This is a genomic window from Lentzea chajnantorensis, assembly GCF_054300775.1.
The window spans coordinates 1,803,617-1,861,287 of record NZ_JBSDZT010000002.1; the positions used below are offsets into that span (position 1 = coordinate 1,803,617).

Sequence of the window (57,671 nt, forward strand, 5' to 3'; positions counted from 1 at the left end):
CAGCACGTCTACCGCAAGTACGGCCGCCGGCACGCCGCGCAGGTCGCCAACGTCATCACCTACCGGGCCCGTTCCGCCGTGCGCGACATGGCCCGCGCGCTCGGCCACTCACCCGGCCAGCAGGACGCGTGGAGCAAGCAGATAGAGCGCTGGGGCCCGCTGCGGACCACCACCGACGACTGCGACATCCCCGTCCCGGTGCTGGAGCTCTCCGCGCAGCTGGAGAACTTCCCGCGCCACCTGGGCATCCACTCCGGCGGCATGGTGATCTGCGACCGCGCGGTCAGCGAGGTGTGCCCGGTGGAGAAGGCGCGCATGGCCGGCCGCACGGTGCTGCAGTGGGACAAGGACGACTGCGCGTCCATCGGCCTGGTGAAGTTCGACCTGCTCGGCCTGGGCATGCTCTCCGCGCTGCACCACGCGATCGACCTCGTGCGCGACCACGAGGGCGTCGAGGTCGACATCGGCCACCTGGACCTGGATGACCAGCGCGTCTACGAAATGTTGCAGAAAGCCGACTCCGTGGGCGTCTTCCAGGTGGAGAGCCGTGCGCAGATGGCGACGCTGCCGCGCCTGAAACCGCGCGAGTTCTACGACCTGGTCGTCGAGGTGGCGCTGATCCGGCCGGGCCCGATCCAGGGCGGCTCGGTGCACCCGTACATCCGGCGCCGCAACGGGCAGGAGAAGTGGGACTTCGACCACCCGTTGCTGGAGAACGCACTCCGCAAGACCTACGGCGTGCCGTTGTTCCAGGAACAGCTCATGCAGATCGCCGTGGACGCCGCCGGTTTCACCGCCGTGGAGGCCGACGAGCTGCGCCGCGCGATGGGTGCCAAGCGCTCGACAGCGCGGATGGAACGCCTGCGCGACCGCTTCCACGAGGGCTGCGCGGCGAACGGCATCGGAGAGGAGTTGGCGGGCCGCATCTACGCGAAGCTGCTGGCGTTCGCCAACTTCGGCTTCCCCGAGTCGCACGCGCTGTCCTTCGCGCACCTGGTGTTCGTGAGCGCGTGGTTCAAGCTCTACTACCCGGCCGCCTTCTGCGCCGCACTGCTGCGCGCTCAGCCGATGGGCTTCTACTCACCGCAGTCGCTGGTGGTCGACGCCCGCAGGCACGGCGTGACCGTGCACGGCCCGTGCGTCAACGCCTCCCTGCCGTACGCGACGCTGGAACCCTTCGAGGGCGGCGTGAACGCCGTCCGCACCGGTCTGGCCTCGGTCCGCGGCGTCGGCCAGTCGGACGCCGAACGCATCGTCGCCGCACAACCGTTCTGCGACATGGAGGACTTCGGCTCCCGCGTGCAGCTCACCACCGCCCAGGTGGAGGCCCTCGCCACTGCGGGCGCGTTCGCGTGCTTCGGCCTGGAACGCCGCGAGGCCCTGTGGGCCGCCGGAGCGGTGGCCGCGATCCGCCCCGACCGCCTGCCGGGAACCACGACCGGTGTCGACGCACCCGCGTTGCCCGGCATGGACGAGGTGGAGCTGGCCGTGGCCGACGTCTGGGCCACCGGCCTGTCCCCGGACAGCTTCCCGACCCAGTTCGTCCGGTCCACCCTGGACGCGATGGGCGCCCTGCCCACCGCCGCGCTCGCCGGCGTCGAGTCCGGCACCCGCGTCCTGATCGGCGGCGCGGTCACCCACCGCCAACGCCCCGCGACCGCGGGCGGCGTCACGTTCCTCAACATCGAGGACGAGACCGGCATGGTGAACGTGGTGTGCTCGCCGGGCCTGTGGGCCCGCTACCGCCGGATCGCGCGCAGCAGCGGGGCGATGCTGGTGCGGGGGACCGTCGAGTCGGCGGAGGGGGTGGTCAGCCTGCTGGCCGACCGGCTCCAGCACCTCGACCTGCGCATCCCCTCGCGGTCGCGGGACTTCCGCTGATCAGGCCTGGCCGGCGCGCCGCTGTTCCCAGCGCTCGATGATCCGGTCGGCGGTGGCCTGGTCGATGGGGTCCAGCCGCCCGTCCCGGCGTCCCCGGTCCAGCTCCTCGCGAACGCGGCTGCGCATCCAGCCGGACTCGGTGATGTACCGCTCCTCCAGGTCGTAGCCCTGCGGGCTCGTCCAGGTCCGGATGACCGCGTCGGGCTCGGCGGACGAAGATCCCCAGTCCACCCAGGCGAGGTAGGAGTACTGCCCGTCCTCAGGTTCCATGTCGCACAGCTCGTTTCGTCAGAGGGAACGCGCCCCTCGCGGGTGCGAGGGGCGCGTCGTCATCACCTCAGCAGTTTGAAGTTCGGGATGATGAGCGCACTCGGTGGGATGTCGACCTCGTTGAAGATCGCATCGGACTTGACCTTCTCGGCCGCGGTGTCCGCCTCAAGCTCGTTGATCTTCAGCTTCTCCTTTTCCGTGAGGGGGCGCTTCTCCGCCGCCGCCCTGCCCTGGATCGCCGCGACCTGGGCGTCGTTGGTCCGGCGCTTCTCGTAGTGCGTGGTCTCGTCGCTCTTCGCCTTGAAGCTCTTGTCCGTGTGGAACTGGAGCTCGAACAGCTGACCGTCCGCCGACCTGAAGGTCGTGTTGATGCCGGGGTAGCCGTTCATCTTCGCCCAGAAGTTCTTGACCTCCACGAGGGTGTAGCCCTTGGCCTCGAACGCGACGAGGGCCTCGTAGAACTTGTTGGTGTACGTCGCGTCCGGGAACACGTAGGTGTACCGGACCGCGTCGTTCATCTTGTGCTGGATGTCCCGCGGATCGCGCTTGACACCACCGTCGTTCATCTCGTCGAAGAGCTTGCGGAGGTACGACTCCGCGCTCTTGAGCTCGGTCCGCTTCTTGCCGGGCTCCACGATCCGGTACTTGCGGTCGGCCCCGATCGCGTCCGCGATGCCGTCGACGTCCGGGGTGATGCGCTTCTCCGCGTCGGCGGCCTTCTTCAGCTGGGCGTCGGCCCACTGGTAGTCGGCCGCGCTGATCCGGACCCTGAGCGCGCCGATGTCGTGCCAGTAGTCGCCGTTCACGAACGTCGGCTCTTTGTACACCGGTGCGTCGGGATCGGGGGTGGGGCTCGTGCAGTCCGCGGCCGCGGCCATCAGGCCGTGCGCGCAGACCTTGGGCTGCTCCACCTTGAACTTCGCGTCGTCGAGCTTGGCCAGGCCGTTCTCGATCCGCAGCGTGCCGCCCTCGATGCGGATGTCCGCACCGTCCAGCTTGGACAGGTCGCCCTCCAGCCGGCTGGAGTACGACTCCAGGCGGTAGAGCCTGCCGTCGATCGCGACGACCGCGTTGTCGATCTTGCCGACGCCGTTCTCGATGTGGACCTTGGCGCTGAAGATCTCACCGAGCGAACCGGGGAGCCGGTGCGGCACGGTGTCGTCCAGCTTGACGATGACGCCGCGGAGCTCCGCGAGGTTGTCGAGGATCTTGCCGGTGCCCTTGCCGAGCACGTTCTTCATCACGCTGAGCGTCTTGGTCAACGCTCCGGCGCCGCCGCTCGCGACCGTGCTCACCGCACCGAACGACAGGTCCCACAGGGTCAGGCCGAGCGCCTTCGCCGGGTTGTCGTGCCATTCCTCCAGGTGGATGAGCGTGTACGGGTTTTGGACCGTGTAGACGAGCCCGTCCCAGATCTGCTTGCACGAGTGGAAGTCGCCGAAGACCGAGCCGCCGACGCAGTCGAGACCGGTGAGCAGGCCGTCCAGGGTGCCCTTGGCGCCCTCGACGATGCCCGAGCCGATCTGCTTGTAGAGCAGGGTCAGCTTGTCCTTGCCCTCGCGCAGCAGCTGGCAGGCCGCCTGGTCACCGGCGGCGCACCGGGCACCCGTCTGCAACGACTCGACCGCGGCCTCGCCGTAGGCCTTGAGGCCGCTCTTCGCGACCTCCTCGACCTTGTTCGCGGCGCGTTTGCAGTCCTCGAAGTAGAAGACCGGGTTGTCCAGGCACCGGTCGACGGTCAGGATGCCCTTGATGAGCTGCCCGTTGAGCTCGTCGGCCTTCTTCTGGGCCTCCTCCCGCGCGATCTGCTCGGCCATCTCGAGCCGCACGCGGTACTCGTGGACGTCGTCGATGTGGTCGACGACGGACTGGATGAACTCCTGCACCTTGTCGGCGCTGGCCCTGGCCATCGCGTAGATCTGCTCGGTCGCGGCTGCCGCCCGGTCAGCGCTCGCAGCCGATGCGCTCGCCGCCGCGGCGGCGTTGCCCGCGGCCACCGCGTCCTGCTGGGCGGTGTTCGACCAGCGACCCGCGGTGCCGGCGGCGCCGTGGGCCGCCTGGGCGTGCTGCACGGCCTGGTTGGCCGCGTCGTTCGCGACCTGGGCGTACTGCGCCGCCTGGTTCGCGGAGTCGGCGGCACGGGAGGCCGCCTCGTACGCGGGTTTCACGTCCGCGGTGGCGTCGTCGGCCGCCTTGGCCGCCCTGACCGCCGCCTGCGCGGCCTCGTCGGCCTTCTCCCTGGCCAGGCGGGACTGCTCCTCGCTGATGAGCAGGGCGTCGGAGAGGGTCTGCAACGCCCTGCGCGCGTCGGCGTTGAGCGCCGCGTACGGCTTGAGGATCAGCTCGGCCGCTCGTGCCGAGTCGACCACCAGCGCCGCGGACGCCGCCGCCGCCGAGGCCGCGCGGTCGGCGACCACGGACTGGAAGACGGCCTGGTTCGCCTCGCGGACCGCGGCCTCCGCCTCCTGCTGGGTCATCTCGGCGGACGCCTTGGCGCCCAGCGCCACGTTCACCGCTTCCAGCGTGATCCGGTGCGCCTCGTCGGCGGCCCGGCGTGCGGTCACGGCCTCCCTGGTCGCGTTGTTCGCCGCGGTGCGGGCGGCCTGCGCCGCTGCCGCAGCCTGCTGGGCCGATGCCCGTGCCGCCGCGGCCGACGACGCCGCTGCCGAGGCCCAGCCTGCCGTCTCGTTCGCGGCGCCGCGGGCCACGTCGACCTGGCCCCGGATCTCCCTGGTGACCTCCTCGACGTTCTCGCCGCGTTCCCTGGCGACCTGCTCGCGATCACGGAGCCGCAGCTCCATGTTCTCCAGGCTGATCAGGCGCGCGTTGTGCATGCGCCCGATGACGTCAACCTGGGTCTGGATCGAGCGGACCTTGTCCACCGCGGCGTCGTGCTCGCCGGCCAGGCGAGCGGCCTCGGCGTTCGCGGCGTAGGCCGCGTTCGCCGTGACAGCCGCGTTGCGTGCGGCGGCCTGCGCGTTGATGCGGTGGTTGCGGGCGTTCGTGGCGTGGCGCTGCGCGTCGGCGGCCTTCGCGCTCGCGATGTTCTTCTGCTGCTCCGCGCGGTTGCGCGCGGCGATCGCGATGTCCTGCTGCTTCTTCGCCGCCTCGGCGAGCTCGGCCGCCTTGGCCGCCTGCCGTTCCGCCTCCGCGCGGTACTTCGCCGCGTTGTTCGCGTGTTCCTGGGCGTTGCGGTCGGCGTCGAGCGCGCGGCTGTCGGCCAGCGTGGCGGTGGCCGCGTGCATCGACGTCTCGGCGGCCAGCGCCGCGGCGTCCACCGCGTTGCCGATGCCGATGGTGACCTTGGCCCAGTCCAAGCCGTCGGTCATGCCGCTGTCGACCAGGCGCTGCGCCGCGTTGCGCGCACGCGTGTTCGCCTCGACGGACGCCAGCGCGATGCGGTCGGCGGCCTCGGACTCGCGCGCCGCGTTGGCGCGTTCGGCGTCCAGCAGGTCGTTGCGGCCGAGCTGGCCGTGGGCACGGCCGGGCTTGTCGTCGCGGAAGATCCGGTCCGCCCTGTGAGCCGCTTCCACGGCCCGCTTCATGGCGTACGTGACGTCTTCCAGGTGCTTGACCGCGTCGATGTTGGCGCGCAGGATCTCGGCGCGCGCACTCGCCGCGGCTTCGGCGCGACGGGCGATCTGGTCGAGCTCGGTGATCGCCTTGTTGCGGTCCTCCAGGGCTTTCTGGATGACCGCGCGCATGTCGTGGTCGCGCTGGTTCGCCTCGTGGTAGTCGACGAGGTAGAACTGGCGGATCCGCGCGTAGTCGCCGCTGAGGAGCGCCGCCTCGCCCTCGATCTTCACCTGCGGGCCGCCCATGGCCACCATGTCGCGGACGCGGGCGATGATGCGGTCCTGCTCGGCCTTGTCGTCCTCGGCCTGCTGCTTGTCCCGCTTCAGCGCGATCTCGTAGCCATAGGCCACGAAGTCCCTGATGGCCTGGTCACCGGCCGTCAGCGCGGCCTGCGCCCCCGCGCGGACGTTCGGGCCACCGGTGGCTGCCCAGTTCTCGACCTTGCGGCGGTGTTCGGCCAGTTCGGCGCGCTTGCGCACGTCGGCACGGCCCTGCGCCTCCGCCTGACCGTGGTCGAGGAACCAGATCAGCCGCTCTTTGGTGCCGACCGCCAGCGCGGCCTTGGCCGCGTCGCGGACCTCGACGTCCTCCGCGTGCTCGGAGATGTCGGTGACGAGCATCTTGTAGAACTCGAACTCCTCGTCCACTTCCTGCGGAGGAGGGTCGTTCGCCGCTGCCTGCTGGAGCACCGGAACGGGTGTCGGCGCGGCGGCTGCCTGCACTGTCCCACCGAACAGGGTGAGGACCAGCGCTGCGGAAATGGGCACGACTGATCTGCGCCACACCGAGGTGGCGCCTGATGATCTTCTTTTCATGGTGTCAGCGATCCCCCAGATCGCGGTCGGCGGCGTCCTTCGCCGCCTTGCGTGCTTGTTCGGCGACGGCCTGCCAGTGGGCGGCGGAGTCGCGGGCCTTGCCGGCGGCTTCCTCCCACGTGATGCGGCCGCTGTTAGCCTGCGCCAGGATCGCGAGCCAGTCCTGCTCCGACTGGGCGCCACGGGCGTACTCGGCGACCTCGGCCCACATCGCCGCCTGCCTGTCCGCCTTGGCCTTCTCCGCCAGCCAGTCCACAGAGGACTCGCCTGCCTCGCGGTCGACCTGCTCCCAGAGCTGCTGGGCCTCCAGCCGGTGCTTGCGCGCCAGCTCCCCGCTGGCCTCCCGCTCGGCCGCCTCCGCCGCGAGCGCGGACGCGGTCAGCCGTGCGATCTGGTCGTGCCAGACCTGGTTCTGCTCGGTCGTGGTCCGCACGAACCGCTCGGTGTCGAGCTCGGCGCCGATCTTCCACTCGTAGGCGAAGAACAGGCCGATCGACCGGTCGTCACCACCGCTCAGCGCGCGTTGCGCCGCGGCCCGCACCTGGACGCCGGGGTCGGTGGCGGCGAGGTGGGCGACGTAGGCGCGGTCCTCTCCGGACAGCCGGGCCAGCCGTTCCTGGCGCTTGTTGTCGTGGACGCGGTCGAGCTCCACGGCCCGGTCGTATCCACTGTGGACGTACAGCTCCTGGGCGTTGAACGAGGAACCCAGCGCGCTCAGGGACGAGCCCTGCACCTCGCTGCCGGGGATAGCGGTCCGGTTGATCTCCCGGATGATGTCGGTGTTGAGTCTTTCTCGTTGCGTGGCACGGGTTTTCGCCTTGCCGTAGCCGACGAGCACGAACTCGCGGATCTTCGCCTCGTCGTTGGAGGCCATGGCCACGTAGGCGGCGTCGCGCACCTCGGACTGCAGCGCGGCGTTGAACGACATCTGGAACACCGTCTCGCGCATGGACGCGGCCAGTGCGGTGGCGGTCGTGCTGATGGCCACCGATTCCGCGAACGCGGGAGTGGCGTGGACGGTTCCGACGGCGCCGGCCGCGAGTGCGGCGGCGAGAAACGCAGGCATGAGCGCATGACGCCCCATGTGTTCCCCCCAGAACTTCACGTGGTGGGCTGATCGCCCTAAAAGTTCCTAGCACTTCGAGTGCCCGCGGGGACACCGATAGTGAAGTGACCCAGCTCACACCGCATTGCGGACAAGGCGGGCGCCGTGCGAAGTTCCCCACGGCATCCGACGACTGGGGAGTCGAGCGGCCGGGCCTGGGGGGTTCACGCCGCGCTTGGAGCAGATGCCGTTACGACGAATCTTGGGGGATTCACCTTGTCCAGACGCAGTCTGGGTGACCGTGGCCTGCGCGCAGTCGCCGCGCTCACGGTCTCCATCACGCTGGCCGGCGGCCTGTTCGCCACTCCGGCACTCGCCGCACCGCCGGGGGTCGACCCCTCGGCACCGGCCGACGTGTCGACGGTCAGCTTCTCCGCCGCCCTGGTGTCGGACTTCGACCAGAAACTGGCCGCTGCCAGCACGATCAGCGCGTCGGTGACGTCCAGGGAAGCCCGGATGGCCGACCTGAACTTCGTCATCTGGATCTACAACAACGCTCCGCGCGACAGCGCCGTCAAGCGCGAGGCGTTGAAGGCGCTCACGAACGAGACCGACGAGAACGCCTGCTACGACTTCATCGTCACCGGCATCCACCTCGCCTTCCGCGAGGACGTGCGGGCCATCCCGATCATGGACGAGCGGCACCGGCAGCGGCTCAAGGCCACCGACCTCATCGGCTGGATGAACGTCGACCGGTACTACCTCGACTCGAACCTGAGCGAGTTCGTCACCAAGCTGTTCATCAACACCAACGGCACCGAGAACCCCGAGATCAAGGCGCAGGCCTCGGCCGTGCTGACCAACACCTCGACCGACGAGCAGCGCCAGAAGTTCGTCACCGAGGGCATCTTCACCGCTTACAACCTCGACGTGCAGCGCCGCCGCGAGGCGGCCGAGCGCGAGCGGACCGCGATCGAGGAGCGGGACGCGATGCTCAAGGCGCGCGGTGACGCGTGGCGCGTCGCGGCCCAGGCGGAGCTGACCACCTCGCTCAAGGTCATGACCGACAGCGAGTTCACCTGGGAGGTCTACCGGGCTCCGCTGGCGCGCAAGTTCGTGAAGGCCGCCGCCCAGGGCGCGCTGGACACCCACGACGCGGCGCAGATCAAGGCCTTCATCTTCACCGGCATCCACACGGCGCACCAGAGGGACGTCGCCGAGGAGGACGCGGCCCGCGCCGTGGAGACCGAGAAGCAGATCAAGGAGATCCTCGACCGCGCCAAGCGCGACGGGTACCTGCCGAACGTGGTCGCGGCCGCCACCGCCGCGCTCGCCGGTGATCTCAAGGCGCGCAACGAGTTCATCAACCTCGGCCGGTACGAGGCCGCCAAGCGCGACCAGATCAAGCCCGCCCACGAGCTGGTGGTCGAGCTGCAGGGCCAGGCCTCCGGGCGGTGCGCCCAGATCGCCGGCGTCGACGCGCAGGCCATCGAACAGGGCCAGTACAACGAGCTGTGGGACTGCATCCGCCCCGCCCCCAAGCAGGTCTGGGCGCTGAAGCAGGTCGCCACCAACGAGTACCTGCTCATGAACGGCAACTCGCGCCAGTGCATGGACGGCCACAGCGACCTGCTGCGCCAGTACCCGTGCGACGCGAACAACGGCTACCACCGCTGGAGCTTCCTGGAGAACGCCGACGGCACGTACCAGATCAAGAACGTCGGCACCGGCAAGTTCGTGACGGTCAGGGACGGCCAGACGCCGAACGCCAGCCCGGTCACCACCTACGTCGGCACCAACGACGGCCACCAGCGCTGGCGCCTGCTGAACCTGGTGCACCGCTCGGACGTCGCCACGATCGCCGTCGGCCGCTACCAGCTCAAGGGCGTCCAGTCCGGCCGCTGCCTGCAGACCGCCGGTCTGTGGGACACGCCGAACCAGGGTGCGCTCGCGAACCTCGCCGGCCAGGAGCTGTGGGACTGCGTCGGCGGCGGCAAGATGGCGTGGGACCTCGTGGACCTGGGCGGCAAGCGGTACGCGCTCAAGAACGTGATGTCCGGCAAGTGCCTCGACGTCAAGAACGGCGTGCAGCTCAACGGCTCGCAGCTCATCCAGTACGACTGCCACTACGGCGACACGGAGCAGTTCGCGTTCTCCAGCCAGCCCGACGGCAGCTACGTGCTGGAGAGCGTCCTGGCCGGCAAGGCCGCCGACGCGATCGGCAACGCCGTGCAGAACGGTGCCGCGGTCGGCATCTGGGACGTCAACGGTCTGACGAACCAGCGGTGGACGCTCCACGCCACCGCCTGATCCCGGTGTGAGGACGAAGGGCTCCTCCCGCTGCGCAGCGGGAGGAGCCCTTCGCCGTACCCGCGCGGTCGGCGGGATCAAGAACTGCGTTCGTAGGTCATGAAGGAGACCCCGCTTTCGAACAGCCGCGCGTCGGTGCGCGTGAACTTCGTGATGTCGGCCTTCCCGTCGAACAGCGGGATGCCGCGGCCGAACACGACCGGGTGAATCTTGAGCAGCAGCGCGTCGATCTCCGGCAGCAGGGTCGCGGCCAGCTTGCCGCCGCCGCACAGCCAGATGTCCTGGCCGTCCTCTTCCTTGAGCGCGCGCACCCGGCCGACGACGTCCTCGCGGATCACCTCGACGTCGGGTGGCGTGCCGGTGATCTGGGTCGAGACCACGAACTGGCGCAGGTGCGCGTACGGCGACGCGAGCCCGCCCGGCACCTGGTAGGTGCTGCGGCCCATCAGGACCGTGTCGAAGTGCTTGTTCGGCGCGTCCAGCAGCCCCAGCGCCTCGCGGAACTGCGTGGGCAGCGTGTCCGGGTACTCGGCGTTGATGCCGTCCATGTGGTCGCCTTCGAAGACGAACCCGTCATAGGTCCCGTCCTCGGCCGCGATGAAACCGTCGAGCGTGGTGGCGACGTAGTACACGAGCTTTCGCATCCCCAGAACCTCCTGTAGCTCCAACCACGACAACCGTAGTACTATGTGTGTAGTGGTTGCAAGGAGGAAATCGTGGTGAGGAACGAAGCGAGGCGAACGGCGCTGCTCGACGCGGCGGTCGACGTCCTGGCCGAAGAGGGCGCGCGCGGGCTGACCTACCGGGCGATCGACGCCAGGGCGGAGGTGCCGGCGGGCACGGCGTCCAACTACTTCGCGAGCCGCGAAGACCTGATGTCCGAGGTGATGACCCGCGTGTTCCAGCGGTTGCAACCGTCGGACTCCTCGGTCGCGGAGTCGCTCGCACTGCCGCGCGACCGGGCGCTGACCGTGAAGTTCATGCACGACATCATCAAGCGGGCGGACGCCGACAAGGCCTGCTGGCTCGCGATGATGGAGCTGCGGCTGGAGTCGACGCGGCGCCCGGACCTGCGCACCGCGATCACGAAGACGGTCGCCGAGGGCCTCGACTTCAACGTGCGCTTCAACGAGGAGGCGGGACTGCCCGGCGACCGGACGGCGGTCGTGCTGCTGTACCTGGCGATGACGGGGTTGGTCCACGAGCGGCTGACGCTGCCGGACGTGCTGGCCGACGAGGACCTCGACCGGCTCGTCGAAGACCTCGTCGACCGCGTGATCGGTCCGGCCTAGCGGCTCAGCGGGCCGCCGGTGATCGTCAGCGCCACGGCGATCACCACGACGCCGAGCGTGCTGTAGAGGAACGCGTCCATGCCGCGGCCGCGGATCTTGATCAGGCCGGCCTGCTCGTCGGTCACCAGGACCCGCAGCACGGCCGCGACCAGCAGCGACACGCCGAGCAGGACGGCGCCCTGCCGCCAGTGGTACTGGAAGATCCGCACCAGCCCGAGCACCCCGACGCCCAGGACCAGCGCGAACGGCAGGTGCTTGCCCGCACCCGACCGCCAGCGCTGTTCCGGCATGAGCGCTTCTGCGTCAGACCGCTGCATGGGCGCGCTCGGCGGCTTCGACGGTGTTCGTCAGCAGCATCGCGACGGTCATCGGGCCGGACCCGCCGGGGATCGGCGCCAGGTGGCCCGCGACCTCGGCCACGTCCGGTGCCACGTCGCCGACCAGGCCGTTCTCCGTGCGGGTGATGCCGACGTCGACCACGGCCGCGCCCGGCTTGACCATGTCCTTCGTGATCAGGCCGGGGGAGCCGGCGCCCGCGATCACGATGTCCGCGCGGCGCACCTCCGCGGCCAGGTCCTTGGTGCCGGTGTGGCACAGCGTCACGGTGGCGTTCTCGCTGCGGCGGGTCAGCAGCAGGCCGATCGGGCGGCCCACGGTCACGCCGCGGCCGACCACGGTGACGTTCGCGCCGGCGATCGGCACCTCGTAGCGGCGCAGCAGTTCGAGGATGCCGCGCGGGGTCGCGGGCAGCGGGGCGGTCTCGCCGAGCACCAGCTTGCCCAGGTTCACCGGGTGCAGGCCGTCGCCGTCCTTGCGCGGGTCGATGCGCTCCAGGACCGCGTTCGCGTCGAGGTGCTTCGGCAGCGGCAGCTGGACGATGTAGGCGGTGACCTCGGGGTTCGCGTTCAGCTCGTCGATGACGGCCTCCAGCTCCTCCTGGGTGGTCTCGGCGGGCAGGTCGCGGCGGATCGACGCGATGCCGACCTTCGCGCACGCGGTGTGCTTGCCCTTCACGTACGAGTGCGAACCGGGGTCGTCGCCGACCAGCACGGTCGCCAGACCCACCGGCGCCGGCAGTGCGGCGACCCTCGCCTTCAGGTCCTCGAACAGCGCGTCTCGGGTTTCCCGGCCGTTGAGCAGCGTCGCAGTCACCGCACCATCCTCCCACTGGGCAACGCCGCCACGCCGACCGACACCAGGGTCAGCGCCACGCCCACCACCGTCGCCGTGGCGAGGTGCCCGCTGACCACGTCGAGCAGCACGGCGCCGACGAGCTGACCGCTCACGCCGCACAGCCCGACCATCAGCACGCCGATGAACCGCACGGACACGATCGCGCCGCCCACGCCGACGATGCCCAGCAACCCGCCGAGGTACAGCCACCACTGCGACGGGAACGCACCGGGCACACCGCGCGGCACGGCCAGGTTGACCAGCGTCAACGCGATCGTGCCCACGCTGAAGTTCACCAGGATCGTCGCCATCGAGTGCTGGGCGGCCTCGCGCACCAGCCCGTTCACCGCCTGCTGCCAGCCCATCATCAGCCCGGCGACCAGCGGCAGCACCGCGAGCCACAACGTGCCCGGCGACGTGAACTGGTGCGACACCGCCACCGCGACCGCCACGACACCGAGCCCGGCACCGGCGACGCGGGTCTTCGTCAGCGCCTTCGGCACACCCGGCCCGAGGCCCGCCCGGTCCACCACGAGGCTGCTCACGAGCTGGCCGACGACCACCGCGACCGTGAACACCGCCACACCGATGGTCGCGACCGCGATGCCCTGCGACCCGACCAGGAAGGCGCCGCTGATCCCGCCGATGCATTCCCACCAGCGGATTCGGCGGTGCCGCAGCGCGTCGGCCAGCCGCCGCAGCCCCGCGCGTGCCGACGACCGGGACAACACGGCCGCGAGCAGCACGATCAGCCCGCCGCCGAACGAGACCAACGCGGCCAGGGGACCGTTCTGCAGCGCTTGGGCCAGCGAGCCGTTGACCCGTCCCTGGACCGCGATCGCCACTCCACTGAGTGCCGCGACGAGACCGCCGGACACCTGTGCGGACCGTGACAAGGGGCCTCCTGCTCCGACGGGGGTGTTCTTGATCAGCTTTAACGTGGACGCCACCCGCGTTATGGTCGGGCCTCCACCGTTCGGCGCAGCGGCGGGGGACGTGTGCGATCCGGCGAGTTGCGGGGGAAGATGTTGGCGTGTCCGAGCCGAAGCCGTTGAACCCTACCGAGCAGGACGCTCTGGTGAAGCAGATCGGCCTGACCCTCATGCGGGCCGCCCCGGAGGACTGGCGCAGGGTGGTCGCCGAGTACCGCGCCACCGGCCGGTACTTCGAGCTGGCCGCCGAGTTGCACGTCGCGGACGGTACTTCGCGGCCGTGGGCGCCGCCGCAGGAGGTCGCGCAGCTCTTCGCGCGGCTGAGGGCCGGCATGCACCGCGAGGGCAGGGGCAGCTGGTCGAACGCCCGCTACCAGCTCGACCACCCGTCGAGCTACAACCTCGACTTCGACCGCGCGGAGCCGAAGTGGCAGACGCCGCCGCCTCCGCAGGCGTACGTCGACGAGATGCGGTTCTTCCCGCGTGCCGACGAGAACGTCCCCGACTGGCTGCGCCGCAGGCTGAACCCGCCGACGCCGGTGTTCCGCAGCGTCCGGGTGTTCGACGGCGCCGGTCCGAACGGCCGCCCGTCGGTCAACCGCCCGCCGGTGCCGGAGCCCGAGGTCGCGCCGCTGCTCGCCTACCTGTCGAACGCGCCGGTCGCCGTGGCCGGCCGCGGGTTCGACGCCGACCTGCTGGCCGCGGACTCCCCGCCGGTCGTGCCCGCGGGGTTCCAGACCGACGGCGTGTGGATCTGGCCCGCAGGCGTGTCCTACTACCTGCGCAAGTACGGCGTGCCGCCCGAGCCGGAGCTGGTCGAGCGGGCCCGCGGCAGGGGCTTCGCGCTGCCCGAGGTGTCCGAGGAGACCCGGCTCGCCGCCGCCGCGAACATCGGCGCGCCCGCGGCCCCTCCCGGCACGGTGCTGCCGCCGCCCCCGCCGGTCGAGGCCCGCCCGGCCCCCGAGCAGAAACCCGACCCCGAGGCCACCCGCGAACCGGAGCCGGACGCGACGCAGTTCGTCGAGGCACCGAAGTTCGACGACGAGCCCGACTTCGAGCCGCCGCAGGAGTCGACCCGGTTCATGCCGGCCCCCGACTTCGACGACGAGCCGGAACCGCAGCACGCCGCCGAGCAGGAGCCGGTCGAGGTGACCGCCGAGCGCGCCCCGCTCGACGACGACCCCGAACCGCTGGGCCGCCCGGTCTCCGTCGCGGCACCGCTGGCGGACGACGGCCCGCCCTACCGGGTGATCTTCGACTCCGACGGCGTGCCGGACCGCGTCGACGACCGGCACCTGCGCGACACCTACGGCGCCGGCATGGACCTCTTCGCGCCGCACCCGACCGAGGAGTTCGCCCAGGTCGAGGACGACCTGCCGGAGCAGGACGAGCAGGAGCCCGTCGCCGTCGTCGAGCCGGACGACGAGCCCGAGGTGCCGACCGCGGGGCCCGACGAGCCCGCGCTCTTCACGCACCAGCAGGAGGACGAGCCGGAGCTGTTCACGCACCACCGCGAGGAGGAGCGCACCGACAGCTTCGTGCCGGAGGCCGAGGACCGCCCGCGCGACGCCATGCAGGACACGATGGCGTGGAGCCCGGTCCCGGACGAACCGCTGGAGCACGCCACCGAGGTCACCGAGGAGCACCCGGTCGTCGCGGTCGAGGCCGACGAGCCCGACCTCGCCGAGGAGGAGCTGCGCACGACCGCGGAGCTCGACTCGCGCGACCTCCACCTCCCCGAGCGCCTTCCCGAACACCAACCCCAGCACCAGACCCAGCACCAACCCGAGCGCCTTCCCGAGCCCGCGCCGGTGGTGCCGCCCGCACCGGTCAAGCCCGCCGTGCCGGTCGTCGAGGAGACCGCCCAGTTCGACGCGGCCCTCTTCGCCGACGACGAGCCGGAACCCGAGCCGGAGCCGGAGCCCCACCCGCGCCAGGTCACGCCGGAGGAGGACCGCGAGCTCGCGGGCACCCGCCGCGCGCTGGACGACCTGAACGTGCCGCACGGCGTCTACCGCATCGGCGGCGAACCCGCCGACCGCACCTGGAACCTGCGCCTCGACGGCGACAGCTGGGAGGTGTGCTGGTTCGACCACGGCCCGAAGAACCCGGTGCGGTTCGAGAAGGTCGAGGACGCCTCGGCGTACCTGGTCGGCCGGCTCGTGATGGGCAACTTCCGCACCATCCCGCCCCGCGGCCAGACCCCGCCCGCACCGCAGCGGCCCATCGCCAACGGCTTCCGCGAGGAACCGCGCCGCCCCGTGCCCCCGCAGCGCCCGCCGATGCAGGCCCCGCCGCTCCCGGCCCCGCTGCCCCCGGCCCCCACGGCCGTGGTCCCGGCACCCGCCCCCGCACCGGCACCCGTCGCCGTGCAGCAGGACGACCCGGCCAAGCGGAAGTTCCCGATCACCCCGCTGGCCGGCGAGCCGCCGCTGACGTTGTTCCGCCACAAGCAGATGTTCGAGCTGCCGGCGGGCACCGAGGTCGACCGCTACGGCGACCAGAGCGGCAACCTCGTGTACGTGGCGGGCACGCCGTTCCCGGAACGCAGCCTCGTGCCGTCGTGGATCAACCGCCCGTACCGGGTCTACCGCCTGCGCCGGCCGCTCGAGGTGCTGACCGGCGTGGCGGTGCCGTGGTTCGAGCAGCCCGGCGGCGGAACCGCCTACCTGCTGCCGAAGGCGGTCGAGGAGATGATCGCCGAGGGCGTGCTCGTGGAGATCACGGGCTCAGGAGACAACTAGGCCGTACGCCGCCGCGAACGAGACCGCGGTGTCGATGTCGATCAGGGCTCCGGCGAGCTTCGCTTGCCGGAGCCCGTTCGCGTCGATCTGCGCCCCGCGCAGGTCCGCCCCGTCGAGCTTCGCGTCGAGCAGCCGCGCGCCCATCAGGTCCGCCCGGCTGAGGTCGGTGTTGCGCAGGTCCGCCTCGCTGAGGTTCGTCTCGCGGAACCGCTGACCGCCCAGCTTCAAGCCGTGCAGCGGTGCCTTCACGAACGACGCCAGCGTGAAGTCGACCTCGGTGAACGTGACCGGGCGCAGCACGCAGTCCGCGAAGTTCGACCCCAGCAGGCTGCACGAGGTGAAGCTGGAGCGCGTGAGCACCGTGCGGTCGAACGTGCACTGCCGGAACGCCGTCGCGTGGTGCCTCGACTCGCCCAGGTCGGTCCGGGTGAAGTCGCACCGGGTGAACGTGCACCCCGTCGTCACCAGCTCGCGGAGGTCCGCCTCGGTGAAGTCGCAGTCCGTGAAGGACCGCTTCTCCCAGTGCTGGTTCGGCATGTTCGCGTCGGCGTAGTCCTCGCCGACCTCTTCGACCGGGCCGGTTTCTTCGACGGGGTTGTCCACGGCCCCTAGTGTGCCGGAGCGTCGCTCACCTGTTCGACCGGTGCGGCCTTCTCCGACTCGCGCCGCGTCAGCACCAGGGGAGCGTCCTCGGTGATCGCGACGGTGTGCTCGGAGTGCGCGGTGCGGGAGCCGTCGGCCGAGCGGATGGTCCAGCCGTCCGGGTCGTAGACGATCTTGTCGGTGGTGCGGGCGAGCCACGGTTCGAGCGCGAGCGTCAGGCCCGGCTTCAGGGTCATGCCGCGGCCGGCGTGGCCCTTGTTCGACACGTGCGGGTCCTCGTGCATGGTGCGGCCGATGCCGTGGCCGCCGAACTCGGTGTTGACCGGGTAGCCGTACGAGCGCGCCACCTGGTAGATCGCCGCCGACAGGTCGCCCAGCCGGTTGCCGGGGCGGGCCACCGCGATCGCCGCCTCCAGCGCCTCCTCGGTGGCGCGGACGATCCGCTGGTCCTCCTCCGCGGGCGTGCCGACGATGACGGTGCGCGCGGAGTCGGCGACCCAGCCGTCGATGCCCACGGCGATGTCGGCGGTGAGCACGTCGCCGTCGCGCAGCACGTAGTCGTGCGGCAGGCCGTGCAGCACGGCGTCGTTGACCGACAGGCAGATGACGTTGCGGAACGGGCCCTTGCCGAACGACGGCGCGTAGTCCCAGTAGCAGGACTCGGCACCGCGGTCGGAGATCATCCCGCGGACGTGGTGCTCCAGGTCCATGAGGTTGACGCCCACGTCGGCGAGCCGGCCGACCTCGGTGAGGACCTCGGCCACGAAGCGCCCGGTCACGTGCATGCGGTCGATCTCCGCAGGCGACTTCAGTTCAATCACGAGCTACCTCACTGGCTTGGTATAGTTATACCGGCACCCTAACACTTGTCGGTATAGTAATACCAACCTATCCTGGTGGCATGGTCCGCCAACCGCTCACGCCAGAGCAGATCGAAGCCGGCCGCCGACTCGGCGCCCTGCTGCGGCGCGCACGGGCGGGGCGGGACCTCGTGGAGGTCGCGCAGTCGGCCGGCATCTCGCCGGAGACCCTGCGCAAGATCGAGACGGGCCGTCTCCCGACGCCCGGCTTCGGCACGATCATCTGCCTCGGCGAGGCCCTCGGCGTGCCGGTGCAGGAGCTCGCGGACACCTGGCGCGGCGCCGACCAGCCGCTCGACGCCGTGTCCTAGCACCTCGGCGTGGTTGTCCACTCTCACACCCTCGGTCGCTCCCCGTGTTGGTAACGTGCGGGACGCCGGGCGACCTGCCCGACGTCAACGAGGACCGTCATTCGGGAAGGCTCATGACCCGCACGCCCGTGAACGTCACTGTCACCGGTGCCGCCGGCCAGATCGGCTACGCACTGCTGTTCCGCATCGCCTCCGGCCACCTGCTGGGCCCGGACACCCCGGTCAACCTGCGGCTGCTGGAGATCACCCCGGCGCTGAAGGCCGCGGAGGGCACCGCGATGGAGCTCGACGACTGCGCCTTCCCGCTGCTCAAGGGCATCACGATCACCGACGACGCGAAGACCGCGTTCGACGGCGTGAACGTCGCCCTGCTCGTCGGCGCCCGCCCCCGCACCAAGGGCATGGAGCGCGGCGACCTGCTGGAGGCCAACGGCGGCATCTTCAAGCCGCAGGGCGAGGCGATCAACGCCGGTGCCGCGGACGACGTGAAGGTGCTCGTGGTCGGCAACCCGGCCAACACCAACGCCCTCATCGCCCAGCAGCACGCGCCGGACGTCCCGCGCGAGCGCTTCACCGCGATGACGCGCCTGGACCACAACCGCGCCCTGTCGCAGCTCGCCAAGAAGCTGGGCGTCGCGGTCACCGACATCAAGAACATGACGATCTGGGGCAACCACTCGGCCACCCAGTACCCGGACCTGTTCCACGCCGAGGTGGGTGGCAAGACCGCCGCCGAGGCCGTGAACGACCAGGCGTGGCTGGAGAACGACTTCATCCCGACCGTCGCCAAGCGCGGTGCGGCGATCATCGAGGCCCGTGGCGCGTCCTCGGCCGCCTCGGCCGCCAACGCCGCCATCGACCACATCCACGACTGGGTCAACGGCACCGAGTGGACCTCGATGGCCATCCCGTCGGACGGCTCGTACGGCGTGCCCGAGGGCATCATCTCGTCGTTCCCGGTCAAGTGCTCCGGTGGCTCGTACGAGATCATCCAGGGCCTGGAGATCGACGAGTTCTCCCGCGCCCGCATCGACGCCTCCGTGGCCGAGCTGGTCGAGGAGCGCGACGCGGTCAAGGGCCTCGGCCTGATCTGATCCGCGGCGCGGATTTCGTGGCACTGTGGGGCACGTGCTGATTCCCTGGCCCGTGCCCCAGCCGCAGATCTCCGACGACGTGCACCCCGCGCTCGCTGACGCCGCCCGTGCGGCGTCGGCGGCGTACGGGCGTGCCCGTTCCGCGCACACCCGGCTCGAGCTCCGCGAGGAGGTCGCCGACGGTGCGGACGGAACACCGACGATGCGCGTCGACCGCATCGTCGAGGACGCGATCCTGGAGTCGATCCACCGCAGTCGCGTGAACCTCCTGTCCGAGGAAGCCGGGTTCGTCGACAACGGCTCGGCGGTCACCCTCGTCATCGACCCGGTCGACGGGTCCGCGAACGCCGCGTTCGGCGTTCCGCTCTCCTGCTTCGCCGGTGCCGTTGTCATTGACGACACGGCTACCGAAGCTTTGACCACATGGTTCGACACGGGCCGTGCGTGGCATGCGCGCGCGGGTGTCGACACGCCGTTCCGCACGACGGGGCGCACGTCGTTGGACGGTGCGTCGATCTGCCTGATGCGGCCCAAGACCGGCACCCAGGACGCGTGGCTGCGCATCGCGAACCGCGCCGACCGCATCCGGGTGCTGTGCACGACGTGCCTGGAGACCATGCTCGTGGCCGAGGGGACCGTCGACGGCTTCATCGATCCCGGAACCGATACACACCGGATCATGGACCTGGCCACGGCGCTGGTCACCGTGCCGGCCGCCGGCGGGGTGCTGGTCGACCTGCACGGCCGGCCGTTCACGTTCGACCCGGACCTGTCCCGCCGGTGGTCCGGTGTGGCGGCGGCGACTCCCCAGCTGGCCGAGGAGCTGATCGCGACCGCGCTGGCTTAGACGGTTCCGCGCGGCTCGACGACGCAGTCGGGTCCGGGGAACACGAGGCCCTCGTGGCCGTCGTTGAAGCGGACCAGGTAGGGCGGGGCACCGTCGGTGCCGCGGACCTCGAGGATCTCGCCGAGGCGTTCCTCGAGACCGATGGAGCGGCTGTGGACGTGGAGCCTGTCACCAACTGTTGCTTGCATGGCGCTGCGACACCTCCGGGAGCGGCGTGAGGTCAGGCGTCAAAGCCTAGGCCGCTTCCGGAGGTGCGCAACAGGGACTCGAGTGCTCATCCACCGCACGCGGCGGAGACCTTGGCGACCATGTCAGCCTTCTGCGTGACCCAGTCCGCCGCGGAACCGACGTTCTGCATGCCGTTCGCGGCCTCCTCGAGCGCCTTCTTCACCTGCTCGTCGGGTGCGGAGCCGGCCAGGTTCTCGAGCTCGGTCGCCTTGGCCTTGGTGTCCTCCAGCGCCTTCTGCGGGTCACTCATGTCCGGCGAGAACCCCACGAGCTGGATCGCGTCGGCGCACAGCTTCACCTTGTCCGCGGTGTCGCTGACTCCCTGGATCGTGTCGCAGGCCGTCAAGCTGCCCAACGCGATGACGGCTGCCGCCAGCGGTCCGATAAGGCGCATTCGCTCTCCCTCTGCCCGAAGTGTCCGTTTGTGTTGTCCCCGACTCTACCGACCTGCGGTTACCGGTGGGCGTGTTCTTCGACCTGGCGCTGGTAGAGCTTCCTGATGACGTCGTCGATCTGCGGCTCCACGACGGCGAGGTCGTGCACCTCCACCTGCGCGACGACCCTGGTGATCAGCTCGGCCGCCGTCGTCTCCGCTCTCCTGAACGTCAGGTGGTGGCGCGTCCCGCTCGCTTCACTGCGCACGGCCGTCACTCCTGGGACGTCCGGCGCGGGGCCGGGTTCCCTGAGGTCGATGACCAGCTCGCGCTCCGGCGTGACCTCCTCGCGCAGCGCGTCGAGCGCCCCGTCGGCGAGCACCCGGCCGTGGTCGATCACCATCAGCCGCGGGCAGAGCCGTTCGATGTCGTCGAGGTCGTGCGTGGTGAGCAGGAGCGTGGTGCCGCGGCGGGCGTTGAGGTCCTTGAGGAACTCCCGCAGCCGTTCCTTCGACTCCAGGTCCAGGCCGATCGTCGGTTCGTCGAGGACCAGCAGTTCCGGCGCGTGCAGCAGGGCGGCGGTGATCTCACCGCGCATCCGCTGCCCGAGCGAGAGCTGCCGCACCGGTGTGAGCAGGAACTCCCGCAGGCCCAGCAGCTCGACGCACTCGTCGAGCCGGGTCCGGTAGTCCGGCGGCGGCACCCGGTAGATCGACCGGAGCAGGTCGAAGCTGTCGCGCAGCGGCAGGTCCCACCACAGCTGGCTGCGCTGGCCGAACACCACGCCGATCCGCTTGGCGAGGTCCCGCCGCTGCTTGGCCGGGTCGACCCCGCTGACCTGGACCCGGCCGCTGCTCGGCACCAGGATGCCGGTCAGCATCTTGATCGTCGTCGACTTGCCGGCCCCGTTCGGGCCGACGTACCCGACGGCCTCGCCCGCCGCCACGTCGAAGCTGACCCCGTCCACCGCGGTGACGGTCTTGTACTTGCGCCGCAGGCCCTTGGTGGTGGCGACCTTGAACTCCCTGCGGAGCTCCCTGACCTCGATCATGATCCCGTTCCCCGGTATCTCCCGACCGCGAACCGCCACACCAGCCCGGCGACCACGGCCGCCAGTGCCGCGACGAGCGGTGATGTCCAACCGACCCAGCCCGGCAGTCCGAGCGGGTCCTGCCTCCCGAGCAGCGCGAGGCTCGGGTAGTACGCGACGAACGCCCCCGGCACGACGAACGCCATGAACCAGCGCAGCGGCCGGGAGTAGACGTTGATCGGGTACGAGGTGAAGGCGCCGCTGCCGTAGGTGACCGCGTTCGCGAACTCGCGGCCGTCGACGATCCAGAAGCAGATCGAGCACGCGACCACCCACACCGCGCTGTAGATGACCGCGCCCGCCACCGGGGTCAGGACCACCAGCGCGACCTTCGCCGGCGACCAGTCGACCGCGACCCGGTTGAGCGCGTAGACCATGACCGCGACCGCGCCGAAGATCCGCCCGATCCGCCGCAACCGGATGTCGGACACCATGATCTGCGGCAACGTGCCGAGCGGGCGCATCAGCAGCACGTCGAAGCTGCCGGTGCGGATGTAGGTCGGCAGGTTGTCGAGCTGCCCCGCGAACAGGTCCGCGGCGCCGAACGCGGCGCCAGCGAACGCGTACATGAGCAGCACCTCGTCCCTGCTGAACCCGCCGAGCGCGTTGACCTGCCCGAACAGCACCAGGATCACGAGCAGCTCGTACCACTGCGCGATCACCTGCGTGACGAAGTCCAGCGCGAACGACGCCCGGTAGGACAGCTGGCTGCGCAGCCGCGCGCCGATGAGCCGCGGGTAGATGACGTCAGCCACCCTGCACCACCACCCTGCGCACCGCGCGCCGCAACGCGAAGTGGCCGAGCACCAGCACCACGACGGCCCAGAACAGTTGGTACAGCAGGAGTCTCACGACACTGCCGTGGCCGAGGAACACGTCGATCGGCGCCTGCAGCAACGCCGGGAACGGGCTCATCCACAGCAGGTCCCGCGCCCACTGCGGGAAGAACGCGATCGGCACGGTCAACCCGCACAGCAGGCCGGACGTGACGTTCCAGAACCCGTACAGCCCGCGGTTGTCGAGCAGCCAGAACGCGCTGACCTCCACGAGGAACCGCACCCCGAAGCTGCACACCAGCGCGATGAGCGCGCTCACCAGGAACAGCGGCCACCGGAGGGGGCTGTCCGGGAACTGGAAGGGGAACAACAGCATGCCGAACAACGCGGGCGGCAGCAGCCGCACGAGGAACGCGTACCCGCCGCGCCCGACGTCCTGTGCGAGCAAGGCGCTCAACAGGTGCCAAGGCCGGTACAGGTCCACCACGACGTCACCGGATCGCACTCGCTCGGCGAGCTCGTTCGGTCCCCAGAGCAGGACGAACCCGAGCAGCCCCTGCCCGATCCAGACGTACGTGTTGGTCGCGGCGATGTCGTAGTCGGCGATCTCACCGTTCGCCGCCTTGAGGGCGGCGACGAGGACCGCGACCCTGAGCAGGCCGAAGACCACGTTCGTGGTCATCCCGGCCAGCATCGCCTGTCGGTAGGTCGAATACCTTCGGAACCCAGCAATGATCAAATCGGCGTGAACACGCACAGCGGTCCACGTTACGACCCGTCGCAAGTGGATTTGTTCAACTGCCGAAAGCGGCCGTGACCGTCTCACCCACGTCCGGCGGCGACCCGAGGCACAGGTAGTAGCTCCGCTCGCCGTCCTTGAAGCCGACGGCGACGATGTCCCAGCCGGTCGTGTCGACCCCGGCCTTCGTGTTCGCCTTCATCACCTCGGGTGAACAGGTCTTGGCGAGCTTCCGGCGCCTTCGCCAGGTCCTCCGGGTCGGCCGTGGGGATCGGCCCCGACAGCCACCCGCCGGCGAACGCCTCCCAGAAGTGGTCCTCCGAGCAACTGCCGGTCCGCCGCGCCGTGGCCGCCGCACCACCGGCCTGCACGGTGCCGCGGAAGCACGTGGAGCTGTCGACGCAGAAACCGCTGTCGCACACCTTCAGGAACGGTGGCACGGACTCCAGCGCAACCTCGTTCGTCCTCTGCTGCCGGGGGTCCTGCGTGCTCGCCTGCGTCTTGTCACCATTGGAGCTCCACACCAGCACCCCGGCCGTGACCGCCACGACCGCCACGGCCGCCACGACGAGCGGCCACCTCTTCGCGGCCTTGGGCTGCTGGGGCGTCAAGCTCCGCAGCTCGTCGCGCAGCTGCGCCGCAGTCGCCGTGCGCTGCGTCGTGTCCGGGTGCAACGCGCGGGCGATCGTGTCGTGCAACGCCGACGGCACCCCGTCGACCGTCGGCACCGGCTTCCGCAGCACCTCACCGAGGTGGTCGAAGCTGGTGATGGGCCACGGCACCGGTCGCGGCGGCTTCCCGGCCAGCAACGTGTAGAGCGTGGCGGCGAGCGAGTACACGTCCGCCTGCGGCGTCGGCTGCGCCATGGCGAACGCCTCAGGCGGCGCGAAGCTGGGGCTCAGCGCGTCCCTGGTGACCGTGCTCCCGCCCTGCGCGTCCAGCAGCGCGGCCAACCCGAAGTCAGCGAGCTTCGGCGTCCCGTACCGGTCGACGAGGATGTTGCCCGGCTTGATGTCCCGGTGCAGCACACCCTCCCTGTGCGCGGCGGCGAGCGCGTCCGCGAGCTTGATCCCCAGATCCCTGACCTGCTCGGCCGGCAACCGCCCCTGCTTCTCCAGCCGGTCAGCCAGCGACCCGCCGTCGCACAGCTCCATCACCAGGTAGGGCGTGCCGTTCTGCGTGATGTTCGCGTCGTGCACCCCGACGACGTGCGGGTGCCCGCTCAGCTTGGCCGCCGCGTGCGCCTCCCGCACGAACCTCCTGCGATCCCGCTCGTCGGCCAGCACGCGGTTGTCGATCTTGACGGCGACGTCGCGGTCGAGCTGGGCCTGGTGGGCGCGGTAGACGGTGGCGAAACCGCCGGAGCCGAGGGGTCTCAGGAGAGTGAGGCCGGGGATGTGGGGTGCGGTCACGGGCGGCACTTTAGGCGACGCCACCGACAATCCGGAGACGGCACGGGCCGGGTCTGGACACCAGACCCGGCCCGTGCCGGTCACTCGACGTTCGCCCGCCTCCGTCAGACGGGTGGCCCGACCCGGACCCTGATCTGCTTGTTGTGCTCGCTGTGCTCCACCACCAGACCGCGGATCCTGGAACCCGCCTCCGGCAGCTCTTCAGGGCTGAGGGACACGCCCTGCGGCCGGTACGAGAGCGCGTCGACGAAACCCGTGGCGTTCGGAACCTCGTCGAATGTGAGGAAGAGGCCGAACCTCCTCGTGGCCGCTACGGTCGCGTCCACCTGCTGGCCCACCGGAAGGCGCTCTTTCGCGGCTTCCCAATCAGTGTCGGTGCTCATTGCAGTGAAAAGTAATCCCTCTTGTAGCTGTTCAGCAGATCGAACATCGTGTTGGGAACGGGCAGTTCGGTGTGCGGTCCGCCGTCGTAGGTCTTCTCGAACTGCTGGAAGTGCTGGACGTAGTCGGCCAGCGGAACCTTGACCTGCAGGACGCCACTCCTGCGCTCCAACGCGTACTTGATGGCGAGCTCCTGATCGGTGGTGAAGTACGCGAACCCGTCGGGGTCGGAGTCCCTCGCCCGCTTGCTGAACGGCTCACCGGGGAAGCGGTCCTTGGTGAAGCCCTGCTCCACCAGTTCCTTGACCTCGCGCGGCCACGGTGCTTTCAGCAAGGGCACGTAGGCGTCGGGCGTACCGGCGTTCTTGACCAGAAGGGTCGCCACGTCGGACGGGATGGTCTTGGCCACCGCCTTGCCCGCGGTGGCGCCGATCCCGATCCCGGGCACCATCGCCGCCGCCGACAACTCGGCTTCGAGCCATTTCCCCTCCGCCGCGTAGAACAGCGCGTTCAGCCCGTCGGCCAGTTCGCCGACCACCGGCACCAGACCCAGCAGGTCCAGCGACACGTGCCACAGCCCGGTCGTCAGAGCCTGCCCGAACCCGTTCGGGTCGGCCTTGAAGTCCTCCCACGTCTTCTTCAGCTGGGCCTGGAACAGGTCCCCGTCCGGCCGGTTCGGTTCGTTCAGCTCCAGCGAGCTGCCGAGCGCCACGACGTCCTTCATCAGCAGGACCTCGGCGCGCGTGATCGACTGCTCGATCTTCTGGTACGTCATCGCCACGCCGTCGACCGGGTCGACCTGGTCGGCGAACTGGTGTGACGGCGTCTGCGGCGACGACGAGACCGGCGGGTCGAAGCTGTCGCCGTAGAGCGGCTGGCCCAGTGCCGACGGGATCGGCATCGGGTTGTTCATCGCCGCGCGGCGGTTCTCCGCGCGGGCCGCGATCGCGGGGTCCGGCGGCGGTGGCGGCGCGTAGTTGTAGCCGTTGGGCTTGTTCGGGTTGCGGCCGCCGGGTTCGGTGTCGCCGTCACCGGAGCCGTTGACGCACGAGCTCCCGCCGCCGAACGACACCAGCAGGCTGGGGTCGCGGCCGGCGCCGTTGCACGGCGTGTCGCACCCGCCGCCGGAGAACGCCTTGCGGGCCGTGCAGTCGTCACCGCCCTGGCTGCTCGGCGGGTTGATCTTGTCGAACATCCCGGGAGAGGGCTTGCCCTCCGCGTGGTCGTTCTCGTAGCAGTACGGGTAGGGGCGCGGGTAGTCGCAGGTGACGTCGCGCGGCCTCATGCCGTTCGGGTCGACGAAGTTCGTCGGCGCGCCCGCACCGTAGTTGTAGCGGTGCGCGAACGACGACGGGTTCGCCGGCAGCGCGGCCGAGTCGCGGCTGGAGAACGCGCCGCGGGACGGGTCGTACCAGCGGGCCGACATGTTGACCTGGTCGGTCTCCTGGTCGGTCCAGTCGCCCTGGTAGCCCAGCGGGCGCTTGATGCCGCCCACGACCTTGCCGAACGGGTCGTACGAGGTCGTGTCCGTCAGCGTGCCGGAGGCCGGGTCGAGGGACCCGATCACGTCGGAACGGCCGTTGGCCACCGCGAGCCGCTTGGTGCCGTTCTGCTGCACCGCCAGCAGGTCGGCGCCGGGACCGCGGCTGAACGTCGACGAGCCGTCGGAGGCCAGGTCGTTGCCCGTGCCGGAGTAGGCGAAGGTGGTCGAGTTGCGCTTGACCACCCGGTCGAGGCCGTCGTACGAGTACGTGGCCGCGCCCTGGGACGCCAGGCGGTTGAACGCGTCGAACTTGGACTGCTGCGCGCCCTTCGACACCGTGGTGCCGCGCGGGGAGTGGACGTAGGAGTCGGTTCCGTCGTTCAGCAGGCGGTTGCGTTCGTCGAACGTCGCCGTCTTGCCGGCCGCCGAGGTGCGGTTGCCCGCCGCGTCCCAGCCGTACGCGGTCTCGACCCCGTCGGACTTCCACGAGGTCAGCCGGCCGAGCGCGTCGTAGCCGTACTCCTGCAGCGCGGGGCCCGCGAAGCCGGCCGAGGTGGCCGTCTTGAGCTGGTTCCCGTTGTCGTAGGTGTACGTCTTCGAGGCGCCGCCGACCTTGTCGGCCTTGAGCCGCGCGAGGTCGTCGTACTCGAACTCCCGCTTGCGGCCGCCGCCGTACTCCATCGCCTTGACCTGGCCGACCTCGTTGTACGAGGCGACCTGCAGCGTGCCCGTCAGCGCGTCCTGCACGCTGCTCAGACGGCCGTTGAGGTAGGCGTAGGTCGAGGCACCGGAGGCGTCCGAACGCGTGGTCACGCGGCCGTCGGAGTCGTAGCCGAACGACGACGTGCCGGACGGGCCGTCGGCGGTCAGCAGCTGGCCGCGGTCGTTGTGCGTGAACGTGTTCGTGCCGCCGGGAGCCGACGCGGAGGTCAGCCTGCCGAGCACGTCGTAGGCCATGACCCGCTCGACGGTCGGGGCCTCGGCACCGGACCCGGTCTCGCGCGTCAGCTGCCCGCGCAGGTCGAACGTCCGCTCCCGCGCCACGCCACCGGGGGCGACCGCGCGAACCGGCAGCCCACCGGTGTCGTAGGAGGTCACCCACGTCCGGTCGGCCGCGTTCGGGTGCGCGGCGGTCGACGGCTCGACCGTCTTCTCCGGCAACCCCAGCGAGTTGTAGGTGTTGTAGGTCGGGATCTGCTTGCCGTTGGTGTAGCGGGTGAGGTTGCCCGCCGCGTCGTAGCCGAAGCTGGTCGTGACCGACTCCGGCTCCGCCTGCTGCACCACGCGGCTCAGGGCGTCGTAGGTGAACGTCGTCGTCCGGTTCAGCGGGTCACGCGTCGTCTCGACGTTGCCGGCCGCGTCGTAGGTGACCGACGAACGGCGCAGCAGCTGGCCCAGCGGGTTCAGGTCGACGGAGTTCTTGACCCGGCCCGCCGTGTCGTAGTTGGTGCGCGTGGACCGGCCCAGCGCGTCCTTCACCGTGGCGGGGCGGCCCACCATGTCGTAGCCGTAGTGCGTGGGCACGCCGGCCGGGTCGACGACCTTGGTCAGCGCGCCGACCGCGTCGTAGCTGAACGTCGACCTGGAGCCGCCCGCGGACACCTTCTCCAGCAGGTCACCGGAGTCGGCGTACTTGAACCGGCTCGTGAACGTGCCCGGCTGGGGCCTGCGCTCCAGCTGGGTGGCCGTGACCAGGCGACCGAGGTCGTCGTACGTGCGCTCGGCACGCCCGCCGTCCGCGTTCACGCTCGACAGCAGCTCACCGACACGGGTGTAGGTGAACGACGAGGTGCCCTGCGACTCGCCCGGCGTCGTCGGGTGCGGGTGGGCCACCTCGACGACGCGGTTCATCTGGTCGTACCTCATCCGCGTCACGGCACCGCGGGCGTCGGTCACGGCGGCGAGGTTGCCGTCGCCGTCGTAGTCCCTGTGCGTGAGGCGCGGCGTGATCACCGAGGTGGAACCCGGTGGGGTGTAAGGAGGTGCGAACGCGTCGACCAGCCGGCCGAGCTTGTCGAACGTGGCCCGCGACGTCCTGCCCTGCGCGTCGACGGACTCGGTGGGCTGGCCGAAGGTGTTGTACCCGGCCTTGGTCTCCGGACGGGTGCGCACGGCGGCGCCGCCGTCACCGGCCTCGACCGACACCTCGGGTGCCCTGGTGCCGATCACCCGGCCGAGCACGTCGTAGCTGATCTCCGCCGTGGTCGAGGTGCCGCGCGGGTCGTGGATCGAGGTCAGCTGGTTCTGCGCGTTGTAGCCGCGCACGGTGGTCAGCCACTTGCCGTCCACCCACACGCGCTCGGACGTCTGGCGCCCGGCCGCGTCGTAGCCGAACTCGACGGTCTCCACGTCGGTCGACACCAGCTGGGAGCCGGTGTTGGACTCCAGGCCGGAGCGGACGACCTTGGTGACGTTGCCGTTCAGGTCGTACGTGAGCGCGGAGCGCCGCTTGAGGCCGTTCGGGTCCGCCGTGGTGGCGGTGATCCGGCCGACCCGGTCGTACTCGGTGGTGGTGACCCGGTTCCCGGTGCCGACGACCTTGGTCAGGTTGCCGGCGTTGTCGTAGCTGAAGTCGGCGAGCACGATGTCGCGCGTGCTGCCGTCCTCGTCGTGGAAGCCCTTCGCGTAGGTCTGCTTCAACGAGCCGTCGGTGTAGTACCGGTAGCCGGTCTTGCGGCCCATCGCGTCGGTCTGCCCGACGAGCTCGCCCGCGAGGTCGTAGTCGTACGCGGCGACGACGAGGTGGTCGTCGGGGGAGACGGGTCTGGTCTCCTCGTCCGGTTCCGCCGGCCGCCACTGGTCGCGCCAGCCGCGCAGCCGCACCTCGGCGACCATGTTGCGCGCGGTGTAGGCGTACTCGTACTTCACGCCGTCCGGGCCGACCGTCCAGGTGCGGTTGCCGGAGCTGTCGTAGCCGAAGGTGGTCTCCAGGCCCTCGGCGTCGACCAGGCGCCGCACCCGGTTGCGGTCGTCGTACTCGGTCGTGGCGGTCCTGGTCGCGTCCCCGCCGGTGAGGTCCTTGGCCTCGACGCGCTCCGGGAAGCCGTCGACGGTGTAGTCGGTCCGCACCTGCAGCTGGTGCGAGACACCGGTGACCGGGTTCTTCACCACCGGCTGCGTGACGCTGTCCACTCTGGACAGCTGGTCGTAGGTCGTCGCGGAGAACACGCCGTTCTGGGTGGTCCGTTCCCTGCGCCCCAGCGCGTCGTAGGTGTAGGTCGTGACGAGACCCGCCGGCGTGGTCACCTCGGCGAGGTCACCGGTCGCGTGGTAGCGGTACCTCGTCACGGCGCCGCGGGCGTCGGTGCTCTCGCGCACCAGCCCGGCCGGTGCGTTGCCACCGCCCACCGCCGGCTGGTTGCCGTCGGTGTAGAGGTGCCGCACCACGGCACCGTCCGGCGTGGTCTGGGTGTCCAGCTCGCCGAGCGCCGTGTAGGTGTAGCTGGTCTTGTAGGTGTCGTCGGTCGCACTGGCCGAACGGCCGTCCCGCGCCGCGATCACCTTGTCCAGCCGCGGGTCCGTCAGGTTCGACTCGTCGGCGAAGAACTGGAAGTACGACGTCTGGCAGTCCGACAGCCCCGAGCGGCAGGACGTCCGCGAGACGATGTTGCCGCGCTTGTCGTGCTGGAGCGTGACCCGGTTGCCGGTCTCGTCGGTGATCTTGCTCTGGAACCCGGCCTCGTCGTACTCGTAGGTGCGGGCGCCCTGCATCTCGACCGGCACGAACGAACCGGGCCCGCCGCCGATCGGCACCTCGCAGAACGAGCCGCCCGGCTGGCTGACGCACGTCGTGGTCGTGGTGGTGGTCGTCGGCTGGGTCGGCCGGTCCTCCGGCCTGACCTCCATGCCCAGCGGCGCGAGGTAGCGCAGGATGCGGCCGCGCAGCGGGTCGTAGTCGTAGAAGTGGGAGCGGTTGCCGGGGTCGATCACCCGCACCGTGCGGACCATCTTCTCCCGGCTGGGGCCGCTGACGACCGGTTCGCTCAGCGTCCACCTGCCGCCGTTGCCGTCGACCAGCGTGTGCATCCGGTCGCGCTGGACGTCGTAGCTGACCTCCGCCGCCACCTTGCCGCTGGGCAGCGCGACCTTGGTCAGCTGGTCGGCCGGGTCGAGCGCCGCGCGGTGCGCGGTGATCGCGAGCTGCCCCACCGTGTGCTGGTAGACGGCGACCTCGTCGATCTGGCCGGAGAAGTGCCTGCGCACGGTGCTGCCCCAACCGGCCCAGTCGGTCGTGTTGAGCTGCTGCGAGGCACCCACCAGGACGTGCGTCAGGGTGGAGTTGTCGATCGTGCCCGTCCGGTCGCCGACCGGCTGGCCGTCGAGGTACAGCCACTGCCTGTTCACCGTGCTGGTGAGCGCGACGTGGTGCCAGCGGTTGTCGTTGACCGCCGCGGTGGACGTGATCGGGTCGACCGCGCCGTGCCAGAACTGGCCGCGCAGCTTGCCGTCCGTGCCCACGTACAGCACCGGCACGGTGTTCGCGGGCGCGGTGCCGAGCGGGGTGTTCTGGGCGCCGACCAGCGGACCGCCGGCCCCCGTCTTGAACCACAGCTCGACGGTGACCTCACGGCTCTTCTTGATCAGGCCCTGCGGCAGCGCCACCGCGGACGTGGTGCCGTTGAACGAGGCCGCGCGGTCACCCGCCCCGGCCACGCCCTCGCCCACCGCGGTGCGGGTGACGTCGGTGAGGCGGCCGGTGTCCTTGCCGAGGTTGGTCGCGACCTCGCTGCGGGCGTCGGTGCCGCTGTCCTCGCGGAACCGCCAGAAGCTGTCCGGGTTGCTGTCGATGACGGCGCTGCGGAAGTGCGTGCCCTGCTGGTAGCTGTACGTCGTGCAGTTGCTCAGCGGGTCGCAGACGGTGCTGAGCCGGTCGGTGCCGGTCTCGTAGTTGTAGCGCCACGTCGAGGTCTTGCCGTTCACCGCGTCGGTGGCGACGGTGCTGACGTGGTTGCCCGCCCACGTGAACGTGAGCGTGCGGTTGCTGGTCGTGTTCCTGGCGGTCTTCAGCTTGCCGGACTCGTAGGTCAACGCGACCGCGCGACCCGCGGCGTCCGTGGTCCTGCTCAGCGTGCCGTCCGCGGCGAACAGGTGCGTCGTGTTCGACTTGTCCGTCAGCAGCCAGCCGCCGCCGGTCTGCGGCACGAGCGTCGCCCACCTGCCCGGTGGGGGAGCGAGCCGGCCCCCGGTGGGCCTGCCCTGCGCGTCGAGGTCGGCGCCGAACCTGACCTGCTGGCCGTCGGGGTAGGTGACCACGACGTTGCCGGAACCGTCGTCGTCGGGCGTGATCCGCATGTCGTACCGGCTCGACCAGCCGGCGCCGAACAGGCCGGTGCGCCGCGGGTCGAGGCTGTTGTACGTGCGGTTGACCGTGCAGCTCGGGCCCGACGGTCGTCACCGACGCGTCGACCGCGCCGGTGGTGTAGTTGCCGACCTGCGGTGAGAAGTCACCGCCGCTGCCGCTGTACGGCGCGGTGCCCAGGTGCGCGGTGATCTCCGGCTGCGGCACGGCGGTCAGCAGGGTGGCGAACCCGATCTTCGGGCTCTCCTTCTGGCCGTCCCAGGCGAAGATCTGCCACTTGTACTCGGTGCTCCAGCTCAGCCTGCCGTGCGGGACGGTCCAGGTCTGGCTGTTGATGCGGCCCGAGTCGAAGCAGTTCTGCTCGTTCTTGTCGCAGATCTCGAAGCGGTACTGCAGGGTGCCGCCGGTGGGAGGGGCATCGACGTCGATCGCCCTGGCCCAGAACGTCGGCGTGAGCGACGGTGACGAGTACCCGTTGGGCGGCCACTGCTCCTGCAGTGCGGGAGCGATCTCCTCCACCCGCAACGTGAGGCCCGCGGGCGGCACCTGCTCGTCGGTGAACATCGCGCCACCGCGGCGCAGCATCGAGAACTCGTACCGGTACGTGCCCGGTTCGGTCTTGAGGATGTTCGCGTCGAGCGTGACCGACGCGCCGCGGCCGACCGTGCCGGGCAGCGGCGCCGACTCGCTCCAGCCGAGGTAGGTGCCGTTCTCGCTGAACTGCCGGTACGCCAGCGCGAAGTCGTTGGAACCCCAGTCGACCGCGCTGCGGTTGGTGACGGTGATCTTGACCTTGCCGCCGTTGGTGCGGGTGACCGGCGGGTCCGGCACCGGGTTCTCGAACCGGTAGCCGGCGTCGAACGGCGAGTGCGTGATCGCGAGCCGCGGCGGGTTGGCCGTGCCGGCGCCGGTGAACTTCTTCCAGCTGCGGCCGTCCGTCTCGGACGCGCGCACGCTGAGACCGAAGTTGGCCTGCTGGCCCGTGACCCAGCGCTGGATCAGCGAACGGCCGTTCTCGCCGAGCGTGACCAGCTCGGTCGCCGTGGGGCACTTGGACACCGTGGTGCGCGGGGCGATCCAGCCGTGCGCGAACTGCGCGCTGCCCAGCACCGTGCCGTCGTAGCCGGGGCCGGGGAAGCTGTACCCGGTGCGCGCCGTCCAGTCCTGCGTCACCGCGTGCACCGTGATCGGCAGCGTCGCGGAACAGGACGTGGCGTGGTAGTTGGTGATCGCGAGCTGCGCACCGAGGATGCGGTGGCCCGCCAGGTCGTTCTGCACGTTCGGGAAGTGGAGGTACGACGCCGCCGTGAACGAGCCGCCGTCCACGACGTGACCGGCGCGCAGCTCACCGCCCGGCTGGCTGAACGTCGAGCCGTCCCCGTTGCGCTGCACGAACATCGACGCCGACGCGTCCTTGCGGTGCACCGGCGGGTCGACGACGACCGGGTAGACGCGGGCGGGGTCGCGCAGCCACGCGGAGTCGAGGCCGACCCGCAGCACCTGCCGGCCCTTGTCGCCCAGCAGCTCGTACGTGACGCCGCGCGACTCGGCCGTGATGCCGGAGATCTCGCCCTTCTTCGAGTCGGCCATGAAGCCGTGGGGGATGACGGCGCGCTCGTCGCCGCCCTCGTCCCTGAGGACGACGTCGCCGTCCCTGAGCTCGGCGGTGAGGCCGGTGAGCTTCAGCGGGAAGTCCCACACGTGCGGCGCGTCCTGGTTGTGCAGGACCAGGAACTCCTTGAAGCCGCCCGCTTCCACCTCGAACCGCAGGTCCGCGTTCGGCCGCACACCGGCGTAGGTGACCGAGCTGCCCGAGCTCGTGCCGGGCACCCGTGCCGCGCCTGCCAGCCCGAACTCGACCCGGTGGCCGGCGTCGAGCTGCAGCTCCGCGAGCTTCTGCGCGTCGGCCAACGGCGCGAACCGGCTGCGGACCGAGTCGGCGGCGTTGCGGAAACCGTTGTCTGCCACCACGTTCGTGTCGATCGGTGCCCAGCTGCCGTCCTGCTCGCGGAAGTTCAGCGGGTCCTTGCTGTACTCGGAGGTCAGCGTGCCGTCGGCGTTGCGGAACGTCCTGCTCCGCTCACCGCGCCGATCGGTCACCTCCGTGCTGGTGGCGGCGTCGAAGCCCTTGAGCTGCGCCTTCGCCGTCGCGTCGACCACCTGCGCGGCGTTCGCGGCCTTCGGCTTCGCGTTGAGCTCGACCGGTGGGTACTTCGACTGCAACGTCGCGGCCTCGGCGTTGTTGCGCTCGCCGGTCGCGCCCTCGGCACTCGCCGTGCCGAGCCGTTGATCAGGCCCGTGACCTGGTTCCCGCTCGGCAGCGGACCGGGCGAGCTGCTCGGACAGCACCTGCCCGAGAGCGGGCCCGAAGACGCCGAGAGTGACCGTCAGGACCAGGAAGAGGATGAGAGCGTGCCGTCTTTTGCGCACGCCGAACTGGCGGGCTCTGCCCATGGAACTCGTTCCCCCAAGTGTGAGTTCGTACAAACCCGCCGATGCCCTCCCTTGCACCAGCGGATCTCAGCCTGGGATGCGGACGACCCCGAGACAATGTGACCTGGGACACATTGTCTCGGGGGCGCCGTGGCTTTACGCGCAGTTCAACGCGCCACTGCGAAGGGCGTGCCCACCCGTGTTGTCGTCATCGGCCCACAGCACGACCTTCTTGCCGTTCACGCAGGCAGGAGCGATGGCGAACCCTTCGAGGTTCACGTTGGGCAGCTTGGCCGGCCGGTCGTAGGTCGCCGTGACCTTGAACCGCCCATCGCGGATCGCGAGCGTCGTGGACCGCCCGTTGCAATGGTCGTCACACGCCGCCCACAGCCGGTTGCCCTCGAACTCGAGGTCCATCACCTGCGCCAGCCCGCTCGCGAACCCGGCCACGAGCCGCGCCCCACCGTCCTGCAACGCGTACAGGAAGACGCCGCCGGTCGCCTCCAGCCCCACCGCGAACAACCCGCTGCCGTGCCCGGGGTAGTCGGCCGGGTCGTACCGCTTCCCGGTGTCGTCCTTGAAGCCCTGCCCGGTCAGGAACGAGTCCGGCACCCACGCGATGCCCTCGGGCCCGTCGTTGGGATCCACCTCCGGCATCCCCGGCAGCTCCCACGCCTTGGCGGCACTGCTCCCACTGCCGACCTTCAACACCGCCGGCGCACTCACGTCACCGTCGTCGTTGTCCCGCTCGACAACGACGAACAACCCGTCCGGCGTGCTCACGACCCCTTCGGCATCCGGATCACCCTGCCCGTCGGGGAACCGGAGCGACACCTTCCGGTCCACCTGCCACTTCCCGCTCCCGCCCGGCACGAGCCGGTAGAGCGTCGAGGGCCCGTTCTTCACGGCCCACACGACCCCCGCACTCTCGAACGACACCCCGCTGAGGTTCGTGCCGAACACGTTCGAACCGTCCGCGGGCCTGGTGGCCGAGTCCCCCGGCCACGTGGACGCCGCCGACGCGGGTGTGATCGCCAAGCTGAGCGCGAGAACCGCGAACACGCCAATGGCCTTGATGCGCAACGCAACGCCCCTTCTCCCACGAGGCGCGAACGCACCCCGTTCGGGCTGGCGGCGTGCCCCCAGTGGACCAGACGACCGCCTCCGGCGCTACTTCGCCTTCGCCTTCTCCTTCGCCGCCTTCTTGAAGTCGCGCACCTCCAGCAGCGACTTCCGGTCCGTCACGTCCGCGACACTGCGCCTGCTGCCCTCGTCGCCGTAGTGCCCGGCCGCCTTGCGCCACCCCTCCGGCGCCACCCCGGCCTGCTTGCCGAGCAACGCCAGGAAGATCTTCGCCTTCTGGTCCCCGAACCCCGGCAACGCCTTGAGCCGCTTGAACACCGCGCCCCCGTCCCCCTCAGCCCAGATCCGCGTCACGTCCCCGTCGTACTCCGCCACCACGAACCGCGCGAGCGCCTGCACGCGCTTGGCCATCGAGGCGGGGAAGCGGTGCACCGCCGGCGGCGTCGCCATGACGGCGGCGAACTCCTCGGGGTCGGCCTCGGCGATGCGGTGCACGTCGAGACTGCCCATTCGGTCAGCGATGACCTTGGGGCCGGAGAACGCCTTCTCCATCGGAATTTGCTGGTCGAGGGTCATGCCGAGGAGGAGAGCGAACATGTCCGACGCGAGGAGTGCGTCCGCGTCGGGGTTCTGCGCGAGGCACAGCGTGCGGGTCATGGCGGGATGGTGTCACGGACCAAGCGACTGTCGCCCGGCGAACTCACGGGTTCGGGCTCCACCGCAGTTCGGCGGCAATCCACCGACCAGGATCCTCTGCCGACAGAATCGGGTTGAGGAACCTCCTCATGAGTTCGGTTGCCTGCGTGAGCGTCCGATGCGCCGCCAAGGCATCGAGGGTGCTGGCTTCGCGTTCGTACCCGGTGCCCCAAGAGGCAGGTTCCGGCACGGTGAACACCTCGGGGAGCTGAAGATCGATGCCTGCACCACGGCGCCGCTGACATTCGTGCCTGATGGCAATTTGCAGTTCTCGGCCCACAACGGACTCGCGCAGAGCGATGAGCACCAGGTCCACGAGATCGCGGTACCTCGTGGAAACCCTTCCGTTGTGCTTTTCGTACAGGGCGCACACCTTGTCCGCTACGTGAGCGATCAGCGGGTACAGCCTGACCACTGGCCAGTCGTCAGGCCAGTCAACAGGGACGGACGGCTGCAACCTCCGCAGCTCGGGTGTTCCGTGCAGCGGTGAGTGCACAACCAGGTCGACGCTGACGGTGCCCTCCGTCCGCTGGCCCACCAGGATGGTGAACGAAACGCGCGTGGTCGGGCGGTTTTCCGTCATCTCGGCACGTCCGCGATACACGTATCGAACGAAGTCGCCCAGGTCGAAGTCCGCGGCAGCGCGGATCGCAGCCACCGCCTCGTTCAGATCGGTGGCGTGCGGGCGGCACAGGTCGATGTCCCGGCTGTGGCGGACATCGCGGTAGCGCACCAGCATCGCTTGGCCGCCCTTGAGGAGCCAACCATCGGGGTCGTGGCGGAAAACTCTGGCGAGGAGCCGCTCGAAGAAGAACCTGTTGAGCAGATCGCCAGGACGTGTGCCGGCGTTCGCGGCCTCGCGTTTGGCGCGATCTCGAAGCGCGCGGCTCAGTGCCAGGGGCGAGGCGTAGCTCACTGCTTGCTCTCCAGCTCGGGGTTGTCGCTGGTTGATTCGTCGATCGCCGCGTTCACGGCCGCCTGCAACTTCTTCAGTTGCGCCACGTCCAACCCGGCGAGCTGGGTGGCGATCGAGTGAACCGTCGCTGTTGCCGCAAGGCTGGATTCGGCGGACATCGTCACCGCAGGTCGGCTGCCGAACGCAGCATCTGCCCCTGCCTGGTGCAGCAGGTGCTGCAGCAGACGGGACCCATCGTCTCCGCTGATGCCATATGCGGCTGCGTGGTCGGCCAGCACCAGCAGAAGGTTTTGCACGTCCACCAGCCGGCGGCGAAGTGCGTCGTGCAGGACTCCGCCCAGATGGCCTCCGTCGACCTGCGCGACGAGGAGGTCCCTGATGGTTCGTTCGACCGTGGTCACCGGTAGACCGTCATCGGTCGTGGTGATCTCGTCGCGGGTCAGCGTGCCTCGATGCAGTCGAACGCCGGAGATCCGGGTGGTTCGTCGTCGTGGCACGGTGATCTCGACCTGTGGCGCAGGTATGTCACCGAGGCCGTGCAGGACGCAAGCGGTGCGATGCGAGAAAGCGCCGTTGTCGCAGTCGGCGACGTCTCGCTCCCAAGCGCGGCGAGACGGATCCAGGCGAAGCCATGCCGACTTCTCTTCGAGGTGGTTCGGAGTTCCCGCTGCGACGACGAGGTGGACGCCGCGCGTCACGTGGTCGACAAGCCCCGCCGAGACCAGCCGGGTCAAAGTCGTGCGGTTCACCCCTGCTGCGTCCGCCTGCTGGGTCGTGAACAGGCCCCACTGGTCAGCAGCGATCTCGCCGATGACTTGAAGGGCCATGACACGTTCCATGCACCAACGCTACACCGTATGCAGCGTTTGCTACATCTTAGGTGTAGCAAACGTTGCACCAAGGGGTGAACTGCCTCGTTCAGGCGATGTGCTGGTCCGGCAGCACTTCCTAAAGCAACGCGAACCGATTCGGTCTTTCGTATAGGTCCGAACGAAGCGGCCTGACCGCTCGCCGCTGAAATGAGCACGCACGCCGCTGTGGCAATCCGTGTTCGAACAGTCACGCCACTCTAAGGGCAGGGGCGGAAAACGCCGTTCCATTCCCCGTGACCGGGGAATGAGCACTAGGGGGCGCTGGTGGGCGGGGGATTGTTCCTCGTGGTTTCGTGACGGTGGAGAACGGGGTCGGCGGAGGTGTGCAGGGTCAGGTCGTGCAGGCCGGGTCCATCCAGGGCGGGGTGCACCTGCACGGGTTTGCGCAGGTCCTGCCCGTTCCGCGGCAGTTGCCGGCGGCGCCGTTCGTGTGCGTGGGGAGGGAACGCGAGTTGGCGTTGCTGGCGGCTGCGATGGACGAGGCCGCGGGAAAGGGTGGGGCGGTGGTGGTTTCCGCATTGGCCGGGACGGGCGGGATCGGGAAGACCTGGCTCGCTTTGTGGTGGGCGCACCGAAATGTGGACAGGTTTCCGGACGGGCAGTTGTTCGTGGATCTGCGCGGGCGGGATGCGAGTGGCGATCCGATGTCGTTGGACACGGCGGTGCGCGGGTTCATCGACGCGTTCGGGATCGCCGCGGACCGGATTCCGGTCGACGTCGGTGCGCGGCTGGGGTTGTACCGGAGTCTGGTGGCGGGGCGACGGATGTTGATCCTGCTCGACAACGCACGGGATGCGGCGCACGCTGCGCAGTTGTTGCCGGGCAGCCCGTCCTGCGTGGTGATCGTGACCAGCAGGGACCGGCTGGCGGGGCTGGTGCGCAGTCACGGGGCGCGGTCGGTGACGTTGGACGTGTTGTCCGACGGTGCGGCGCACGAGCTGCTCCGCACGCTCATCGGGAAGCAGCGGGTGGACGCGGAACCGCAGGCGGCGGGGGAGCTGGTCGCGTGTTGCGCGGGATTGCCGCTGGCGTTGAGCATCGTGGCGAGCCGGGCGACGGCGCACCCGTCGTTCCCGCTCGCGGCGTTCGTGCGGGAGCTTGAGCTGACCCGGCTGGGGGCGTTGGACGAGGGTGACGGTGCGCTGAGCCTGACCGCGGTGTTGTCGTGGTCGTACGCGGCGTTGTCGGTGCGGGAGGCCGAGGTGTTCCGGATGCTCGGGGTCACGCGGACGGCGGACGTGAGCCTCGGTGCGGTGGCGGCGATGGCGCGGGTGCCGGTGGTGGAGGCGGCGCGGGTGCTCCGTGCGCTGGAACGGGTTTCGCTGGTGCACGAGCACATGCCGGGGCGGTACCGCATGCACGACCTGGTGCAGCTCTACGCGGAGGACTTGGCGGCGCAGGACGCGGCACGGCACGAGGTCCGGCGCCGGCTCGTCGACTTCTACCTGCACACCGCGCACAACGGGGACCGGCTGCTCGACCCCGACGGACAGGACGTCGCGCCGGCGCCGCCGCGGTGTGTGCCGCTCGGGTTCGCCTCGCAGGCGGAGGCGTTGGAGTGGTTCGACATCGAGCACCAGAACGTCCTTGCGGCGCAACAGCTCGCGGAGGGCGACGCGGTGTGGCAGCTCGCCTGGGTGCTGCACGGCTACCACTGGTGGCGTGGGCACCTGCACGACGACCTCAGGGCGTGGCGGGCGGCGGCGCCGGCGGCGAGCGACCTGTCGTCGCGGGTGCTCGTGCACCAGATGCTGGGGTTCTCGTACTCGCGGTTGCGGCAGTACGACGAGGCGTCCGAGCAGCTGGACCAGGCGCTGGCGCTGGTGGACGAGCTGGGGGACCCGCACCGGCGGGGTTCGGTGCACCACGCCGCGGCGCGGGCGGCCGGGGAGCGGGGCGACTTCGGTCGCGCGCTGCACCACGCGGTCGAGGCGCTGCACCACTACCGGCAGGCCGGTCTGCCGATGCGGGAGGCGTGGGCGCTGATCATGATCGGCACGTACGCGGGGCGGCTGGGCGATCACGACCTCGCGCACTCGTCGGCGGACAAGGCGCTGGAGTTGTTCCAGGAGCACGAGTACGCGCCGGGCAAGGCGGCCGCGTTCGCCGCGCTCGGCACGTTGCTCGGCGCCATCGGCGACCACGCGTGTGCCATGGCCTACCACGAGAGCGCGCTCACGATCAGGCGCGAGCTCGGCAACAGCTACGGCGAGGCGGACACGCTGGCGCAGCTCGGCGGCACCTATGCGGCGCTGAACCGGCTGGCGTGGGCGCGGTCGTGCTGGCGCGCGGCTCTGGCGCTCTACCGGTCGCAGAACCGCGTCGCCGACGTGGAGAAGGCGTTGCGGGAGCTGGACCTGCTCGCCGACCGGTAGGCCGTCAGGCGCCGGCGACCCGGACCTCGGACACCACCTGGCGCACCAGCACGCGCAGCGCCTCGCGGTCGACCGTGGCCGGGTCGTCGGCCAGCCACTCGCCGATCTCGCGCACGAACTGCTCCGGCGTCATCGGCGGCACCTCGAAGTCGAGGTCGTCGTCGCAGGTGACCTCGCCCGCGCGGCTCGGGTAGATGATCAGCGCGCCGCGGACCTCCAGCGACGGCAACAGTTCCTGGAACCGCTCGACGCCTTCGAGCAGCTGGGTGCCACCGCCGCGGAACGGGTGGCCGTTGCGCCACAGCTCGCCGTCCTCGTCGCAGTAGTAGTGGCCGGGCAGCCACGACTTCGACTCGATCAGCACGAGCCGGCGCCCGCACAGCAGCGCGTGGTCGACGTCGGCGAACACCGAGCCGGGCCACGCGAGGCCGTGGAAGACGCGCACCCCCGGCAGCTGGGTGAGGTACTCGGTCAGCAGTCCGGCCGTCAGCCGTTCGCGTCTGTTTTCACCCGGACGGCCGAAGATGGTGTTCCCGTCGTACTCCCCGGCGAACGCCCGTTCGGCCCGCGCGACCGCGACGTACCGGCGGACCAGCCGGAACGCCCCGTAACCGGCGGCGGCCACGAGGGGCAGCCAGACGGCCAGCAGCAGCGGCGACAACGGCAGCGCCAACGGGATGAGCAGGACGAACCACCCGCCGATCGCGGCCGCCGCGGGGGCGTGGCCGAGGCCGGTGGCGGGGACGTAGCGGACCCGTTGACCGAGGTCGATCCGGTTCCACCAGCCCATCGAACCGAGGTCGACGCGCGGCTTGGGCGCCAGGTAGCTCGGGTCGTCGCCGAAGTCGCGCAACCGCCCGGTCCGGCCCGTTCGCCGAGGTCGCGGGCGTGCGGGCGGGCGCACCACGGACGGTGTGGGCGCTGCGGGACGGTCGTAGTCCGCTCGGCGGACCGGGTCCTTCAGCGTCTCGTAGGCCTCCTGGAGCAGCCGGAAGCCGCCCGAGGTACCACCCGCGTCGGGGTGCATGACCTTGGCGAGTGACCGGTAGGCCGACTTGATCTCCGAGGCGCTGGCGCCCCGGCTGACACCGAGCAACTCGTAGTAGTCGATCCCTGGCACGACACCGTCCAGTCCGAGGTTGTTGCACGAACCTTATGGGTCCAACACTTTCGCAGGGCATACGGCCCGCTGTTCACGGACTAGTGTTGTCGTACGCGGTGCGAAGGGGCCTGTAGCGCAGTGGTCGACGCGCCCTCCCACAGGGGAGGGAGAACGCCGGTTCGAATCCGGCCGGTCCCGCTCAGCCGAGGCGTCGTGTCCTCTGTGGACCTCTCATCGACCGTGTGCGACCTGACGTTTCGAGTTGCCGACCCGGCCGACCTGTCGCAGTCTTCCGCGCATGGCGACCTGTGACGTCTGCGGCAACGAGTACTGGATGGCCTTCGAGGTCCGCACGGTGGGCGGTGGTGTGCACACGTTCGACAGCTTCGAGTGCGCGATCCAGCGCCTCGCCCCGCGCTGCGAGCACTGCGACTGCCGGGTGATCGGGCACGGCGTGGAGGTGGAGGGCCGGTTCTTCTGCTGCGCCCACTGCGCGCGGTCGGCGTCCTCCGACCTCGGGGCGCAGATCCGCGACACCGTCGGCGCGCACCCCGGTTAGGCCTCCGCTTGTCCGGCTGCGTTGGCGTGCATGAAGCCCAACGCCGGCTCGATGGCGGGCAACGGACCGGGCACACGACATCGCACCGTGACGCCCAAGGCCGGGTCACGGTGCGAGTGCGGCTGTAGGAACCCTTACCAGGCAAGCGATGCCAGGCGGCGGGGCTCCAGGAACGCGGCCAGCAGGTACGCGGCACCACCGAGCACCGCCAGCACCCCGAAGAACCCGGCGCCGGGCACGAACAGCGCCGCCGCGGCGACCAGGGCGAGCCACGTGCCGAGGTTGTGGTGCAGGGCGTTGCCGCGGACGGCGCCCTCGGCGAGGTAGATCAGGCCGACCACGATGGTCGAGCCCGCGGGCCAGAGCACGGCCTGCAGCTCCGGGCGGTCGAACACGGTGGTCAGGCCGGTGATCGCGAGGGCGAGCGCGGTGAACCCGACGATCCAGGCCGCGCCGACGAGTTTCTCCGCTCGTCGCCGTGCGGGGGCGGCGGCACGCTGGGCCCGCAGCGCCGCGGTCGTGGCGAGCACCGTGGCGACGAGCATGCCGGCGGCGAGGAACGCGACCGGCAGCCACGACGGCAGCACCACGACCGGGTCGACGCCCCTGGACAGGGCCGCGCTGCCGTGGCCGAGGACGTAGGCGGTGGCGAAGCCCAGGTAGGCGGGGCGGTTGTCGATCTCGGTGGCGGGGACGACGGCGGTGGAGCGGATCGTGGTGGCGTTCATGGCAGGACCTCCTGGAAGTCAGATGAGCGAGGTGATGAGGCGTGGTGCGAGGACGGCGAACCGGGGTGAGCGCCGGGTCGTGGCGCGCTGGTCGGCGAGGCCGTGCAGCCCCAGCCACAGCACCAGGGCGTCGGCCGCGGGTTCGGTGCGGCGGGGGTCGGCGAGCACTCGGGTGAACAGGCGCAGCGCCGGTCCGGAGAGGTCCGCCGCACCGAACATCACGCGGTAGCGGTGCGGGTGCGCGACGGCGAAGTCGAGGTAGGCGAGGCCGGCCGAGCAGGCGTCGGCCGCGCCGAGCACCGCGGTTTCGAGCTCGCGGAACGACTCGTGGCACACGGCCAGCAGGATCGCCGGCGGATCGGGGAAGTGCGGGTAGATCGACGAGGTGGGCAGGCCCGCCTCGCGGGACACGGCGCGCAGCGTCACCGCGTGCCTCCGGTCGACCAGGGCGGTCGCCGCCGCCACGATGGTCTCGCGGCAGCCGGGCCTGGTCACGGCTGCGGGACGATGACGACCTTGCCGAGGACGGTGCGCGACTCGGCGAGCGCCAGCGCGGCGGCCGCGTCGGTCAACGGGACGCGCGCGGCGATCTGCGGCGTGAGCGCACCGCTGCCGACCAGGCGCAGCACCTGCGTGAGGTCCTCGCTCAAGCGGGCGCGGAACGCCGCGGTGCGGAACCGCTTGCCCGCCCAGAAGTTGTAGAAGCCCGCGCGCTTGCCGTTGGGCAGCGCGTTCCACACCAGCAGCCGCGCGAACAGCTTGAGCACCGGCACCATGCCGCTGCCCGGCTCGTCCTTCGTCGCCGCAGAGCCGTAGTTGACCAGCGCGCCACCGCGGCGCAGCAGCTTCCAGGACTCCGCCAGGCCCGCGCCGCCGACGTGGTCGAACACCGCGTCGACACCGCCGGGGGCGAGCGCGCGGATGCGGTCGTACACCTCCGGGTCGCGGTAGTCGACCACCTCGGCGGCACCGAGCTCGCGCACCGCGTCGTGGTGGCGGGCAGAGGCCGTGCCGATCACCCTGATGCCGGCGTGCTTCGCCAGCTGCACCAGCGTCGAGCCGACGCCGCCGTTCGCACCGAGCACGACGATCGTGCCGCCGCGCTCCACCTTGGCGGTGCGGTACAGCATCTGCCACGCCGTGACGCCGTTGACCAGCACGGTCTCGGCGGCGGCGGAGTCGATGCCGTCCGGCACCGGCACGAGGTCGGCCGCGGCCACGGTCAGGTGGCTGGCCCAGCCGCCGACCTTGGTGACGGCGGCGTACCGGCGGCCCTTCATCAGCGGGTCCACACCGGGCCCGGTCGCGACCACCGTGCCGACGACGTCGTAGCCGGGCACGAACGGGAACGCGGGCTGGTCGTAGTACTTGCCCAGGCGCATCTGCTGCTCGGCGAACGAGACGCCGGTCGCCTCCATGCGCACGACCGCCTGGCCCGCACCCGGTGCCGGCAGGTCGCGGACCCGCACGTGCAGGCCATCGGGCTCGACCACGCCGGGCAGGACGACCTCGGTGGCGCGGGTCGTGGCGGTGGTGGCGTTCATGTCGGTGTCTCCTCGGATCGTTGTGCTTACGGTCATAAGCTAACGATCGTAAGTAAACGAGCGCAAGGCCTAACACTCATAAACTTTCACGTGTATGGTTACGAGCGTGACAAACACCGGGTCGGCAACCCCCGCACGCAGGCGAAACCGTCGTGGCGAAGGGGGGAAGCTGCGCGAGGAGATCATCGCGGCGGCCGTCGAGATCCTCGACGAGGGCGGCGACGAACGCGCGGTCACGCTGCGGTCGGTCGCGCGCAAGGCGGGGATCGCGGCACCGTCGATCTACCCGCACTTCGCCGACCAGCCGTCGATCATGCTGGCCGTGGTCAGGCAGGAGATGGACCGGCTCGCCGTCGCCCTGCGCGAGGCGGACGAGCAGGCGGGCCCGGACCCGCGCGCGCGGCTGTTCGCCGTCTGCAACGCCTACCTGGACCTGTCCCGGGAGCACCCGCAGCGCTACCGGATCATGTTCGGCGGCCTGTGGACGCCGTCGGTCGACGACGCGTCGATCACCGACGACGACCTGGAGTCACTGGGCGCGGAGGCGCTCGCGGTGCTCGCCGACGTGCTCGGCGCGTGCGTGGAGGCCGGGATCGCGCACGGCAGCGACGACCTCTACGGCGACGCGGTGGCGTTGTGGCTCGGGCTCCACGGCCTTGCGCACCAACGTGCCGTGGTGCGCAAGATGCCGGGACCGGAGGACGTGGCGGAGCGCCTGATCACGGCGCTCGCGCATCTCAGGTAGACACGTCTCAGGTGGGCGCGTCTCAGGGAGCTTCGAAGAGCGTCGACACCGACTCGCCGACGTTGATCCGGCGCATGGCCTCCGCCAGCGCCGGAGCGATCGACAGCACCTGCAGCTTCGGCACCTTCTTGTCGTCGGGGATCGGCACCGTGTTGGTGGCGACGATCTCCAGCACGTCGTCGAAGGCTTGGAGCCGTTCCAACGCGCCTGACGAGAACAGGCCGTGCGTGCAGGCGACCCTGATCGTCCCGACGCCGCGCTCGCGCAGCTTGTCCAGCAGCTCGATCACGGTCGAGCCCTTGGCGATCTCGTCGTCCAGCACGATCACGTCGCGGCCGGCCACGTCGCCGATGACCGTGGAGATCTGCACCTCGTCGTCGGCGAAGCGCTGCTTGGCACCGGCGGCCACGGGCACGCCGAGGATGCGGGCGAAGTGCGCCGCTTCCTTGGCGTTGCCCAGGTCCGGCGAGACGACGACGGTGTTGGTCAGGTCGTTGCGGGTGAAGTGCACCGCCAGCTCCCGCAACGCGTGCAGGTGGTCGACGGGCACCGAGAAGAAGCCGTGCACCTGCGGCGAGTGCAACGTCATCGCGAGCACCCGCGAGGCACCGGCGGCGACCATCAGGTCGGCGACCAGGCGGCCGCCGATCGAGATCCGCGGCGCGTCCTTCTTGTCCGACCGCGCATACGCGTAGTGCGGCAGCACCACGGTCGTGCGCGCGGCGGAGGCACCGCGGGCGGCGTCCAGCATCAGCAGCAGCTCCACCAGGTGTTCCTGCACCGGCGGCACGAGCGGCTGGATCAGGAACACGTCCCGTTCCCGGCAGTTCGCCTGCAGCTGCACCTCCAGGCAGTCGTTGGCGAAGCGGGTGACGCGGCTGGGGGAGAGGTCGACGCCGAGGTGACGGCAGATCTCGGCGGCGAGTTCGGGATGAGCGGTACCGGTGAAGACAGCGATGTCGCGCACGTGCGCAAACCCTAGTCGACCACCAGCACCAGCTTGCCGTTCTGGAAGAACGGCGTGAGGTTGCCCCGTGTGTCGACCGTGTGGGTTCCGCGCGGCAGCACGGCTTCTATGGCCGTGAACGCGAGGATGTCCGACACGCCGTGACGGCCGCGCAGCGAGCGCTGGCCCTGAAAACGCAGAGCGCGCCCCTCACGCCGGTATTGGTGCGCCTCGGCGGCAGCCGACGCGCCCGCGCGTAATGCCTCCGGGCCCACCAGCCGTCCGGACGACGCACTGCGCACGGCAACGCCGAAGCCCTGCTGGACCAGCGTGTCCACCTCGATGTCGGACGGGGGCTGCGGTACGAGGAAGGACATCGCGTGGTGGCCCTCGACCTCGTGGACGACGACCGTGCGCGCGGTCGTCAGCAACGTGTCGTGCAGCTCCAGCGCGATCTTCTCTGCTTCCCAGCGGTTTTCGTAACCGGCGTCGATGCCGACGAAGGTGCTGGTCACCTGACCTCCACGAAGATCGGGTTGGTGTGGCACCACAGGTCCTCCCACGGGTTCGCGGCTCCCGGAGTGTCCGCCTGCGGTTCGAACGCGCCGCGGTTGCCGTCGGTTCCGCGCAGTCTGAGGTGGAAAGGCTTCCGGACGTTGCGGAACGTGTGCGTGAAGACCGCATGGTGCCAGCGCGGCTCGAAGGATCGCTCGACGTTCACATGTGGCGTGGACAACGTTTCAGAAGTCGTTCGGCCGGTAACCGCGCCCTGGACGAGGTCAAGCCTACGCATCCCGGCCACGCGGCCGGCACTGTTCGGCGAGGTTGCCAGACGCACCGTGACCAACACCCTCCACGCAACCGGCCGGGGTCCGTGGAGGCTAGACCGTTCGGATGAGGCGGAGGTGGCCGCCGGGTGGACTGCCGGCGAACGTCAGATCGGCAGCAGATCGATCCAGTCCAGGAACGGCAACGCGCCCGTGGCCTGCAACGCGGCCAGTCCCAGCCACAGCGACAGACCCGTCACGATCGGCCCGACGACCGCCATCTCGACCACGCCGCCGGTCTTCATCCGCATGATCTTCGGCGGCGCCACCGGGTACCAGGTCTTGCCCATGATCGGCACCGGCCACAGGATCGGGCAGCCCTGCTCGGTGATCGCGTCCCCGACGTAGTGCGCGAAGCACCCGACGCCGACCGCGATGCCGGCCGCCGCCGCGGACGCGTTCGTCTGCGCCGTCCACGCGATCATCGCCCACGTGATCCCCGCGGACACCGCCGTGATCAGCAACGCGTCCTGCTTGGGGCACCAGTCGTTCATGATGCCGCGCACCGCGAGACCGGCGAACACGAACATGAGCACCGGCAGCGCCCACTTCTGGCTGTTCTGCACGACAGCGGTGGTGAACACGGCCGCGAACAACGCGAAGACGAGCGTGTGGGTCAGGCCGCGGTGGCCGCCGTCGCGCTTGGAGTCCTTCTTCGTCCTCGTGGTCCGGTAGACGAAGCCGCTCAGCATGTTGATGCCGGCGGACAGGCCGCCGCTCAGCGCGCCGAACGTGCGCGAGATGGTCGAGCCGGGGTGGTCGAGGTCGGGCAGCAACGCCGCACCGGTCGCCAGCACGGCCCCCACCGCCCAGCTCTGCGGGGACAGCTGGCCGATCGGGTGAGCGGAAGCGAACGCGGTGACGGCGGACCAGGCAAGCAGGCCGCTCATCGCGTGTGTTGGCCCAGTGGACACCGACGCCCCTCCTGAAGATCACCCGACAGTGTGAACAGTAGTCGCAGGTATCACGCGGTCGGTCGTGAACTCCATATCTGCGGACAACTGATCACTCGATGAAGGACGTGTGGACATGACGCAGGTTTGGCTCATCACCGGCAGCTCCCGCGGTCTCGGCCGCAAGACCGCGGAGGCCGTGCTCGCCGCCGGGCACCGGCTCGTCGCCACCGCGCGCAACCCCCGCGACCTCGACGACCTCGTCTCCCGGCACGGTGACCGGGTCCGGGCTGTCGCACTCGACGTGCGCGACGCCGATCAGGCCAGACGGGCGGTGGAGACCGCGGTGGCGGAGTTCGGCCGGCTCGACGTGGTGCTGAACAACGCCGGCTCCGGGCACGTGACCTCGATCGAGCAGTGCTCGGACGCCGACTTCCGCGAGCAGCTGGAGGTCAACCTCTTCGGCGTCGTCAACGTCACCCGCGCCGCGCTGCCGGTGCTGCGGCGGCAGCGGTCCGGCCACTTCCTGATGACCGGTTCGACCGCGGGGCACGTGGCGTTCGGCGGCGGGCTCGGCCCGTACGTGACGGCCAAGTTCGCGCTGCGCGGCTTCTCCGAGTCGCTGGCGGCGGAGACCGCGCCGTTCGGCGTGAAGGTCACCCTGCTGGAGCTCGGCGGCTTCCAGACCGACTGGACGGGCCCGTCCCTGGTGGTGACCGAGCCGTCGGAGGACTACGTTCCGTCTGTCGGGGTACTGCTGGGCATGGTTCGCGGCGCGGACGGCAACATGCCGGGTGACCCGGCCGAGGCGGCGAGGGTCATGCTCGACGTGGTAGCCATGGACGAGCCGCCGCTGCGTCTGCTGCTGGGCAGTGACGCGGTGGAACTGGTCCGCCTGGCGGACCAGGCACGAACTGCGGAAATCGACAAGTGGGAGCACGTGAGCCGCTCGACCGACCGCAACCCCGAACCGGTGTAACCAGGGTCGCAGGCGCGTCGGAGCGGTTTACCAGTACGCTTGTCTTGCTTGCATCGTCGCGAGAGGAGCGCCCGGAGTTATGGGCAAGATCAAGGTTCAGGGCACCGTCGTCGAGCTCGACGGCGACGAGATGACCCGGATCATCTGGCAGTTCATCAAGGACAAGCTGATCCACCCGTACCTGGACGTCACCCTGGAGTACTACGACCTGGGCATCGAGCACCGGGACGCCACCGACGACCAGGTCACGATCGACGCCGCGAACGCCATCAAGAAGCACGGCGTCGGCGTCAAGTGCGCCACGATCACGCCGGACGAGGCGCGGGTCGAGGAGTTCGGCCTGAAGAAGATGTGGGTCTCGCCGAACGGCACGATCCGCAACATCCTCGGCGGTGTCGTCTTCCGCGAGCCGATCATCATCTCGAACGTGCCGCGCCTGGTTCCCGGCTGGACGAAGCCGATCATCATCGGCCGTCACGCCCACGGCGACCAGTACAAGGCCACCAACTTCAAGGTGCCCGGCGCCGGCAAGCTCACGATCACGTTCCAGCCGGAGGACGGCTCGGACCCGATCGAGCACGTCGTCACCGAGTTTCCGGCGGAGGGCGGTGTGGCGATGGGCATGTACAACTACAACAAGTCCATCGAGGACTTCGCCCGCGCCTCGTTCTCCTACGGCCTGCAGCGGGGCTACCCCGTCTACATGTCCACGAAGAACACGATCCTGAAGGCCTACGACGGCCAGTTCAAGGACATCTTCCAGCGCGTGTTCGACGAGGAGTTCAAGGCGGAGTTCGACGCCAAGGGCCTCACCTACGAGCACCGCCTCATCGACGACATGGTCGCCGCGGCCATGAAGTGGGAGGGCGGCTACGTCTGGGCGTGCAAGAACTACGACGGTGACGTCCAGTCCGACACGGTCGCGCAGGGCTTCGGCTCGCTCGGCCTGATGACGTCGGTCCTGATGACGCCGGACGGCAAGACCGTCGAGGCCGAGGCCGCCCACGGCACGGTCACCCGCCACTTCCGCCAGCACCAGGCCGGCAAGCCCACCTCCACGAACCCGATCGCCTCGATCTTCGCGTGGACCCGTGGCCTGATGCACCGCGGCAAGCTGGACGAGACCCCCGAGGTCATCCGCTTCGCCGAGGCGCTCGAGTCGGTCGTCATCGAGACCGTCGAGTCCGGTCAGATGACCAAGGACCTGGCCCTGCTGATCAGCAAGGACCAGGAGTGGCTGACCACCGAGGACTTCCTCGCCGCCCTGGACGAGAACCTCAAGAAGAAGATGGCGTCGTTCTGACGTTCGCCTGAACGGTTCGTCGAAGGCCACCCCGGTCACGCCGGGGTGGCCTTCTTCGTTCCCGCGTCACCCGGTCGGTTCCTCTTGCGGGTGGTTGCCGCGCCGAGCCGTCCGGCGCATCCTCCCAGCCGCTATATCTGCTGATCGAAGGCAGTGCGGTGCGCGGGAGGCGACGATGCTGGGTGTTCCGGTCCGGGGCATGATCGTGATTGGCGTGCTCGGCGTCGCCGGGGTGATGTACGTCGCGAACGGCGGCAAGCCGATGGGCACCGACAAGGCCGACCAGGTCTGCAAGATCACGGTGACCGCGGACATCCTCAACGTCCGCTCCGGTCCCGGCGACATGCAGCCGATCGTCTCCACGATGCCCCGCGACGCCGTGACCGACGCCTCCGACCGCGTCGAGAACGGTTACCGCATGCTGAGCGACCGCCGCTGGGTCAACGGACAGTTCGTGGCGCTGACGAGCGACTCCACCTGCAGGTAGACCCGGCTGGCACACTGGTGCCATGCTGCGCAACATGTTCCGGTGGGGCCGGGCGAAGTCCACGACCCGGTGCACCTGCACCCCGGAGTGGCAGGGCCTCTACACCGAGCTGGACGGCCAGCGCCAACTCGCGCTGCCCCGTGACGAGATGGCCACCCTCGTCGGCTACCTCGACCTGCGCGCCCACTGCGCCGGCTGCGGCGCCGAGTACCCGCACGCCTGGGGCCTGGCCTCCCAGTAGGCTCCCCGGTCGTGCTCACGGTCTCCACGGTCAACGTCAACGGTCTGCGCGCCGCCGCCAAGAAGGGCTACCTGGAGTGGCTCGCGTCCTCCTCGGCGGACGTCGTGTGCCTGCAGGAGGTCCGCGCGGAACCGGGTGACCTCGCAGCCGAGCTGCACACCCCTCCCGGTTGGCACGCCGTGTACGCCCCGTCGTCCCTGAAGGGCCGCGCGGGCGTGGGCGTGCTCTCGCGCGTTGAACCGTCATCGGTCCGCGTGGGCTTCGGCGAAGCGGAGTTCGAGTCGAGCGGCCGCTACGTGGAGGTCGAGCTGCCCGGCGTCGTCGTCGCGTCCCTGTACTTGCCCTCCGGTGACGTCGGCACGGAGCGCCAGGAGGAGAAGGACCGCTTCATGGCGTCCTTCCTGCCGTACCTGGTGTCGCTGCGGGAGAAGGCCGCCGTGTCGGGCCGTGAGGTGCTCGTGTGCGGGGACTGGAACATCGCGCACCAGCAGGCCGACCTGAAGAATTGGCGGACCAACCAGAAGGAGTCCGGGTTCCTGCCGTACGAGCGGGAGTGGATGTCCTCGGTGTTCGCCTCCGGGTACAACGACGTGGTGCGCGCGCTGCACCCCGATGTCGTCGGGCCGTACTCGTGGTGGTCGTATCGCGGGAAGGCGTTCGACAACGACTCCGGCTGGCGCATCGACTACCAGGTGGCGACGGACGGGCTGGCTGGGCGGGCGGTGTCCGCGGTGGTGGAGCGGGCGGCCACCTATGAGGAGCGGTGGTCGGACCACGCTCCGGTGACCGTCGTGTACTCGGGCTGATCGCAGGCTGCGGATCAGGCACAATCGTGCCCAGGAGGTGACGAGGGTGCACGAGGTCGTGGCCGCCAAGCTGACCGAGATCGAGGATCTGTGCCGGACGCTGGGCGTCCGCCGGCTCGACGTGTTCGGGTCGGCGGTCGGGTAGTCGTTCGACGTGGAGACGAGTGACGTGGACATCCTCGTGGAGTTCGACGTCACCGACGGGTTCGACCACTTCGGCAGCTACTTCGCGCTGAAGGAGGGGTTGGAGCGGATCCTCGACCGGCCCGTCGACCTGGTGGTCGGCGCCGGCATCCGCAACCCGTACTTCCACCAGCAGGTGATGGACACCAAGGAAACCCTGTATGCGGCGTGATCCCCGTGCGTACCTGTGGGACGCGGTGCGCGCCACTGAGCTGCTGGCCGAGTTCAGCGACGGCAAGTCGTTCGCGGACTACGTCTCCTTGGAAGAGCACCTGCGCCAGTTGTCGGCCGGCTTGAGCTGACCGGCGTCACCCGGTTCACGTCCCAGCGCCGCACCGCCGCACGGCCGGTCACCCGTTCCGCCGTCCGACCCAGCCCACCCGGTCTTTATCGCTCCCGTCACCCGACCGCCCGCTCGATTCAGCCCGCCCGTTCCCCGAACATGAGCACGATTCACCATCGATGAATCGGGGCGGGCATGACGGGTTTCAACCGGCGCAACTTCCTGCTGGCCATGGGTGTGGGCGCCGCGGGCGTGCCACTGCTCGACCTGGACGCGCAAGCGATTGCGAGCACTGCGGGCACCACGCTCGACACCACCGCCGCACCCATCGGCACCAGCGGCTACCGCAGGCTCCAGGCGGGACCGGGCTGGCCGGTGGTCGTCCGCGGCGACCTGGTCGCGGCCAAGCCCGGCCGGGAGGCGCGGCGCCAGGCGCTCGCCAGCTTCGTGCAGTTCAGCGACATGCACATCTGCGACGCGCAGAGCCCGCTGCGGTTCGAGTACCTGCACCCGGTCATGGGGTCCAGCGCGCACCGGCCGCAGGAGACGCTCACCGCGCAGGGCTCGACGGCACTCGTCAAGCGCGTCAACGCGGTCCAGCGAGGTCCCGTCACCGGGCGGAGGTTCGACTTCCTCATGACCACCGGCGACAACACCGACAACCACGAGCACGTCGAGCTCGACTGGTTCCTCACGGTCCTCAACGGCGGCCGGATCACGCCCAACACCGGCGACAGCAGGTACGAGGGCGTGCAGAACGCGGCGATCAGCACGTTCTGGCAGCCGGACCTGTCCGGCACCGACGACTACAAGGCCAAGGGCTTCCCGCAGCTCCCGGGACTGCTCGACGCGGCCACCAGGACGTTCACCAGCCCCGGCCTCGACATCCCCTGGTACGCCACGATCGGCAACCACGACGACAGCGTGGTCGGGGCGTTGCCGGACGGGCTGCTCGACGGCTGGTACACCGGGCGCAAGAAGATCGTCGGGTTCGGCGACCCCGTGCAGAACGCGAAGGTCGCGCAGGCGTTCCACGACCCCGCCGCCGTCCCCGAGGCGATGGCCATCCTCGCGAGTGGTGGGGTCGTCAGGACCGTGACGCCCGATGACCGGCGCAGGCTGTTCACCACCGGCGAGTACGTGCGCAAGCATCTGCCGACGGGCGGACACGGTTACACGGACGCCAACGCGGACGGGGTGGACGTCTTCTACACGTTCCGGATGGCGCCGGGGGTGACCGGCATCAGCATGGACACCACGAACCTCGCCGGGTTCTCCACCGGCTCGATCGGGCTGCACCAGCTCAACTGGATCGAGCGGACCCTCCGGCGCAACAGCTCGCTCTACTACGACTGGCTCGGGCTGCCGCAGCGGCAGAACGTCACCGACGAGCTGTTCGTGCTGTTCAGCCACCACACCAGTCAGACGATGGGCAACGTCCTGCCCGACCGCAGGCGGCCGCTCGACCCGCGGATGAACGGTGACGCGCTCGTGAACCTGCTGCACCGGTTCCCGAACGTGCTGGCGTGGGTCAACGGGCACACGCACCGCAACGTGATCACGCCGCACCGGCACGACACCCCGGGCAGGGGCTTCTGGGAGATCAACACCGCGGCGCACGTCGACTACCCGCAGCACGCCCGCGTCATCGAGGTGGCCGACAACGGTGACGGCACGTTGTCGCTGTTCACGACGTTGCTCGAAGCCGATGCGCCCTATCAGGTCGACTACGACGACCGCAGCGACGAAGCCCTCGCCAGCCTGTGCCGCGAGCTCACCTACAACGACCTCCACTCGCGGACGGACCCGCTGGGCACGCCGCTGGACCGGAACACCGAACTGCTCGTCTCGGTGCGCTGACGAGTGGGATGTCCCACAGTCCGTCACAACTGATCAGGAATTTCGGCGGCCTAAGGTCGTTGACGTGGCAGTGGACATCTCTTTGAACCCACCGCAGCCCCGTCCGAGCGCTGCGGCCCTGCGGCGTGCGCTGCGCCGGGCCGCCGACGGTGCCGTGCTGGACGCGACCGAGGCCGCGGTGCTGTTGCACGCGCGCGGGGAGGACCTGGACGCGCTGCTGGCCGCGGCCGGGCGGGTGCGGGACGCGCACCTGCTCGCCGAGGGGCGGCCGGGGGTCGTCACGTACAGCCGGTCGGTGTTCATCCCGCTGACCAGGTTGTGCCGGGACCGGTGCCACTACTGCACGTTCGCCACCGTGCCGCACAAGCTGCCCGCCGCGTTCCTGGAGCGCGACGAGGTGCTGGCGATCGCGCGCGCGGGAGCCGAGCAGGGCTGCAAGGAAGCGCTCTTCACGCTCGGCGACCGGCCGGAGGACCGGTGGCCGGCCGCGAAGGAGTGGCTGGAGGCGCGCGGCTACGAGTCCACTTTGGACTACGTGCGGGCCAGTGCCATCGCGGTGCTGGAGGAGACGGGGCTGCTGCCGCACCTCAACCCCGGCGTGCTGAGCTGGGAGGAGCTGCAGCGGCTGCGTCCCGTGGCCTCCAGCATGGGGATGATGCTGGAGACCACCGCGGAACGGCTGTGGAGCGAGAAGGGCGGCCCGCACCACGGCAGCCCGGACAAGGACCCCGCGGTCCGGCTGCGCGTGCTCACCGACGCGGGCCGGGTGAACGTGCCGTTCACGACCGGCATCCTGATCGGCATCGGCGAGAACCTGACCGAGCGCGCGGAGTCGTTGCTCGCCATGCGGCAGATCGCCAAGCAGTACGGGCACATCCAGGAAGTCATCATCCAGAACTTCCGCGCCAAGCCGGACACGGCGATGCGCGGCATGCCCGACGCCGACCTCACCGAGCTCGCCGCGACGATCGCCGTCGCGCGCCTGGTGATGCCGTCGACCGTGAGCGTGCAGGCACCGCCGAACCTGGTCGGCGGGGAGTTCGGCCTCATGCTGCGCGCGGGCGTCGACGACTGGGGCGGCGTCTCGCCGGTCACGCCCGACCACGTCAACCCGGAGAAGCCGTGGCCGCAGGTCGACGAGCTCGCCGGCATCACGCGTGCCGCCGGTTTCTCCTTGCGGGAACGGCTGAACGTCTACCCGCGCTACGTCCGCGCGACCGCCGGGCAGTGGATCGACACCCGGCTCACCGCCCACGTCTCCGCGCTGGCGCTGGAGAACGGGCTCGCGAACCCGGACGCCGAGGTCGCCGGCCGCGAGTGGCAGGAACCGGACGGCGGTCTCGACACCTACGGCCGCGCCGACCTCAACACCGCGATCGACACCGAGGGCCGCACCGGCGACCGGCGCGGCGACTTCGACGAGGTCTACGGCGACTGGGACGAGCTCAAGGTCCCCGTTGCGCCGCAACGACTTCCCGAAGACGTCCAACGTGGACTGAAGATCGCGGCGGACGACCCGGCCGCGCTGCTCGGCGACACCGACGCCGCCATGGCGCTGCTGACCGCCGACGGCGACGCGCTGGAGCACCTCGTCCGGCTCGCCGACGAGCTGCGCCGCGAGGTGGTCGGCGACGACGTCACCTACGTGGTCAACCGCAACATCAACTTCTCGAACGTCTGCTACGTCGGCTGCCGCTTCTGCGCCTTCGCGCAACGCGAGCGCGACGCCGACGCGTTCCGGCTCTCGGCGGAGGAGGTGGCCGACCGCGCGCAGGAGGCGTGGGACGCGGGCGCCACCGAGGTCTGCATGCAGGGCGGCATCGACCCCAAGCTGCCGGTGACCTACTACGCCGACGTCGTCCGCGCGATCAAGAAGCGGCTGCCGGACATGCACGTGCACGCGTTCAGCCCGATGGAGATCGTCTCCGCCGCGGCCAAGGCGGGCGTGAGCGTGCGCGAGTGGCTGACCGAGCTCAAGCAAGCCGGGCTCGACACCATCCCCGGCACGGCGGCCGAGATCCTCGACGACGACGTGCGCTGGGTGCTGACCAAGGGCAAGCTGCCGACCGCGACCTGGCTCGACGTCGTCGGCACCGCCCACGAGCTGGGCATCCGCTCGTCGAGCACGATGATGTACGGCCACGTCGACCACCCCGGCCACTGGCTCAGCCACTTCCGGGTGCTGGCGCAGCTGCAGGACCGCACCGGCGGGCTCACCGAGTTCGTCGCGCTGCCGTTCGTGCACCGCAACGCCCCCATCTACCTGGCGGGGGTCGCCCGGCCCGGCCCCACCCGCCGCGACAACCGGGCCGTGCACGCCTTCGCCCGGCTGGCACTGCACGGCCGCGTCGACAACATCCAGTGCTCCTGGGTCAAGCTCGGCGACGAGGGCACCGCGGAGATCCTCAACGGCGGTGCCAACGACCTCGGCGGCACGTTGATGGAGGAGACGATCAGCCGCATGGCAGGGTCCGAACACGGGTCGGCGCGCACTGTGCGTGAGCTCAACACCATGGCTTCACTAGCAGGGCGTAACGCCCGTCAGCGAACTACGACATATGGGCGAGTGCGATCCGATCACCGGTGACCGATAGTCTGACTTGGCGCATGGACGCTACCGGTCCTCGGTAGCTTGGCGGCCAATCAGTCAGCAAGGTTCACCCGTTCCGGGGTGGTCTGTGCTTTGGGGAGGCTCGGCAAGTGCAAGGCGTGAGTTTTGTACTGAGCGCTGCTGTTGAGAGCAGTGTCTCGGGCACCGCTGCGGGTCCAGTCGGTCTGATCGCGGTCACGGCGGGCGTCGGTGGTCTGGTGTACGGCTTCGTGAAGCAGCGCCGCAAGCCGGCGGTGGTGTCGGCGCAGAACCAGCGCGTCGACCTGGTCCAGCAGGACACCCCGCTGAGCTGATTTCCCCGGTCTGAGAAGATTTCTCCCGTGTCCACGGAGAACGCACCCGCACAGCCCGTTCGTCGGCCGCGTGTCCTGTCCGGCATCCAGCCCACGGCAGGCTCGTTCCACCTCGGCAACTACCTGGGTGCGGTGCGGCAGTGGGTGGCCCTGCAGGAGGACCACGACGCGTTCTACTGCGTCGTCGACCTGCACGCGATCACCGTGGAGCAGAACCCCAAGGAGCTGCGGCAGAACACCCGCGTCTCGGCGGCCCAGCTGCTCGCGCTGGGCATCGACCCGGACCGCGCGACGCTGTTCGTCCAGTCCCACGTCCCCGAGCACGCCCAGCTCGGCTGGGTCATGCAGTGCCTCACCGGCTTCGGCGAGGCCTCGCGGATGACCCAGTTCAAGGACAAGTCCGCACGTCAGGAAGCCGCCGTCGGCGTCGGCCTCTTCACCTACCCGATCCTGCAGGCCGCGGACATCCTGCTGTACCAGGCGCACTACGTGCCGGTCGGCGAGGACCAGCGCCAGCACCTGGAGCTGACCCGCGACCTCGCGACCAGGTTCAACTCGCGCTACGGCAAGACCTTCCGCCTGCCGGAGGCGTACATCGTCAAGGACACGGCCAAGATCTACGACCTGCAGGACCCGACCGCGAAGATGAGCAAGTCGGTCCCCGGCGGCGTCGTCGAGCTGCTGGAGGACCCGAAGCGGTCCGCGAAGAAGATCCGCTCGGCCGTCACCGACACCGGCCGCGAGATCGTCTTCGACGTCGAGAACAAGCCGGGCGTCTCCAACCTGCTCACCATCTTCTCGGCGCTGACCGGCCGCACGGTCGAGTCGCTGGTCGCCGACTACGACGGCAAGGGCTACGGCGACCTGAAGAAGGACCTCGGAGAGGTCTTCACCGAGTGGGTCACGCCGGTGCAGGACCGCGTCCGCACGTACCTCGACGACGTGGCCGGCCTGGACAAGATCCTCGCCACCGGCGCCGAGCGCGCCCGCGACGTCGCCGCCGGCACGCTGCGCCGCACGTACGAGAAGATCGGCTTCGTTCTGCCCGAGTAGTGCGCTTGCACTAGCGTCCTACCCGTGGACAAGTGGCGGCAGAAGTACGCGTGGCTCGACCACATCATCCGCGCGTACGAGCGGTTCGACCAGCGGTACGGCACCCAGCACGCCGCGGCGGTCACGTACTTCAGCGTGCTCTCGCTCGTGCCGATCCTGATGATCGGCTTCGCCGTCGCCGGTTTCGTGCTGCAGTCGCAGCCCGACCTGCTCGCGTCGCTGCGCGCCAGCATCGCCGAGGCCGTGCCGGACCAGCAGCTGCGCACCCAGATCAACGAGGCCGTCGACACCGCCCTGGAGTCGAAGGGCACCGTCGGC

At 70.0% G+C, this 57,671-nt stretch carries 50 protein-coding genes, 1 tRNA gene and 1 pseudogene (2 of these 52 running past the window's edge); 22 read left to right on the forward strand and 30 right to left on the reverse strand.

What is annotated here, in order from left to right:
- Nucleotides 1–1,881: the 3' portion of an error-prone DNA polymerase gene (locus ACVDFE_RS09670; RefSeq protein WP_458430224.1), read on the forward strand. Its footprint begins 1,413 nt before the window's first position; the window shows 1,881 of its 3,294 coding nt (coding positions 1,414–3,294); the start codon falls outside the window, past its left edge; its stop codon occupies nucleotides 1,879–1,881.
- Here ACVDFE_RS09670 and ACVDFE_RS09675 read toward each other — a convergent pair whose 3' ends face one another.
- The 3 genes from ACVDFE_RS09675 to ACVDFE_RS09685 form a co-directional block, all read right to left on the reverse strand.
- The gene (locus tag ACVDFE_RS09675; RefSeq protein ID WP_458430225.1) at nucleotides 1,882–2,151 is read right to left on the reverse strand and encodes a hypothetical protein; all 270 of its coding nucleotides are present in this window, start codon (nucleotides 2,149–2,151) and stop codon (nucleotides 1,882–1,884) included.
- Nucleotides 2,152–2,213: 62 nt separating this feature from the next.
- Nucleotides 2,214–6,494, reverse strand: a complete 4,281-nt coding sequence (locus ACVDFE_RS09680; RefSeq protein ID WP_458430226.1) for a hypothetical protein — start codon at nucleotides 6,492–6,494, stop codon at nucleotides 2,214–2,216.
- Between the two features lie 52 nt (nucleotides 6,495–6,546).
- Nucleotides 6,547–7,608: a hypothetical protein gene (locus ACVDFE_RS09685; protein ID WP_458430227.1), complete on the reverse strand. Its 1,062-nt coding sequence runs from the start codon at nucleotides 7,606–7,608 to the stop codon at nucleotides 6,547–6,549.
- 255 nt (nucleotides 7,609–7,863) lie between these two features.
- Here ACVDFE_RS09685 and ACVDFE_RS09690 point away from each other — a divergent pair, with 255 nt between their 5' ends.
- Nucleotides 7,864–9,897 carry an RICIN domain-containing protein gene (locus ACVDFE_RS09690; RefSeq protein WP_360395889.1) on the forward strand — a complete coding sequence of 678 codons (2,034 nt, stop codon included), beginning with the start codon at nucleotides 7,864–7,866 and terminating at the stop codon, nucleotides 9,895–9,897.
- A gap of 77 nt (nucleotides 9,898–9,974) precedes the next feature.
- On the opposite strand, the gene ACVDFE_RS09695 is transcribed toward ACVDFE_RS09690, so the two are convergent.
- Nucleotides 9,975–10,541 (reverse strand): dihydrofolate reductase family protein, encoded by a 567-nt coding sequence (locus ACVDFE_RS09695; protein WP_458430228.1) that lies wholly within the window; start codon nucleotides 10,539–10,541, stop codon nucleotides 9,975–9,977.
- 72 nt (nucleotides 10,542–10,613) lie between these two features.
- Here ACVDFE_RS09695 and ACVDFE_RS09700 point away from each other — a divergent pair, with 72 nt between their 5' ends.
- Nucleotides 10,614–11,189: a TetR/AcrR family transcriptional regulator gene (locus tag ACVDFE_RS09700; RefSeq protein ID WP_360395892.1), complete on the forward strand. Its 576-nt coding sequence runs from the start codon at nucleotides 10,614–10,616 to the stop codon at nucleotides 11,187–11,189.
- On the opposite strand, the gene ACVDFE_RS09705 is transcribed toward ACVDFE_RS09700, so the two are convergent.
- The 3 genes from ACVDFE_RS09705 to ACVDFE_RS09715 are packed head-to-tail and all read right to left on the reverse strand — an operon-like array spanning nucleotide 11,186 to nucleotide 13,258.
- Nucleotides 11,186–11,479, reverse strand: a complete 294-nt coding sequence (locus ACVDFE_RS09705; protein ID WP_360395894.1) for a DUF3017 domain-containing protein — start codon at nucleotides 11,477–11,479, stop codon at nucleotides 11,186–11,188. The genes ACVDFE_RS09700 and ACVDFE_RS09705 overlap by 4 nt on opposite strands.
- Before the next feature lie 13 nt (nucleotides 11,480–11,492).
- Nucleotides 11,493–12,341, reverse strand: a complete 849-nt coding sequence (locus ACVDFE_RS09710; protein WP_458430229.1) for a bifunctional methylenetetrahydrofolate dehydrogenase/methenyltetrahydrofolate cyclohydrolase — start codon at nucleotides 12,339–12,341, stop codon at nucleotides 11,493–11,495.
- Nucleotides 12,338–13,258 (reverse strand): DMT family transporter, encoded by a 921-nt coding sequence (locus tag ACVDFE_RS09715; protein WP_360395898.1) that lies wholly within the window; start codon nucleotides 13,256–13,258, stop codon nucleotides 12,338–12,340. Before ACVDFE_RS09715 ends, ACVDFE_RS09710 begins: the two co-directional genes overlap by 4 nt.
- Nucleotides 13,259–13,395: 137 nt before the next feature.
- Between ACVDFE_RS09715 and ACVDFE_RS09720 the strand changes: the two genes are divergently transcribed.
- Entirely contained in the window at nucleotides 13,396–16,038 is a 2,643-nt protein-coding gene (locus ACVDFE_RS09720; RefSeq protein ID WP_458430230.1) for a glycohydrolase toxin TNT-related protein, read from the forward strand.
- Here ACVDFE_RS09720 and ACVDFE_RS09725 read toward each other — a convergent pair.
- Nucleotides 16,024–16,575 carry a pentapeptide repeat-containing protein gene (locus ACVDFE_RS09725; protein WP_458434303.1) on the reverse strand — a complete coding sequence of 184 codons (552 nt, stop codon included), beginning with the start codon at nucleotides 16,573–16,575 and terminating at the stop codon, nucleotides 16,024–16,026. The two genes, ACVDFE_RS09720 and ACVDFE_RS09725, sit on opposite strands and share 15 nt — an antisense overlap.
- Nucleotides 16,576–16,646: 71 nt before the next feature.
- Nucleotides 16,647–17,462, reverse strand: coding sequence for a type I methionyl aminopeptidase (map, locus tag ACVDFE_RS09730; protein WP_360395902.1), 816 nt, complete (start codon nucleotides 17,460–17,462; stop codon nucleotides 16,647–16,649).
- An 80-nt stretch (nucleotides 17,463–17,542) separates the two neighbouring features.
- On the opposite strand from map, the gene ACVDFE_RS09735 reads away from it, so the two are divergent.
- The 3 genes from ACVDFE_RS09735 (at nucleotide 17,543) to ACVDFE_RS09745 (ending at nucleotide 19,753) form a co-directional block, all read left to right on the forward strand.
- A complete protein-coding gene (locus ACVDFE_RS09735) occupies nucleotides 17,543–17,812 on the forward strand; it encodes a helix-turn-helix domain-containing protein (RefSeq protein ID WP_360395904.1) in 270 nt (89 codons plus the stop codon).
- A gap of 113 nt (nucleotides 17,813–17,925) precedes the next feature.
- The gene (locus tag ACVDFE_RS09740) at nucleotides 17,926–18,906 is read left to right on the forward strand and encodes a malate dehydrogenase (RefSeq protein WP_360395905.1); all 981 of its coding nucleotides are present in this window, start codon (nucleotides 17,926–17,928) and stop codon (nucleotides 18,904–18,906) included.
- 34 nt (nucleotides 18,907–18,940) lie between these two features.
- Nucleotides 18,941–19,753, forward strand: coding sequence for an inositol monophosphatase family protein (locus tag ACVDFE_RS09745; RefSeq protein WP_360395907.1), 813 nt, complete (start codon nucleotides 18,941–18,943; stop codon nucleotides 19,751–19,753).
- On the opposite strand, the gene ACVDFE_RS09750 is transcribed toward ACVDFE_RS09745, so the two are convergent.
- The 13 genes and pseudogenes from ACVDFE_RS09750 to ACVDFE_RS09810 all read right to left on the reverse strand — a co-directional run bounded on the left by ACVDFE_RS09750 (nucleotide 19,750) and on the right by ACVDFE_RS09810 (nucleotide 37,502).
- Complete coding sequence (locus ACVDFE_RS09750; protein ID WP_360395909.1) at nucleotides 19,750–19,941, reverse strand: DUF1918 domain-containing protein; 192 nt, start codon at nucleotides 19,939–19,941, stop codon at nucleotides 19,750–19,752. The genes ACVDFE_RS09745 and ACVDFE_RS09750 overlap by 4 nt on opposite strands.
- Nucleotides 19,942–20,027: 86 nt before the next feature.
- Nucleotides 20,028–20,375 carry a bacteriophage spanin2 family protein gene (locus ACVDFE_RS09755; RefSeq protein ID WP_458430231.1) on the reverse strand — a complete coding sequence of 116 codons (348 nt, stop codon included), beginning with the start codon at nucleotides 20,373–20,375 and terminating at the stop codon, nucleotides 20,028–20,030.
- A gap of 59 nt (nucleotides 20,376–20,434) precedes the next feature.
- Nucleotides 20,435–21,406, reverse strand: coding sequence for an ABC transporter ATP-binding protein (locus ACVDFE_RS09760; protein WP_360395912.1), 972 nt, complete (start codon nucleotides 21,404–21,406; stop codon nucleotides 20,435–20,437).
- Nucleotides 21,403–22,200, reverse strand: coding sequence for an ABC transporter permease (locus tag ACVDFE_RS09765; protein ID WP_360395914.1), 798 nt, complete (start codon nucleotides 22,198–22,200; stop codon nucleotides 21,403–21,405). Before ACVDFE_RS09765 ends, ACVDFE_RS09760 begins: the two co-directional genes overlap by 4 nt.
- Nucleotides 22,193–22,903: an ABC transporter permease gene (locus ACVDFE_RS09770; protein WP_458430232.1), complete on the reverse strand. Its 711-nt coding sequence runs from the start codon at nucleotides 22,901–22,903 to the stop codon at nucleotides 22,193–22,195. Before ACVDFE_RS09770 ends, ACVDFE_RS09765 begins: the two co-directional genes overlap by 8 nt.
- A gap of 140 nt (nucleotides 22,904–23,043) precedes the next feature.
- Nucleotides 23,044–24,372: a serine/threonine-protein kinase gene (locus ACVDFE_RS09775; protein ID WP_458430233.1), complete on the reverse strand. Its 1,329-nt coding sequence runs from the start codon at nucleotides 24,370–24,372 to the stop codon at nucleotides 23,044–23,046.
- Nucleotides 24,373–24,476: 104 nt separating this feature from the next.
- A complete protein-coding gene (locus ACVDFE_RS09780; protein WP_458430234.1) occupies nucleotides 24,477–24,698 on the reverse strand; it encodes a hypothetical protein in 222 nt (73 codons plus the stop codon).
- Between the two features lie 53 nt (nucleotides 24,699–24,751).
- The gene (locus ACVDFE_RS09785) at nucleotides 24,752–31,561 is read right to left on the reverse strand and encodes a LamG-like jellyroll fold domain-containing protein (RefSeq protein WP_458434305.1); all 6,810 of its coding nucleotides are present in this window, start codon (nucleotides 31,559–31,561) and stop codon (nucleotides 24,752–24,754) included.
- A gap of 856 nt (nucleotides 31,562–32,417) precedes the next feature.
- Nucleotides 32,418–33,989: pseudogene (locus ACVDFE_RS09790) on the reverse strand (DNRLRE domain-containing protein); the annotation flags it as partial.
- A 135-nt stretch (nucleotides 33,990–34,124) separates the two neighbouring features.
- The gene (locus ACVDFE_RS09795; RefSeq protein ID WP_458430235.1) at nucleotides 34,125–35,030 is read right to left on the reverse strand and encodes a hypothetical protein; all 906 of its coding nucleotides are present in this window, start codon (nucleotides 35,028–35,030) and stop codon (nucleotides 34,125–34,127) included.
- A gap of 108 nt (nucleotides 35,031–35,138) precedes the next feature.
- Entirely contained in the window at nucleotides 35,139–35,708 is a 570-nt protein-coding gene (locus ACVDFE_RS09800; RefSeq protein WP_458430236.1) for an HhH-GPD-type base excision DNA repair protein, read from the reverse strand.
- A gap of 43 nt (nucleotides 35,709–35,751) precedes the next feature.
- A complete protein-coding gene (locus tag ACVDFE_RS09805; protein WP_458430237.1) occupies nucleotides 35,752–36,663 on the reverse strand; it encodes a nucleotidyl transferase AbiEii/AbiGii toxin family protein in 912 nt (303 codons plus the stop codon).
- Nucleotides 36,660–37,502 (reverse strand): type IV toxin-antitoxin system AbiEi family antitoxin domain-containing protein, encoded by an 843-nt coding sequence (locus ACVDFE_RS09810; protein WP_458430238.1) that lies wholly within the window; start codon nucleotides 37,500–37,502, stop codon nucleotides 36,660–36,662. The genes ACVDFE_RS09805 and ACVDFE_RS09810 overlap by 4 nt, the downstream gene beginning before the upstream one ends.
- Nucleotides 37,503–37,828: 326 nt before the next feature.
- Here ACVDFE_RS09810 and ACVDFE_RS09815 point away from each other — a divergent pair, with 326 nt between their 5' ends.
- On the forward strand, nucleotides 37,829–39,910 hold the full coding sequence (locus tag ACVDFE_RS09815) for an ATP-binding protein (protein WP_458430239.1): 2,082 nt from the start codon (nucleotides 37,829–37,831) through the stop codon (nucleotides 39,908–39,910).
- Nucleotides 39,911–39,914: 4 nt separating this feature from the next.
- Here the strand turns inward: ACVDFE_RS09815 and ACVDFE_RS09820 are convergent, their stop codons facing one another.
- Nucleotides 39,915–41,030: a J domain-containing protein gene (locus ACVDFE_RS09820; protein WP_360395931.1), complete on the reverse strand. Its 1,116-nt coding sequence runs from the start codon at nucleotides 41,028–41,030 to the stop codon at nucleotides 39,915–39,917.
- A gap of 105 nt (nucleotides 41,031–41,135) precedes the next feature.
- Between ACVDFE_RS09820 and ACVDFE_RS09825 the strand changes: the two genes are divergently transcribed.
- Both ACVDFE_RS09825 and ACVDFE_RS09830 read left to right on the forward strand, forming a co-directional pair.
- Nucleotides 41,136–41,210: transfer RNA gene (locus ACVDFE_RS09825), tRNA-OTHER, on the forward strand.
- 100 nt (nucleotides 41,211–41,310) lie between these two features.
- Nucleotides 41,311–41,571 (forward strand): Prokaryotic metallothionein, encoded by a 261-nt coding sequence (locus tag ACVDFE_RS09830; protein WP_065916091.1) that lies wholly within the window; start codon nucleotides 41,311–41,313, stop codon nucleotides 41,569–41,571.
- Between the two features lie 134 nt (nucleotides 41,572–41,705).
- Here the strand turns inward: ACVDFE_RS09830 and ACVDFE_RS09835 are convergent, their stop codons facing one another.
- Genes ACVDFE_RS09835 through ACVDFE_RS09845 form a run of 3 tightly spaced genes read right to left on the reverse strand, consistent with a single transcriptional unit; the run spans nucleotide 41,706 to nucleotide 43,843 of the window.
- Entirely contained in the window at nucleotides 41,706–42,299 is a 594-nt protein-coding gene (locus ACVDFE_RS09835) for an ABC transporter permease (RefSeq protein ID WP_458430240.1), read from the reverse strand.
- An 18-nt stretch (nucleotides 42,300–42,317) separates the two neighbouring features.
- Complete coding sequence (locus ACVDFE_RS09840) at nucleotides 42,318–42,794, reverse strand: TetR/AcrR family transcriptional regulator (protein WP_458430241.1); 477 nt, start codon at nucleotides 42,792–42,794, stop codon at nucleotides 42,318–42,320.
- Nucleotides 42,791–43,843, reverse strand: a complete 1,053-nt coding sequence (locus ACVDFE_RS09845) for a medium chain dehydrogenase/reductase family protein (RefSeq protein ID WP_458430242.1) — start codon at nucleotides 43,841–43,843, stop codon at nucleotides 42,791–42,793. The genes ACVDFE_RS09840 and ACVDFE_RS09845 overlap by 4 nt, the downstream gene beginning before the upstream one ends.
- Nucleotides 43,844–43,949: 106 nt before the next feature.
- Between ACVDFE_RS09845 and ACVDFE_RS09850 the strand changes: the two genes are divergently transcribed.
- Nucleotides 43,950–44,588, forward strand: coding sequence for a TetR/AcrR family transcriptional regulator (locus ACVDFE_RS09850; protein WP_360395939.1), 639 nt, complete (start codon nucleotides 43,950–43,952; stop codon nucleotides 44,586–44,588).
- A gap of 22 nt (nucleotides 44,589–44,610) precedes the next feature.
- Here the strand turns inward: ACVDFE_RS09850 and ACVDFE_RS09855 are convergent, their stop codons facing one another.
- From ACVDFE_RS09855 to ACVDFE_RS09870, 4 genes are all read right to left on the reverse strand, one after another.
- Nucleotides 44,611–45,555: a ribose-phosphate diphosphokinase gene (locus ACVDFE_RS09855; RefSeq protein WP_360395940.1), complete on the reverse strand. Its 945-nt coding sequence runs from the start codon at nucleotides 45,553–45,555 to the stop codon at nucleotides 44,611–44,613.
- Nucleotides 45,556–45,566: 11 nt separating this feature from the next.
- Nucleotides 45,567–46,049 carry a hypothetical protein gene (locus tag ACVDFE_RS09860; RefSeq protein ID WP_360395942.1) on the reverse strand — a complete coding sequence of 161 codons (483 nt, stop codon included), beginning with the start codon at nucleotides 46,047–46,049 and terminating at the stop codon, nucleotides 45,567–45,569.
- Nucleotides 46,046–46,372: a hypothetical protein gene (locus tag ACVDFE_RS09865; protein WP_360395943.1), complete on the reverse strand. Its 327-nt coding sequence runs from the start codon at nucleotides 46,370–46,372 to the stop codon at nucleotides 46,046–46,048. Before ACVDFE_RS09865 ends, ACVDFE_RS09860 begins: the two co-directional genes overlap by 4 nt.
- Nucleotides 46,373–46,468: 96 nt before the next feature.
- On the reverse strand, nucleotides 46,469–47,275 hold the full coding sequence (locus ACVDFE_RS09870; RefSeq protein WP_360395945.1) for a metal-dependent hydrolase: 807 nt from the start codon (nucleotides 47,273–47,275) through the stop codon (nucleotides 46,469–46,471).
- Nucleotides 47,276–47,390: 115 nt separating this feature from the next.
- Here ACVDFE_RS09870 and ACVDFE_RS09875 point away from each other — a divergent pair, with 115 nt between their 5' ends.
- The 11 genes from ACVDFE_RS09875 to yhjD all read left to right on the forward strand — a co-directional run.
- Complete coding sequence (locus ACVDFE_RS09875) at nucleotides 47,391–48,233, forward strand: SDR family NAD(P)-dependent oxidoreductase (RefSeq protein WP_360395946.1); 843 nt, start codon at nucleotides 47,391–47,393, stop codon at nucleotides 48,231–48,233.
- A gap of 79 nt (nucleotides 48,234–48,312) precedes the next feature.
- Nucleotides 48,313–49,536 (forward strand): NADP-dependent isocitrate dehydrogenase, encoded by a 1,224-nt coding sequence (locus ACVDFE_RS09880; protein ID WP_458430243.1) that lies wholly within the window; start codon nucleotides 48,313–48,315, stop codon nucleotides 49,534–49,536.
- 199 nt (nucleotides 49,537–49,735) lie between these two features.
- Nucleotides 49,736–50,023 carry an SH3 domain-containing protein gene (locus ACVDFE_RS09885; protein ID WP_360395950.1) on the forward strand — a complete coding sequence of 96 codons (288 nt, stop codon included), beginning with the start codon at nucleotides 49,736–49,738 and terminating at the stop codon, nucleotides 50,021–50,023.
- A gap of 22 nt (nucleotides 50,024–50,045) precedes the next feature.
- Nucleotides 50,046–50,264, forward strand: coding sequence for a hypothetical protein (locus ACVDFE_RS09890; RefSeq protein WP_360395951.1), 219 nt, complete (start codon nucleotides 50,046–50,048; stop codon nucleotides 50,262–50,264).
- An 11-nt stretch (nucleotides 50,265–50,275) separates the two neighbouring features.
- Complete coding sequence (locus ACVDFE_RS09895; protein WP_458430244.1) at nucleotides 50,276–51,070, forward strand: exodeoxyribonuclease III; 795 nt, start codon at nucleotides 50,276–50,278, stop codon at nucleotides 51,068–51,070.
- A 169-nt stretch (nucleotides 51,071–51,239) separates the two neighbouring features.
- Nucleotides 51,240–51,425 carry a nucleotidyltransferase family protein gene (locus ACVDFE_RS09900; protein WP_458430245.1) on the forward strand — a complete coding sequence of 62 codons (186 nt, stop codon included), beginning with the start codon at nucleotides 51,240–51,242 and terminating at the stop codon, nucleotides 51,423–51,425.
- Entirely contained in the window at nucleotides 51,415–51,555 is a 141-nt protein-coding gene (locus tag ACVDFE_RS09905; protein WP_458430246.1) for a hypothetical protein, read from the forward strand. The genes ACVDFE_RS09900 and ACVDFE_RS09905 overlap by 11 nt, the downstream gene beginning before the upstream one ends.
- Before the next feature lie 176 nt (nucleotides 51,556–51,731).
- Nucleotides 51,732–53,396, forward strand: a complete 1,665-nt coding sequence (locus tag ACVDFE_RS09910) for a TIGR03767 family metallophosphoesterase (protein WP_458430247.1) — start codon at nucleotides 51,732–51,734, stop codon at nucleotides 53,394–53,396.
- Between the two features lie 64 nt (nucleotides 53,397–53,460).
- Nucleotides 53,461–55,983, forward strand: a complete 2,523-nt coding sequence (locus ACVDFE_RS09915; RefSeq protein ID WP_360395961.1) for a bifunctional FO biosynthesis protein CofGH — start codon at nucleotides 53,461–53,463, stop codon at nucleotides 55,981–55,983.
- A gap of 344 nt (nucleotides 55,984–56,327) precedes the next feature.
- Complete coding sequence (trpS, locus tag ACVDFE_RS09920; protein ID WP_458430248.1) at nucleotides 56,328–57,353, forward strand: tryptophan--tRNA ligase; 1,026 nt, start codon at nucleotides 56,328–56,330, stop codon at nucleotides 57,351–57,353.
- 24 nt (nucleotides 57,354–57,377) lie between these two features.
- Nucleotides 57,378–57,671: the 5' portion of an inner membrane protein YhjD gene (yhjD, locus tag ACVDFE_RS09925; RefSeq protein WP_458430249.1), read on the forward strand. 693 nt of this gene lie beyond the right edge of the window; the window shows 294 of its 987 coding nt (coding positions 1–294); its start codon is at nucleotides 57,378–57,380; the stop codon falls past the right edge of the window.

Bases quoted from the DNA above. Each gene is read 5' to 3' on its own strand.
- ACVDFE_RS09675 (WP_458430225.1), bottom strand. From the start codon at position 2,151: ATGGAACCTGAGGACGGGCAGTACTCCTACCTCGCCTGGGTGGACTGG.
- ACVDFE_RS09685 (WP_458430227.1), bottom strand. From the start codon at position 7,608: ATGCCTGCGTTTCTCGCCGCCGCACTCGCGGCCGGCGCCGTCGGAACC.
- ACVDFE_RS09695 (WP_458430228.1), bottom strand. From the start codon at position 10,541: ATGCGAAAGCTCGTGTACTACGTCGCCACCACGCTCGACGGTTTCATC.
- ACVDFE_RS09705 (WP_360395894.1), bottom strand. From the start codon at position 11,479: ATGCCGGAACAGCGCTGGCGGTCGGGTGCGGGCAAGCACCTGCCGTTC.
- ACVDFE_RS09725 (WP_458434303.1), bottom strand. From the start codon at position 16,575: ATGCCGAACCAGCACTGGGAGAAGCGGTCCTTCACGGACTGCGACTTC.
- ACVDFE_RS09735 (WP_360395904.1), top strand. From the start codon at position 17,543: ATGGTCCGCCAACCGCTCACGCCAGAGCAGATCGAAGCCGGCCGCCGA.
- ACVDFE_RS09740 (WP_360395905.1), top strand. From the start codon at position 17,926: ATGACCCGCACGCCCGTGAACGTCACTGTCACCGGTGCCGCCGGCCAG.
- ACVDFE_RS09750 (WP_360395909.1), bottom strand. From the start codon at position 19,941: ATGCAAGCAACAGTTGGTGACAGGCTCCACGTCCACAGCCGCTCCATC.
- ACVDFE_RS09755 (WP_458430231.1), bottom strand. From the start codon at position 20,375: ATGCGCCTTATCGGACCGCTGGCGGCAGCCGTCATCGCGTTGGGCAGC.
- ACVDFE_RS09760 (WP_360395912.1), bottom strand. From the start codon at position 21,406: ATGATCGAGGTCAGGGAGCTCCGCAGGGAGTTCAAGGTCGCCACCACC.
- ACVDFE_RS09770 (WP_458430232.1), bottom strand. From the start codon at position 22,903: ATGACCACGAACGTGGTCTTCGGCCTGCTCAGGGTCGCGGTCCTCGTC.
- ACVDFE_RS09800 (WP_458430236.1), bottom strand. From the start codon at position 35,708: ATGACCCGCACGCTGTGCCTCGCGCAGAACCCCGACGCGGACGCACTC.
- ACVDFE_RS09810 (WP_458430238.1), bottom strand. From the start codon at position 37,502: ATGGAACGTGTCATGGCCCTTCAAGTCATCGGCGAGATCGCTGCTGAC.
- ACVDFE_RS09830 (WP_065916091.1), top strand. From the start codon at position 41,311: ATGGCGACCTGTGACGTCTGCGGCAACGAGTACTGGATGGCCTTCGAG.
- ACVDFE_RS09835 (WP_458430240.1), bottom strand. From the start codon at position 42,299: ATGAACGCCACCACGATCCGCTCCACCGCCGTCGTCCCCGCCACCGAG.
- ACVDFE_RS09845 (WP_458430242.1), bottom strand. From the start codon at position 43,843: ATGAACGCCACCACCGCCACGACCCGCGCCACCGAGGTCGTCCTGCCC.
- ACVDFE_RS09875 (WP_360395946.1), top strand. From the start codon at position 47,391: ATGACGCAGGTTTGGCTCATCACCGGCAGCTCCCGCGGTCTCGGCCGC.
- ACVDFE_RS09880 (WP_458430243.1), top strand. From the start codon at position 48,313: ATGGGCAAGATCAAGGTTCAGGGCACCGTCGTCGAGCTCGACGGCGAC.
- ACVDFE_RS09885 (WP_360395950.1), top strand. From the start codon at position 49,736: ATGATCGTGATTGGCGTGCTCGGCGTCGCCGGGGTGATGTACGTCGCG.
- ACVDFE_RS09890 (WP_360395951.1), top strand. From the start codon at position 50,046: ATGCTGCGCAACATGTTCCGGTGGGGCCGGGCGAAGTCCACGACCCGG.
- ACVDFE_RS09905 (WP_458430246.1), top strand. From the start codon at position 51,415: ATGCGGCGTGATCCCCGTGCGTACCTGTGGGACGCGGTGCGCGCCACT.
- ACVDFE_RS09910 (WP_458430247.1), top strand. From the start codon at position 51,732: ATGACGGGTTTCAACCGGCGCAACTTCCTGCTGGCCATGGGTGTGGGC.